The organism is Tenacibaculum sp. 190524A02b, assembly GCF_964036645.1.
Lineage (GTDB): Bacteria > Bacteroidota > Bacteroidia > Flavobacteriales > Flavobacteriaceae > Polaribacter > Polaribacter vairaonense.
This window is the reverse complement of record NZ_OZ038525.1, coordinates 1-57671: the sequence shown is the minus strand read 5'-3', so window position 1 is coordinate 57671 and position 57671 is coordinate 1. Positions and strand designations below refer to the sequence as shown.

Here is a 57671-nt window from a genome sequence, read left to right as displayed (position 1 = left end):
TATTTTTTTTACTTCTTTCATTTTTTAGTTTTTAATAAACTTAGTTAACTGATTACCTACTTTAACAAAATAAGTGCCATTTTGTAATTTACTTACACTTATCTTATTGTTTAGTTTATTTTTAGTTATTACAACTTGTCCTAATACATTATGAATTGTCATTTTTTTTCCTAAAAACTCATTAGAAAAATTTAAATATGTTGTAGTAGGATTAGGATATGGAGTTAATATTTTTTTTACAACATAGGTTTCTGTACTAAGTACTTCCGCTTTTTTTATCTTAAATACTTTCCCTGCACTAAACTCTATGTAGTACAAGTAATCTTCTTCAGAAATTAATGATAAAGGACCTGCTATTCCAGATACATAATCCTCTCCTACCAAACTACTTTGGGTTAAATCAACTTTTAATATTTTATTACTAGCTAAGCCTCCTATATACAAAACATTATCAATTGTTTCAATAGCTCCTCTATGTGGTATGCCATCAAAAACTTTTTTCTTAGAAGGAAACTCTTCAGCTAAGTTTAATTTTGATACTACATTACTCCCTTCTTCAACAAAATACAGCTCATTTCCATTTATAGCAAGACTAGTAGGAGAATCAAGATTACCGATAACCTCTTTTCTATCTATAAGAGCTAATGGTCCTTTTGTTAAGTCTACTTTATAAATTTTTTTTCCCGCTCTATCAGAATAATACATTATATCCTCTAACAAAACTATATCACCTACACTAGCCCCATGAGCTATTCTAAATTTAAATTTACCATCTTTATCATATAAACTTACCATATGGTCTTGTACAATAATAAATTCTTCCTTATACCATTTCACAACAGTAGCTTCCTCTATATTATTTACAATAGTTTCTTTACTACCATTTACTAAATCTATTTTAATAACGTTGCCTTTTTTTCCTGTATCATCAATCTCTAAAACAAGTAATCGATTGTTTTTTACATCTAGGCTCATTGGGCTTTTAAGGTTTCCAACCACTAACTCTGATTGTGCTTTTAGTTTTATACCAAAAACTAAAAAAATTAATACTAAATAAATTCGTTTCATATGTTTTTCATTTAAAGTTTCAATTGCCTTACTAAAACAATCTTTATAAATTAAACCCTACCTTTTTTTGATATTATTTTAACTAAAAAATCTAATTGAATATCTTCTAGCTTTAATAATTGTTCTAAAGATTTTGGCAAGAAAACATCTGGTTGTGTACCATTACCATCTAATGTTTTTCCATTTCTTTGATAAGAAATCATTGTAGAAACTTTAACTCTTATTTGTGAATTTGTTAAATAAAACTTCTGAGACTTTCCACTGGAGCCATCTGTAGTATTTCCTACAATTTTAACATTTGGGAGTCCTTTTAAAGAAGCTGCAAAAACAGAAGCCGCACTAAAGGTTTTTTCATCTACTAAAATGTAAACTATTCCTTTATAAAATTCTTTTCTGCTTTTTAAAATCATATAGTACGGCTCTGTAAACTTAGATTCATCTGCTTTTACATAAGGGGTAAAGTTATTATTAAAAGAGTTTATTGCTTCTCTATCTTTTTCATTAAACCTTTTAGATCCATATCTAAACAGATATCTATTATCCATCGATTTATAATCTTCAAATACACTATCAGTTCTAACATAAGCTATATTTGCTACCCAAGGTGATTTATCCTTTGGTATGAAATACTCTCCCAATAAATTTAAAACATCCCTACGTCCTCCAGGATTATTTCTTAAATCCAAAATTAAAGCCTTAGTATTACTAAAGTTACCAATAACATTATGTAGATACTCTTTATATTTTTTTTCTCTTTTTAAGTTTTTCATCCTAGGAATTGCTATATAACCAATATTTTCCCCAAGCAGTGTATCCAGCTTTTTATACTTATTAGATTCTAAATTGTTATAGTTTTTCCTAAAATTACTTGCTGTTCTGGATTTATACCCTTGTTTCTTTTTACTTAACTTATAATTCTCTTTTTTTACATTTCCTTGATCATCATGAAAAGTAACTGAAATAGTATCTTCTATATTTATATTATTTTCAAAATATAACTTCCCTATTCTTTGAATACTCTCTGCTGCTCTTTTAAGTTTTGATTCTTTGGGTGCTTTTTTATGTTTATATGCATAATTCTCTAAATAACTTTCAATACTTACCTTATTAACACTTTGTATATAAGGGTATTTTTTATGCAATAACTCATATTGGTTATTTTTTTCTTTTACAGCTATTAATTTATCATTTAAAACTGTTATCCCAAAAGGTAACCTTAACCCGTAAGTTGCATGATTTTTTTTATTTTTTAAATCATTTTTTACTGAAGCATGCCTATCTCCTATTTCTGCTAGAATCTTTGCTAATTCATTTGTCAAATAATTAACATCTATTGTTTCTTTTTTTTGCGATAAAAAACTTCTTAAAACATCTAACTTTTCACTATAATTAAAATTTATTAACTGAATATAAGATGATTTTGTTTTTAAAATTCTTTCAAACTCATTTATATCTTCTAAAGCTTGTTTTGAGCTTATTTTTTGAGGAGGTAAATTAAATTTCTTATTATATAATTTTACAAACTCTCTATTTTCTTTAGTTAGCTTTGCACTAACTTTAAATAACTTCCCTTTATCCTGTAACTTTAGCTCAACATGTTTTTTTACCACATGTTTTTTTCCATAAAACAATACATAAACTAAATCTTCCGAAAATCTTTTTTTCCATTTACCCCCAAAATTCTCCTTACATAACTTAATAAGTTCTTCTTGAGTAAAACCATCTATAGTTTTTAATAAGTACCATTTTTTATTATATCTTATTATTGGTGAGTTTTCACTCCATTTTACTCCTGTAAATGGTGACTTTTTAAAATCTAGACTTTGCGAATATGTTACTATACTTAATAACATAATTATACATGTATGATATAACTTCAGCTTACTCATTTTACTCCTTTAATTTTTTACATTTACGTAAGCAAACGTAGTTTACCTAAGCTTTCTAAAAAAAACTATTAGATTTACTTAGGAGAATCATCGACAACCTTGTTGTTATTTCCGATATTAACAATAGATTATTATATAGATTTACTTTCATTAAATGTATTTATAATGACAAAGAAAATTAACTTGAGTTTACATATTGTTCTTTGCTTGATAATTGGTAGTTGGTCTATACTTAATTTTTATCATAAAAGTTTTTTAAAAGCAATTACCAGTGATTCTTTTGAAAGCTTAATCGCCTTAACCATTGCTTATATAACCAATTATTATGCTTTTAGAAAATCTAATAAGAATTCTCTTTTTCTCTGCATAATTTTATCTTTAAGCTCCTTATTCTTGTTAGCCTTTTTAAAGGAGTATAGAATAGTAAATAGTAATCAAAATTTTGAAGGTATATATTGGTTAAATTTATTTCCTCATTTTTTACTCTTTATTGGTAAATCATTTTTATTTTTTTTAATTGTTTACTCTATTAATGCATTAACTAACAACAAAAAACAGGCTTTGATTAACTCTTTAAAATCTTCTCAACAACAATTATTAAGACAACAATTTAACCCTCATTTCTTATACAATGCCTTCAATTCATTGTATAGCATGTCTATTCAAAATAACCCTAAAACATCTGATACTATTTTAAAGCTCTCTGGAATGATGCGTTATTTAACAGATGATTTAACTTTAACTAAAGTGAAGTTATCCAGAGAATTAAAATTTATAAATGAATACATTGACTTGGAAGAGGTAAGGTTTGGAAACAATACTAATATTACGTTCACATTCTCAGGAAATATAGACTTTATACTTATAGAGCCATTTACTTTAATTCCTTTTGTAGAAAATGCTTTTAAACATGGAGATCATCTAAGTAACAAAAACTCTTATATCATAATTAATTTATTTACTGATGATAATATTCTTAGTTTTACTGTTGAAAACAGTACTAACAGTAATAAAACTATAGTAAATAGAAAGGGGAAAGGCTTAACCAACATTAAAAATCGGCTAAAATTAACCTATCCTAAAAAACATATTCTAAAAATAGAAAATACCTCAAATAGGTTTTTTATACATTTAATTATAGAACTAGATTAATTAATTTTAATATGCATAAAGTAATTATTATTGATGACGAACAATTAGCCATTGATGTTATTCAATTATATTTAGATAAATTTCCAAATTACAAGGTTTTAAAAACATTTACTGATCCCTTACCTGCTTTAGATTACTTAAAAAACAATACTATAGATATAGTTTTTAGCGATATTGAAATGTCTTTCATTTCTGGTTTAGATATAATTAACTTATGTAAAAATAAATCTATTAAGTTTATTCTAGTTACCTCTTATAGTCACTACGCTGTTGAATGTTTTGATTTAGATGTTGTTGATTATTTATTAAAACCTGTCTCCTTTAAGCGATTTACAAAAGCTATTAATCGTTATGAGTCTAGTCTTAATTCCAGTAATACTAATATTTCTTCTTTATCTTTAGGCTCTTTTTTTATAAAAGACGGTGATGAATATGTTAAAGTATTCACCGAAGAAATAGATTATATTGAAGGAATGAAAGATTATGTTAAAATTGTATGTGGTAAAAATTTTCACGTAGTTTTAAAAACATTAAAATCTTTAGAAAACTTACTAGCTTCTAAAGATTTTATTAGAGTTCATAAATCATATATTATCCCACTAAGAAAGATTATTCAATATAATGGAAAATGTGTTTTAATTAATAGCTCTGAAATTCCTGTAGGAAGTAGTTACCGAAATAACATTAAAGATTTTTTAGATAAAAATAAATTGTAGTTAGATTCTTTTTCACTTTTACTCCTGAAACCAGCTTGCATACTTTACATAGTTATTCGCTATTCTGTCTATTTCTCCAGAAATAAGTTCTTGTGAAATATCTTTTACTTTTTTAGCGGGTACACCTGCATAAATGCTTCCGCTTTCTACTACAGTATTTTTAGTAACTACTGCTCCTGCAGCTATTATAGAATTAGATTCAACAACACAATCATCCATAATAATACTTCCCATACCTACTAATACATTGTCATGAATTGTACAACCGTGAACAATTGCATTATGGCCTATAGATACATTATTTCCTATAGTAGTTGGTGATTTTTGATAGGTTGCATGAATTACTGCACCGTCTTGAACATTTACTTTATCTCCCATTTTTATGTAGTGTACATCTCCACGAATAACGGCATTAAACCATACACTACATTCTTTTCCCATAGTTACCTCACCTACAATCGTCGCATTTTCTGCTACATAACAATCTTCTGGTATTTGTGGATACTTTCCTCTTATTTGTTTTATTATTTTCATGTGTTTAGTTTTCATCTATTTAAAATAGGATAAAAGATTCGCTTTTTTAGTTGCTGACACCATAATTTCTTGTCCATTTAACAATACAATGCTACCTCCTTTTCCTTTTTTGTATTTGATTACAGCATTTATGTTTACCAAATAGGATTTATGTACTCTTGCAAACGCATACTCTTCTAGTATGTTTTCAAAATGTTTCAGTGTTTTACTAACTACTTTTTTCCTATTACTCAAGTATATTTCTGTGTAATTATCATCTGCCTTGCAAAAAAGAATGTCATTAACTTCTAATACCTCAAATCCGTCTTGTTGAGGTATGGTTATTTTTCCTGACTTTACAATTTCTGTTGGTGCCAATACTGAGTTTTCTAGCTGAACTTCTTTCTCTTTTATTTCAGTGACATGGTTTACCGCTTTTATTAACTCATCTATAGAAATAGGTTTTAATAAATAGTATGATGCCTGATTGTTTAAAGCTTCTATTGCATAATGATCATAGGCAGTTACAAAAATAGTTTCAAAAGTCCTATTTTCTACCTTTTCTAATAAGTCAAAAGCATTTCCATAAGGCATTTCAACATCTAAAAATACCAAGTCTAACTCATGTTTTTGTATCAATGCGTAACCTTCTTCAATATTACTTGCCTCTCCTACTAATTCTACATTAGGGCAATATTTTGATAAATAGTTTCTTAAAATATCTCTACTTATGGCTTCGTCTTCTACTATTATGGCTTTTATTTTCATATGGCTCCTTTTTAATCTCTTTTTAATTGTAATACAACTTTTGTTCCTGATCCGTCTGCAATAGCATCCGTTACATTTACTGTTACTTTATCTTGGTACATATCATTTAAAATATCAATTCTGTTTTTGATTGTACTCATTCCTTTTGATTTTTGTTTTAACTGATTTTTGGTTTTCATCTCCATCGATTTTTTTCTTCCTACTCCGTCATCTTCAATACAAATACTAATTTCTTGTTCATTAATTTGGTTCATTGTTATCTGAAGTTTTCCTTTCTCCTTCTTATAACGCAATCCATGCCATATAGCATTTTCTATATACGGTTGTAATAACATTGGTGGAATAGAATACGCTTCTAATGGTATTTTTTCATCTACCATTATCGTGTAGTCAAATTTATCTTGAAAACGATTATGCTCTAACTTAACATACAATTGTAATAATTCTATTTCTTTTGACAACGGAATAAAATCCTCATCTGAGTTTTCTAATACCGATCGCATTAACGCTGAGAACTCTGATAAATATCTATTGGCACTCCTTTCATCATTTACGGCAATAAAACTATTTACTGAATTTAAAGCATTAAAAATAAAATGTGGATTCATTTGTGAACGCATTGATTTTAATGCTAGTAAATTATTAGCTAATTTTTGCTGGCGAATGTTTTTATACATAAAATACACCAATAGCACTATTAAAAAGATACTTGCTAGCAATGAATAAATAATTATTTCTTGCCGTGTATTGCTTTCTTGTACTAACTGTTGATCTTTATAAGCTAGATTAATTTTACTTTCTGACAATTCTTTATCTTTTTCTAAACTGGCAATTCTATTTTGATTGTCTGCAATCTTTTTTGTTAATCTTTTTACTTGATAAATTTCTTGTTCTTTTCGGATATATAATGAATCTACAACACTTACAAACTCCCTGTAAGAATCCATCGCTTTTACATTATCCCCAATCTTAGCATATACTTCTGATAGTTTCCTTACTGCATGTTTTTGGACTTCTAAATCTTCTTTTTTTGCTGCTTCCTTTGCACTTTTCTCTAAATATTCAATGGCATTTGGATAGTCCTCTTTTAACATATAAGCATATCCAATTTTATAATTAATTTTTTGAGAAGTTATGGAGTCTACCAAGCTTTCTTTATCATCTGTTTCTATAGTTATTTCATTGGCTTTTTTTAAACTTTCTTTTCTTAACTCAATCTCTTCATCAAATCGACGTGATGTATTAAAGTAATCTGCTACTTTGGTTTCTTGCTTTAAAGACTTTCCTACATTTTCTTGATTGGCTAATTGTAACGAGTTTTGATATAGAGAATCTGCTTTTTTTATTTCTCCAGATTTCGCATAAAGATCAGCTAACTTAGAATTCAAATCGGTAACCTTAGCCTCTATCTGGTTATTCTCTGCAATTATTAGTGCTGATTTATAATTTAGTTCAGCTTTGGACAGCTGGTTTAAACTCTTGTATACATCTCCTAACCCTTCAAAAAGCGACATACTTTCATACAATGTCAATTTTTGCTTTCTGCACCTTAAGTATGACTTTTCACTTTCTTTATACTGACCATCTAAATATTGTGCTTTTGCGAGTTGCAATCTTACAATAGGTTCATTTTTTTCTTTTAAGGAAGCCTGGTAATTTTCTACCGCTAAATCGTATTGTTTCCAGTAAAAATAAACGTTTGCTAATACTTCATAAACATTTGCTTTTCTTGATTTTGTCAAGTTACTTTTAAGCATTTTACTTACAAAACCAATACTTTTTTCAATGTCTTTTTTCTCGTAAAATCGAACCGAATCTAAATATTGGTTGTAGAAATCTGGCTTAGAAATCTTTTTTTTATTGAAAGAAGAACGCTTTCTTTTTATTTTTTGTGTGAGTTTTTCATAAGGTTTTTCTACTTCAATACGAATATTATCTCCGCTTCTTATAGTATAATACACGGTCTCAAAATCTGGGTGACGTACTGTTAACTCATCACCTATTCTAGCTTTTATTTCGTACCTATCTTTTACTGGTGAAACATAAAAATAACTTCCATTTACGGATACTTCTGCATTGGTTATTGCTTTGTTTGTTTCTTTTTCAATTACTTCTAATTGTATATTACGTTTTTTACTAGGTGTATTATAGTCATATTGCGCGCATACTAATTGCGTTATTAAAACAAAACATAATACGTGTATTTTCTGCCACATTTTCTTTTTGTATAAATATATTTAAAAATATGCTGTAAACATATCATCAAAAAATCAATTAAAAAAATGGGGATTTACTGAAAAGACTAATTTTTAGCTTCATTTTTACTCACTCACTCAATGCTATGTTTTGTTTACTCATGTAAAAACGGGTTTCCCTCATTCTTAATTTTTTAAGAAAAAAGTTGCTTGTAGTTTTACCCTATTAAAAATCAAAAACAATTATGAAAAACCTATACTTTTTACTATTCATTCTATTATCTGGAAATCTATTTAGTCAAATAAACAAAGAACCTAATCCTTATATAGACGTAAATGGTAAAGCCGAAATGGAAATAGTTCCCAATTTAGTACACATAGATGTATGTCTTCAGGAAAGAATGGAAAACGGGGAAAAACTCACTTTAAAAAAGATAGAAAACTCTTTAAAAAATGAATTGAATGTTATTGGAATATCTGAAAAAGAATTATACATCTCTGATATTAATTCCATAGTTGCTAAAACTAGCTGGTGGAAAACGGAACGTTTTTCTGTTGGTAAGTATTTATTAAAAGTAAAACAAATAGATAAGCTACAGGAGGTTTTTAAGGTTTTTGAGAAATTAAAAATTACTGATGCTTCTATTATAAAAGCTACCCATTCAAATTTAGCTGACTATAGAAAGAAAAATAGGATTAATGCGATTAAAGCTGCTAAAGAAAAGGCAGATTATTTATTGAATGCTATTAATGCTAAAACAGGAAAACCAATTAAAGTAAATGAAATGGAACAAAATTTTCAAGATTTTGCTCAAATCAATTATGTAGGAAATTCTAATTTATATAGTTCTAGAATCTCCAAAATAAAAAGCTTTGAAAAAGGAACAATCCAATTTGAAAATATAAAACTGATTTCAACCATTCATGTGGTTTTTGAAATTAAATAATCTAGAATCTTAAAATCAAAAAATTATGAAAACACATACAATATATTTCTTATTAGCTTCCTTGTTTATAGGAACAGTAAATGCTACAGATGCTGAAAAAATTAGCAAACCAATGATTAAAGTGGCTTTATTATTAGACACAAGTAATAGTATGGATGGGCTCATTAACCAAGCTAAAGCACAATTGTGGGAAATAGTTAATGAACTATCGTATGCAAAATGTAAAGGAGAATCTCCTAATTTAGAGATTGCCTTGTATGAATATGGAAATGATGATTTAGCTATTAAAAAAGGATTTATTAGAAAAGTGTTGGCTTTTACAAATGATTTAGATGCTATTTCCGAACGTTTATTTTCTTTAGATACTAATGGAGGAAAAGAGTATTGTGGAGAAGTTATTCAGACTTCTATTGACGAATTAGAATGGGGAAAACAAAATGATGATTTAAAAATGATTTTTATTGCCGGAAATGAACCTTTTACACAAGGAAAAACTCATTTTAAAGATGCAATTATTGATGCTAAAGAAAAAGGAATTACAGTGAATACTATTTTTTGTGGAGATTATAACCAAGGAATTTCAGGTAGCTGGCAAGAAGGAGCTCATTTAGGCGAAGGTGATTATATGACGATTAATCATAATAAAAAGATTGTACATGTGGTTACTCCTTATGATAAAGACATTATTATTTTAAATAAAAAACTAAACAAAACGTATTTGTATTATGGAAATAAAGGTGCTTCTAAATACAGTAATCAAGCCAAGCAAGATGCCAATGCTACAGTTTTAGATGAAGTGGTTGCGGTTAAAAGAGCTGTTACTAAAAGCTCAAAAATGTATAGTAATGCTTCTTGGGACTTAGTAGATGCTTCAAAGGATAAAAAGTTTGATTACAAAAAATTAAAGAAAAAACAATTACCAAAAACATTACAAAATAAATCGGAAAAAGAAATTGAAGTGTATGTGGAAAAGAAACGTAAAGAACGTGAAGTAATACAACAAAAAATTCAATATTTAAATACAAAAAGAAAAAGATATGCTTTGAAAAAGCAAAACGAAAATTCCAAGAATAATGAACTTAATCGTGTGATGATTAACGCGATTAAAAAACAGGCCAAAAAGAAAAATTATTCTTGGTAATTTTTAATAGTTGTCAGAAAAGCGAAGGTTGTGTCTTCGCTTTTTTTTATTGTATTAATAAATGTTGTCCAATGCTAATGGTATTATCACGTAAGCCATTTACTTCTTTTATTTGCTTAACACTTATTTGAAATTTTCTTGCTATAGAATATAAAGTGTCTCCTTTTTTAACTTCGTAATAATTCCCTACTGTTTTAACTGGTGTAGTAGGTTGTGTAGTTTTTGAAGGTTTCATATAATCATATTTTGTTAGATTATATTTTTTGATGATTCCTATTAATTTTTGTGGGTATCTTTTATCAGTCGCGTATCCAGCTCTCCTTAATCCATATGCCCAGCCTTTATAATCTGTATGTTTTAATTTAAATAAACTGGCATAACGTTTACGAGAAGTTAAAAACTTAGAATGATCTTCATAAGAGGTTTCTGGATATTTGTATTTCCTAAAACATTCTCCTTTTCTATCGTCATCATGAGTTACACTTTTTCCTTGCCAGCCTCTATGACATTTAATTCCAAAATGATTATTTGAACGAATTGCAAGAGGGCTTCTTCCACTTCCAGACTCTAAAATTCCTTGGGCTAAAGTAATACTTGCAGGTATATTATGCTCATACATTTTACGTACAGCAATTGGTGCAAATTTCTCTACATACGCTACGGTATGGTTCGTAGTAGTTTTCCTAGTTTTTGTTACTTGTTCTAATTGTGGTAACTCAGGTGCTTTTTCATCTTCTCGCTCTAGAATTACTTTTTTTCTAGGGCTTTCCACTACTTTTTTACTTGATCCACAACTTGCTAAAAAAAGCGTGCTGATACCAATAATTAAACCTACTCTTAACTTCATTTTTATTATAAAGTGCTATTCTATTACTATTTCTCCTTTATTTTTCAATTTCTCATTAGCGCCTTTTATTCCTTGTAATCCTCCTGTATGAATTGCTAAAATTTTACTTCCTTCTGGAAAAGAATTTTTAGAAACCATATCTATAATCCCAAAAAGCATTTTACCAGTATATATAGGATCTAAAGGAATTTTTGTTTCTTTCTTAAATTGATTGATAAAACGTATCAATTCTTCATTAAACTTTCCATAACCTCCAAAATGATATTCTTTTGTTAATTCCCAATTATCATTCCTTTTAGCAAGGCTTTCTATTTCTTTTTGTAAAAAATCACCTTTTAACGCAGGAAATCCTATCACTTTTTGATGGTTTTTAACCGAGTTTATTATCCCTGAAATAGTTCCACCAGTTCCTATTGCGCAACAAATATAATCGAATTTTTCATCTTTAGGTTGTAAGATTTCTTTGCAACCTCTAATAGCCAATTCATTAGTTCCTCCTTCTGGGATTAGGTAAAAATCACCAAACTCCTCTTTCAAAACTTCTATAAAAATGTTCTCTTCTTTTTTTCGGTAATCTTCTCTACTCACAAATTTTAAATGCATTCCATTTTCATAAGCGTGTTTTAACGTAGCATTCTTTACTAGAACTTCATCTAATTTATTAGCAAGTTCTTCTCCTCTAATAATTCCTATTGTCTTTAACTTAGATAAGTTTCCTGCTGAAGCTACTGCAGCTATGTGATTTGAAAATGCTCCTCCAAAAGTAAGTAACGTTTGTTTTTTCTGATGTATTGCTTCTTCAATATTATATTTTAATTTTCTATACTTATTTCCAGAAACAAACGGATGAATTGTGTCTTCTCTTTTTATAAAAAGTTCTACTTTTTTTTCTTTTAAAACAGAAAGAAAAACTTGTTGGTTGGTGGTATTTTCTATAATGTCAAACATAAATTAACAGGGAAAACACTAATTATATCCAGTCACTTTTTCCTCTACTTGCTCCCATTCTTCCATCAACTCATCAACCTTTGCTTTTTTAGCTTTATAACTTTCAAAAAAATTAGGTTGTGAAGACACTTCTTCATAATTCTGTGCCAATTCTAAATCTATTTTTTCTATTTCAGCTTCTAAATCTGCTATCTGAGTTTCTATTTTTCCTAATCTATTTTTTAACTTCTTTAATTCTTTCTCTTGTTCTTTAGATAGTTTATAAGCTTCTTTTTTAGAAGAATCTTTTTGTTCTTTAACTACTGTTCTTTTTTCTGCTTCACGCAGGTTCTCCATTTTGTGTTGCTCTAAGAAATAATCAATATCTCCTAAATACTCTTTTATTACTTTGTCTTTGAACCCATAAACTGTTGAGGTTAATCCTTGTAAAAAATCACGGTCATGTGAAACAATAATAAGCGTTCCTTTAAAATTTTGTAGTGCTTGTTTTAATACATTCTTTGAAGCAATATCTAAATGGTTGGTAGGCTCATCCATTATTAGTACATTAAAAGGGGAAAGTAATAATTTACACAATGCCAAACGGTTTCTTTCTCCACCTGATAATACTTTTGCTTTTTTATCTACCGCTTCTCCACCAAATAAAAATGCACCTAGCATATCTCTAACCTTTACTCTGTTACCATCATTAGCAGCATCTTCCATTATTTCCAAGACTGTTTTTTCTGGTGGCAAATATTCCGATTGGTTTTGCGCAAAATATCCTACTTCAACATTATGACCTAATTTTAAATTCCCATCAAAAGGAATTTCACCTACCATCATTTTAGCTAATGTTGATTTTCCTTGACCATTTTGTCCTACAAAAGCTATTTTACTATTACGTTCTATTAATAAATCTACATTTTCTAAAACTTGCTTATCTCCATAACATTTTCCTAAGTTTTCAGCCTCTACAATAATTTTACCTGGCTCTTTAGATATTTCAAAGCGAACATTCATTACGGCATTATCATCCTGATCTACTTCTATACGCTCTACTTTATCTAATTTTTTTATAAGTGATTGTGCCATGGAAGCCTTTTTAGCTTTGGCTCTAAACTTTTCAATAAGTTTTTGTGTGTGTTCTATTTCTTTTTCTTGATTTTTCTGAGCTTGTAATTGTTTTTCTTTTATTTCTGCTCTAAGCTTTAGAAATTCTGTATATGGCTTTTTGTAATCGTAAATTTGACCTAACGATATTTCAATAGTTCTATTAGTTACATTATCTAAAAACATTTTATCATGCGATACCAATACAATTGCTCCTGAATAGTTTTTTAAAAAGTTTTCTAACCAAATAATTGATTCAATATCTAAATGGTTTGTAGGCTCATCCAGTAATAAAATATCATTATTCTGTAATAATAACTTTGCTAATTCAATACGCATACGCCATCCTCCAGAAAAAGTATCCGTAAGTTTATCAAAATCTTCTCTTTGAAAACCTAAACCTTGCAAAACCTTTTCTGTATCTCCTTGGTAATTATAACCTCCTAATAATTCATAACGCTCTGTTTTTTCATTTAAATCTATAATTAGCTGATTATAACTTTCACTTTCATAATCAGTTCTTTCAGCTAACTGATTATTAATACCTTCTAACTCAGCTTCTATTTCTTTAATTTCAGTAAATGCTTGGTAAGCTTCTTCTAAAATGGTTCTTCCATGTACGAAATCAATATCCTGACGTAAAAAACCTATTTTTACTTCTTTATCAAAAGCAATCGTTCCTCCACTACTTTCAATATCTTTTGCTAGGACTTTTAACAAAGTAGATTTTCCTGCTCCATTCTTTCCTATTAACCCAATTCTATCTCCTTTATTTAATTTAAAGGTAATTCCTGAAAACAAATCAGTTCCCATAAAAGAGACTGTTAAATTATGTACGTTTAGCATATTTATAGAAGTAATTACCGTAAATTTGTAACACTTGTTACAAGCTACGATTTTGTTTTTGTTGAAATTTGCACAAACTTACAAAAACGAATCAGTTAATTAAACTTATACTTCTTTATATGTTTGGTAAAGGCAATAAATTATATAGCATTTTTAGAAATAAATGCCCTAAATGTCACAAAGGTGATTTTTTCAAGTATCGTGTAACTTTAAACCCCAAAAAAGTGACTACTTTACATGAGAACTGTCCAAATTGTGGCTTAAAATACATGATGGAACCTTCTTTTTATTTTGGTGCTATGTATGTTAACTATGCTATTGCAGTAGCTTTATTCGTGGGAGTTTTTATTATTTCAAAATTATTTATTGGTTTAACCATTCTCCAAAGTTTCATTACTGTTATTATTGTTTCTTTATTATTAACTCCTTTTAGCTTGCGCTTATCTAGAATAATATGGATTAACATTTTTGTGAAATATCAAAAAAGTTAAACTTTATTTTAACTTTTTATTAACACTATAAGATTTTTTTATTATATTTAGGACTATAGTCTCCCCACTATCTTCAACATAGATATTTTATAATTAAAAATTATTCATATGAAGTTATACACTACTTTCATATTGAGTCTGGTTTTTAATGTTGTTTTTGTTCAAGAAAGTGGTGCTTTATCACAAAAAATTGATACAACCCAGATAAACAAACTCAAATTAAAAAGATTAGACAGCCTTATTAATGTTACTAAATCTAACAATCAACTAAAACGTATGGTTGGTTACTATGATGAATATATAGATTTAGCCATTAAATCTCAACAACATCAAGAAGCTATAAATAAAGGCATTAAGGTTATTTACTATGTTAATAATTATTTTGGGCAAAGGAAAAAGGCTTTTAAAATTATTGAGAAACTTGAAAAAATTAAACACCATGTTAATGATTCTTTTCTTTTAGGTAGTATATACTTAAAAAAGGGAGGTATATTTTTTAATGGAAAAAACTATAATAAGGCTATTGACAACTACTCATTAGCTATTAATACATTTACTCATAAAGATTCAATTCATACCGCAGATGCTTTATTTTTTAGGGGACAGGCTTATTATAACATTAACAACTTCTATAAAGCATTAAGTAGTTTTGAACATGCTTTAGATTATTATACCAATTTAGGTGATACAGCGTATACTTTCTATACCAAATCTTCTATTATAAATATTCATGGAGTGAATAACCTTATAGAAAAAACAATTAAAGAGCGTCAAAAGTTAATTGATGAAAAAATAAAACAAAGTTTTACTCAAGGACTTTCTAATGATTATTTAAACCTAGCTAAAGATTATAAAAATAATAAACAGTTTGATCAACAAGAATTCTATCTAAAAAAAGCGGTATCCATTGCTGAAAATGAAAAAGATGAATTTCATAATTTATCCTTTATCTATTGTGATATTGCTCAATATTATTTAGAAATTGATAATTTCTCTAAGGCTACTTTTTATTTTCAAAAAGCTCAAGATAATGTTAAGAGCAATGAAAACGATAACTTCTATTATTTCCAAAAACTAAAAAGTTTCTATTTATTTAAAACTGGAGCTTTAGCTGAGGCTCTTATACTTGCTGAGAATAATTTAAAAGAAGCCATACAACAAAATTATACTCAAAATATTATTGATGCTAACAAACTACTTTATAAAATACACAAAGCTCAAAATAATTTACCTAAGGCTTTAAACTATTATACTTCATATAATAAAATTAAAGATTCACTTTTTAATAGGGAAAAATTAAATATTCTATACTATTATCAAACACAGCATGAAACAAAACTTAAAGAACAAAAAATAATTGAGCAAAAAGCAGACATTAATAACCTTAAAAAGGATAAGAAAAATAAGCAATTATTATTTTTGGTTTTATCATTAAGTAGCATTTTTATTATTGTTCTTATTTATTTTTTCTTAAATCATTTATACTTAAAAAGAAAACAAAAACTTCAAAACTCCTATTCACAAAACCTACTTTCATTTCTTGATAATGAACGAAAAAGAGTTTCTAAAGATATGCATGACAGTTTAGGTCATAAATTATTGTTAGTTAAAAATCAAGTTTTATTAAATAAAGATCAAAAAAGTTGTAAACTAATAGATGACGCTATTAATGAAATTCGTGTTATTTCAAGAAACCTACAGCCGTTACAAATAAAACAAATTGGTATCACAAAATCCATTCATACTTTAATTGACGAAATGGATAAACATTATAAAAAAACTTTAATTTTTGGTGATATTGATAATATAGATGACTTATTAAGCTCTAAAAAAGAAATGAATATATATAGAATCATACAAGAATGTCTGAATAATATAATTAAACATTCTAAAGCAGATTCTGGAAAAGTTAGCATTATAAATAATCATAAAAAAATTTTATTGACGGTTGAAGATAATGGTGTTGGTTTTGATTATTGTGACCGTTATAAAGACTATAAAAGTCTAGGGTTAAAAAACATTAAAAATAGAGTTAACTTTTTACAAGGAAACCTCAAAATAAGTTCTAAGATATATAAAGGAACTAAAATAGAAATTTCAATCCCTAAAATATGAAACCAAGTATTTACATAGCTGATGACCATCCTATTTTAATTAAAGGTCTGAAAGATTTATTAATAGAAAAAGAATACAATATTGTTGGTACTGGAAATAATGGTAAATCTGCCTTAAATTTTCTATTAAAAAATCAACCTTCAATAGCTATTCTAGATGTTGAAATGCCCCAATTAACAGGTATAGAAATAGCTAAAGAATGTTTAAAACAAAATATAGATTCTAAAATTATTTTAATAACACTTCATAAAGAAGTTCAACTATATCTACAAGCTAAGAAATGTAATATTTATGGATATATTTTGAAAGAATTTGCTTTGGAAGAAATTGATTTGTGTATAAGGTCTGTCCTTAATAATACACCATTTTTTAGCCAGAAAATTAAAAATGCACTGAACTTTACTGAAGATAATGAAAATGTTTTAAAAGAGTTTACACTTGCTGAAAGAAGGATTTTAAAATTAGTTTCAGAACACAAAACGAATAAAGAAATTGGACGCCTCTTATTTTTATCTCCTAGAACTATTGAAAAATATAGAAGTAAAATTATTTTAAAATTAGATTTACTTCCAAAAACTGGTGCTTTATTATTATGGACTCAAAAAAATAAACACTTATTTACGTAAACCAATTATGGGTATTAATACCCACGATTAATCCTAATTTTATTAGTTAATTTGAGTATTAATTTCTAATAAACAACCGTAGTAGCATCTATTTATTCTTTCGGGGGGCTGGATATCTATTCAAACTACTACACAAATGAGCAATCTAATTATCTTGTATAGTTAGGTTGTTTTTTGTTGAAAACGTGTAATGTTTATTTCTTTATCTAAAGCTATTCCGCTTTCTAGGTGATTAAACAGATTGTTTGCAATAGTTGGCGCTATCATGACGCCTCTTGTCCCTAATCCATTTAAAATTGCTAAATTTTCATATTCTGGATGTTTTCCTACTAAAGGTTTTCTATCTTTTATTGTAGGTCTAATTCCTGCAGATTGCTCTATAATTTTATAAGGCACTGAAATTACTTTTTCTAGCTTTTTAACTAGTTCTTCTTTTCCTTCTTCTGTTGGTAAAGAAGTTTTATCCGTCCAATTAAAAGTGGCTCCTACTTTATATTTATCATTTCCTAAAGGCAAAACAAAAACACTAGATTTTAATAAAAAGTCAATATTTAAATCAGGAGCTATAATAGTTAACGTCTCTCCTTTGGTTCCCATTAAAGGTAAGTAATTGAAATAAGGATTTCTTTTTAAACCATAACCTTCGCTAAAAACAATTTTTTTAGCTTTTATATTTTCATAATTCAATAGTTCTTTTTCTATTTTTAAATTATCATAAACAAAACTTTCACTAATTAAATTTCCTTTTTCTTCTAAATCTTTTTTATAGCTGTCCAATAAAAGTTTTGTATCAATTTTTCCAGTTCCCTCTAGTTCTCCAAAACCAAAATCACCATATACTCCTTCCAAAGTATCTCTTAATATATCAGACTTCATATATAATGACAAATTAGGTTTATCTAAAGCAGTAAACCAATTATTTTGGTCTGAAATGGAGTTAAAAACCTTTCTTGTTGTAAACTTAGTATCAAAATTTACTTGTAATCTCTTTTCTATTTTTTCATAAAAAGGTAATGCATATACTAATTGCTTATGACCATTCCACGCTGGTGTAAACCTTTTTAAGATGACAGGATTGTATACACCTCCAGCAACTATTGAGGAAACCTCTGAGGCATCTTCAAAAACTACAAAACTTAAATTATTTTCTAATAACTTTTCTACAAAAGCTAAACCAGCTAGTCCTAACCCTACAATTATATAATCAACTTCTCTCATATTTTGCAAATGTAGTCAGAAACAAAAGGTAGCAATTTTGAATTGCTACCTTTAATATAAAATAATATTATTTCCTTATTTTATATATTAAAATGTTTAAAAACTAACTACCAATATTTAATAATTTATTTAAAAAACCTTTAGCATTGGGAGCTTGTATTGATTGTTTTTCTGTAGGAGGCTCTCCTTCAACCCCTTCCATTTCAGGACCTTCTCTTTCATCTCTAATGGACTGTTCAGAAATTCTTCCTGTAGGACCAGTTCCATGTATATATCTAATAACATACTTTCCATCACAAGACTCTACTCTTTCATAAACTAAATACCTAGTACCATCTGAATCAGTAGCGTAGCGTTTATGATTTATTGTACAAAATGCTGTTGAATCTTCTGATGAATTATCATCGTTTAAATTAGTCTCTTTATCAAAAGACATAAGCGCCAAACCTGTCAATAGTGCAGCTGACAAAAAAAATACTTTTTTCATAATAAAATTGATTTTTGATGCTCTTTCATAACTAGAGCGTTAATTATAAAATACTATAAACACTTCTATTTTAATCAAAAAAAACTCTAATAAGTGAGTGGCTTTTAATCTAAAACTATAGATTACTTATATTAATTAACAATTTTTGATTTCATAGCAGTATTAAAAAAAAAGAGAACAGTTTTATGAGGACTGTCCTCTTTTTAATTTAATTTTTTAATAATTCCACATATCCATTTCTCTATCTCGAATTCCTTCTTTAATTCTGTTTGCTTCAAGCAATTGGAATAACGAGTTTCCACGTATATAATCTTTAATTTCTCTATCTCCATAAAGGTTTTCTTCCTTTACAATAGTAGAATTAAATCTACGTGCATTTAATAAGTTATCATAAGATATGGGTTGAGCAGAATTCAATGGATTGAATACTTTAGACTTGTGTAATGTATTTCTAGCATCTGGATAGAAAACCCAAAACAATTCATACACACTATCTTTATCATCTATTTCCTCAACTCCTAAAACTTGCACATCAGGTCCCATTGGAGCAATAGCCAACATACGATATTTTAACTCACCTTGACGCTTATCAAAATACCAAATACCTTTTAACAAGTACCCTCTAATATCCTCAGATCTAATAAAATACGGATCCATATTACCATACCCATCATCACGTTCATTTTCTGTCACTTGTTTTATCTCCTCCATTCCAATTCTTGTGGTAAAATAAGAATCATCATATACTTCTTTTATTTCACCATCTCTAATTCCTTTTAATAAAGAATCAAATAAAGAACGTCTGTTATTTCCTGCTCCAGTCGTATCAATTGGATAATAATAAGGTAAATTTAACTTTTGATTTAAGTCTACATACTCCCATACAACTTTTGACCATAATACATCTCTATCTGTAATATGCCCATAAGGCAAAGGTCTATCATCTTCTGAAGCTATTTGTTCTTCAGATTTAAATCCAATTTCGCTTACCTTTTTAGCATTTAAAAGGTTTGCCTGTGCACTTGCAAAACTTGTTACTACAAGTGTTAGTGCAACCAAATAAAAACGCTTCCAATTCATACTCTTCTTATTTTACTTATTAATTTGTAATTTCAATATTTACAGGTAAAACTTTTCTAATTTTATAGTTTGAACCTGATACTGATGCTTTGATATCAAAAATAGATATTACATCATTTCTTCGTGCTCTACCTAAAGCCTTTCTAGCTCTAGCACTTAAACGTGTTCCGTTCACAGGTATTGTAACTTGTCCAGGAATTTTTATTTTAAAGCTAGATACATTTAATTTTAAATCAAATAAAAAGTCTGGTAATCCAGCCGCCACGCTAACATTAGCTACACTTGCTTTAGGCATCTTAACAGTTCCATATTGGTTACGAACCATACCTACTGCTGGTGGAATATCTTTAATTCTAAACTTTTTGTTAGAACTTACTGTTACACCACTAGGTAATTTACCACTAACTCTAATAGTTACTTCTCCTCCTTTTCCAGGATTCATTGCATAACTATTGCCTTTTACTCTTCTTAATCCAGGAGCACTCGCATTAACTTTATTACCAGGAATCCCAGGGATAGATATTGTTAATGGATTTGTTAAACCACGATAAACAACATTCATTTTATCAGCAGAGATAACAGCTTCATTTGGCTTAGGAATTACTGAATAACCTCCTTTAATTGGAATTACAACAGTAGAATCTCCTTCTTTAAAATGGAATTCTCCTTTTAACTCTTTGTCACCAACTGCTCCTGCTGGACCATCTAAAATTACTTGACCTGCTTGAATTTTATCTTCAGACATTTCTTTACCGTTAAGAATAACTTTCTCAGCAGTTAAGTTAGGGTCATTTTTACCTAATACAATTTTACCTGATAATTTTTCTCCAGGATAATATGCATTCTTTTCAAATACAACCATTGCATCATAGTTTGTCATAGACACAGCTGCAGATAATTCTTTTTGTAACAACGAACTTAAAGCATCAGATTCCGTAGCTTTAATATCAGCTTGAATTTGAGTTAACTTAGTTAAAGAAGCTATTAAAGGGAACCCTTCATAGTGATACTTTAACCATTCAACTTTCTTCTTATCCTTGTTTTCTTCTTTATCTGTATTAAAACGATCTAAAATAACATCTGCTACTTCTTTCCCTTCTAATAATTTAGCTGCTTGATCTCTGAATGCCTCTATTTTAGACACAAATTCCTTTCCTTCAGAAGAAATTTTACCTCCTTTAAAAAAGTACACATCTAAAAACTTAGATTTATCCATAGACTCGTACTTCTTAGGGTCCTTAACATCTGCTGTCATTTTAGATTTTAAATCCTCAATGTATGCATATAACTCATTAGCTAATACCTTTAACTCGTCAGTTTTTGCTTTAGCTTCTCCATATTGCAAAGCTTGTTCTGACGCTTTTTGTGCTAAGGCTTCATAACCTAGCTTATTTTTCTCTGAAGCTTTTTGATTAGCTTCAGTTAATTTTTCGTTCATTAATCCAAAAGCTGATAAAACCTCTTTACTCATGTTCATTGCTAACATTGCAATGAATACAAGATACATCAGGTTAATCATCTTTTGCCTTGGTGATAGTTTTCCTCCTGCCATATTAATCAGTTTGATTTAAGTTAACTAGTAACTAATTATTTATTAGACATTGCAGATAACATACCTCCATATACTCCATTTAATGAAGATAAGTTTGTAGCTAATGAATCCATTTGCTCTTGTAAACGCTGAGAGTTTTCTACTAATGCAGAGTTTAAATCTGCTTGTTTACTAGCATTTTCTACTTGAGTAGCATATAAACCGTTTAAAGACTCTAACTTAGCAGCAGCCATAGACATTTGCTCATTATATTGATTAGTTGAAGAAACCGTAGTAGAAGTAGCTGTTAATCCTTCAGCAGCTCCTTGGAAGTTTTTAATACTATCACCTAAACTTGAAATTAAATTTGCATCTAATTTAGCTTCTTTTAAAATATTATCTAATTTTTGAGATAACATACTTTGTGCTTCATCTGGAGAGGCTTCTTTTTTACCTTTTCTAGATGTTGATCCACCAGCTAATTCAGGATATACTTTAGTCCAATCTAAATCTTCTTCTACTGGTTCAAATGCAGATAAAGCAAATACTAATGCTTCTGTAATCATACCAGCCATTAGCATTTCGTTTCCAAAGGGCCAGTGTAAAATTTTGAATAACGCTCCTAAAATTACAATTGCCGCTCCTAGACCGTACGCTAGATTAAATAATTTCTTAGTTGATTTCGATTGTGCCATAATTTTTACTTTTTTTAAGGGAATTTTTAATTATTACTATTTATTCTTGTTTAAACTCTTATTTACTTTTATTTGTTCCTAAATAATCTTGAACTGTTCTAAACCCAATGTAACTTCTTGCTGTATCTGCATATTCCCAATCTCTTGAACTTACTTCTAAGAAATACGCTACATCTTTCCAAGATCCTCCACGGATTATTTTTCTTCTATTTTCTCTATTCTCTACGTTAGGATTCATTGTTGACCCCATGTAATAAGACATTTGGTTGTATGCTGTATTTGTCCATTCAGCCACATTTCCTGCCATATTGTACAAGCCGTATTCATTAGGGTTATAAGATTCTGCTTCTACAGTATATAAAGCGCCATCTGCTGCATAATCTCCACGAACTGGTTTAAAATTCGCTAAGAAGCAACCTCTATCACTAGTTGTACTTGGACCTCCCCAAGGATACTTAGCGTAATTCAATCCTCCACGTGCTGCATACTCCCACTCTGCTTCAGTTGGTAATCTAAAAGCTGGTACTAAACCTAATTTTTTCTTTGAACGTTGGTATCTATTTTTATTTTTTGTTCTCCAATGACAAAAAGCTTTTGCTTGTTTCCATGTAACACCTACTACTGGATAGTTTTCATAAGCTTTGTGTGCAAAATATTCTTGGTGCATTGGATCATTATATGAATAGTTAAAATCTTTAATCCATACTGTGGTATCTGGATAAATATTTAACACTTCATCTTTCATGAATTCTTTTCTATTCTTTCCAGACCTAGCAGCCATTTCATTATCAAACCAATAATACCTGTAATTTAATAAATCTGTATTAAAAGTCCTAATACCATTTAAGGCTTCATCCTTTTTTATATATAATGAATCCATTACTTCAACGTAATCTTCATCTGGAAATTCACTTTGCTCCCAAATAATATCTTCCTCCCAATTTAAAGGTTTTAAAGAATCCAGTCCTTCACCTACTTCGTAGTAATTTTCACGCATATATTTATCGTAAGGACTCTCATTCACCGTATCTTTAGAAGCAAAAGCATATAATTGAATACCTGTAGCCTTATCTCCTTCAGCTCCTTCATCTCCTCCAGAAGCAAATTCTGCTTGGTATGCTAGTTTTGTTCTTGTAATGGAATCTCTTACCCAAACAACAAACTGTTTGTACTCGCTGTTTGTTATTTCTGACTCATCCATATAAAACGGCTGTACAGTAACCGTTTTAGTTGGTGCATTCATTGCTCCTAACGGATCTTCATCCTGTTTACCCATTGTAAAAGAACCTCCAGGTATCTTAGCCATTCCATATGGTTTTTCAGCAAACCATTTTCTTTTTGACTTTTCTCCTACTAACTCTCCTCTATCACCTCCTGAACCACCACAGGCGTAAACGATAGATACTAATAATGCAAATGCTGCTAATTTCTTCATACTTTATTCCTTTCTTAAAAAAGAGGCGTAAACCTATTATTTTTTTTATTAAAAAACAATTACGTGTTATAAAAAATTATTTCTCAAAAATAACTTACGTTTACGTAAGTTTTTGCAATGCTTTAAACCATCTTTTCGGTATTTTATGATTCAATGCTTGTTCATAATCCCGATAGTTACATGGTATTAACGCATGTCTTTTGTGTTTATTATTCGATATTAAATTTATTTCCATCCACCAACGCCCACTTTTATCACTTTTATAAAAGTTTAATGGATCATCATCTTCCAATACTACTGTATATTTCTGATAACTCTCCTTTGTTGCGTATGGATAATCATTAGCTCTATAGTTAACTCCTTCTATAAAATACCATATAGCTTGTGCTATTAACTTAGATGTTTGATTATTATTATCTAAAGTGCTACTATATTCATAGACACCAAAAGAGCTAACTTTGTCACTTATCCCTGCATATCTTGCTATTGCGCATAAATCTTCACCATAAAATCCATTAGGTGATGCATTTTCATTTCCCGGGGCTTCACTTTGCCTAACACAACCAATATCTATACTAACGATATCTGCATCTCTCAATATTGGCTCAACCAGAGTTATATCTTTTACTTCCCCTAATCGATAGGCGTCAAAATATAACTTATCCAAAAGTCCAATTTCTTCTTGTGAATTAAAATATGTTTGGTACCCAATATTACTGTAATTAAATAAATTATTGGGTTCTTCCATTATTACTTTACTCAAAAAAGATCTTGACAACAGACTCTCTTCAGAACTACCAATATCAAATCTACTATCTACAGATACTAGATTTACAGTTTGTTCTAAAGCGTCATATGCTCTATACACAGCATAGGTCAAATCCTGACTCCCTCCAATTACAATAGGTATGATGTTTTGTTTTAGCAGTGAAGTTATAATTGAGGACAAGGCAAAATATGTATCTTGTATTGTCGCTCCTTGTTCTATATCTCCTAAGTCAACAATTTTTGAATGCCAATTCCCTGCATACAATGAATACAATTGTTTTCTTATGTGATATAACCCTTCATCGCAATTATATTGATTTGTCCCTCTTCCTTCAGCAACTCCTATCACAGCTAACCTGACATCTGATAAATCAGGCCAACCATTTTCTTTTGTGTAAAGCTCAACGATTTTTCCTAAAACCATTGATGGTTGCGACATAACATGTGATACTACCGAGTCATTAATCGGTGAGAAAAAATCAACATTCATCTATTTAAGGGGATTAAAAGATATCGCAATATAATAAAAACTTATTAGTATGCGACACTTTAGTTTATTTCTTTTTTTTAACAGTTTTCTTTTTAGGTGTTTTAGCTTCTATCATTTTAACCGCCTCTTCTTGGGTCAACTTCTCTATTTCTGTTGTTTTAGGTAATTCAACTTTTATCTTACCTTTAATAACATTAAACCTTCCCCAACGCGCTTTTTCTACTCGAATTCCAACTTCTTCAAAGTTATGGATTAACTTTTCGCGTTCCTTTCGTTTCTTATCTTCTATTAACTCTTCTAAATCATTTTGCGACAAGTTATCAAAATCATATTTTTTATTGACATTAATAAAAATACTGTTCCATTTTATAAAGGGTCCGAACCTACCTACACCTTTTTGTATTGGCATCCCTTCATATTCACCAATAGGAGCATCTGCTTTTCTTTTTGCTTCAATCAACTCAATAGCTCTTTCCATATCTACAGACATTGGGTTTTCTCCTTTATCAAGAGATACGTACTTACTGTCAAATTTTATATAAGGCCCAAAACGTCCATTAGCCACTACTACTTCTTTTTCTTCATATTCACCTAATGTTTTAGGCAACTTAAATAAGTCCATTGCTTCCTCGTAAGTAATAGAACTTAACGTTTGATCTCCCTGAAGGCTTGCAAATTTAGGTTTCTCTTCATCAGTTGCCTCACCTATTTGAACCATTGCTCCAAAACGGCCTAAACGTACATATACATTCTTTCCGCTTTCAGGATCCACACCTAATAAACGTTGTCCGCTTGCTCTTTCTGCATTTTCTGCAACATCTTTCACATTTGGGTGGAAATCTTTGTAAAAATCTTTAATAATTGAAGTCCAGTTTTCTTTTCCTTCAGCAATATCATCAAAATCATTTTCTACTTTTGCAGTAAAGCCATAGTCTAATACTTTTTTAAAGTTCTCTACTAAAAAGTCATTAACTATATTACCAATATCAGTCGGCATTAACTTTCCTTTATCTGCCCCTACTTTTTCAGTTAGTTTATTTTCTTTAACCGAACTTCCTGCTAACATTAACTGCGTATATTTTCTTTCCACTCCTTCCGCAGTACCTTTTTCTACATAACCTCTTCTTTGAACTGTTGAAATTGTTGGAGCATAAGTAGACGGACGTCCAATACCTAATTCTTCTAATCTTTTCACCAACGATGCTTCAGTAAATCTTGCTGGTGGTCTAGTATACCTTTCTGTTGCCGATATAAACTTGTTTAATAAGGTTTCATTAACCTGCATTTTAGGTAACATTCCTGCTTGCTCTTCTTCTTCATTATCTGTTCCTTCTAAGTAAACTTTTAAGAAACCTTCAAACGTAATCACCTCACCATTAGCAGCAAACTGTTTATCGTTTTTATTGTTATTTATTTTAACACTTGTTCTTTCTAAATTAGCATCACTCATTTGTGAAGCCAAAGTTCTTTTCCAAATTAAACTATATAATCTATCTTGGTCATAATCCACAGAAACTTCATGGCGTGTCATATCTGTAGGACGAATAGCCTCGTGCGCTTCTTGAGCTCCTTTGGATTTTGTTGAAAAACTTCTTGGCTTACTATACTCTTTACCATAACTCTTTGTAATTTCATCTTGTGCTGCATTCATTGCTTCAGAAGATAAATTTACACTATCCGTTCTCATATAAGTTATTAAACCTGCTTCATATAACCTTTGCGCTACCATCATTGTTTTTGAAACAGGAAACCCTAACTTTCTTGATGCTTCTTGTTGTAACGTAGAAGTTGTAAACGGAGCTGCTGGAGATTTTTTAGCTGGCTTTTTCTGTAAATCCTCTACTTTAAACGTAGCGTCAATACAAGAATTCAAAAAGTCTTCTGCTTCTTTTTTAGTTGCAAAATTTTTAGCCAATTTAGCTTTAAAACTTTTACCTTCTTGGTTTGAAAACTCAGCATCAACACGATACGAAGCTTTCGCTTCAAAAGCTTCAATCTCTCTTTCTCTTTCTACAATTAGCCTAACTGCTACAGACTGAACTCTACCTGCTGACAAACCTGCTTTCACCTTTCTCCATAACACTGGAGAGAGTTCGTATCCTACTATTCTATCAAGAACACGTCTTGCCTGTTGAGCGTCCACAAGATTATAATTAATGGTACGTGGATTTTCAATTGCCTTTAATATGGCATTTTTAGTAATTGAGTTAAAAACAATACGTTTAGTGTCTTTCTCTTTCAATTTCAATTGCTCTGCCAAATGCCAAGCAATAGCTTCTCCTTCTCGATCCTCATCGGAAGCTAACCAAACAGTTTCTGCTTTTTTTGCTAAATCCTTTAGTTTCTTAACTACAGCTTTCTTATCTGTAGAAACTATATACTTAGGTTTAAAATCACCTTCTACATTTACCCCTAATTCTTTGGAAGGTAAATCTGCTATATGTCCAAAACTAGATTCAACTTGAAAGTCTTTTCCTAAAAACTTTTCAATGGTTTTTGCCTTTGCTGGGGACTCAACGATTACTAAATTCTTTGCCATACTTCTAAATCTCTTATCTAAAAACTACTACTAATATAAAGGTATAGTTTTTCAGTTTGCAAAAGTAGCCACTTTTTTTTTATTAGACCTTCTTATAAAAAAAATTACTTTTTATTAATACAACTATACTTAGTCATTACAACTAAAACCCCAAGAGTCATCCTATAAATTAAGATTCCATACAATTCACTTCTTACACTGTTAATGTTAACTAAACACTCTTTATTTCTTGCTTTAAAGCTAACAATTATTTATGTCAATTTGTCATAAATTACATTTTTTGGTTGTATCTTTGCACTCTATTTTTCATCACGATATAAGGATATTATGGAACACGTAGAGAAAGTTATTGACGAAAAAAAACAAGGTAAACCTTTATTAACAGAACAAAAGGAAGGTAACAATAAAAAGCTTTTTATTGAAAGTTATGGTTGCCAAATGAATATGAATGATAGTGAAATTGTAGCTTCTATTCTTGCTGAACAAGGATTTAATACTACAGGTGACATTAATGAAGCAGATTTAGTTTTAGTCAACACTTGTTCAATTCGTGAAAAAGCAGAACAAACTGTTAGAAACAGGCTGCAAAAATACAACCATGCTAAAAAACACAATCCTAAAATGAAAGTAGGTGTTTTAGGTTGCATGGCTGAACGTTTAAAAGCTAAATTTTTAGAGGAAGAAAAAATTGTTGATTTAGTTGTTGGACCAGATGCTTATAGAGACTTACCTAATCTTGTAGAAGAAGTTGAAGCAGGAAGAGATGCTGTAAATGTTATTCTTTCTAAAGAAGAAACGTACGCTGATGTTTCACCTGTAAGATTAAACTCTAATGGTGTTTCTGCCTTTGTCTCTATTACTCGTGGTTGTGATAACATGTGTACTTTTTGTGTAGTACCATTTACAAGAGGACGTGAACGTAGCCGTGATCCTAAAAGTATTATAGAGGAAGTTCGCTCAATGCATGACAAAAACTATAAAGAAATTACTTTATTAGGTCAGAATGTTGATTCCTATTTATGGTATGGTGGTGGTTTAAAAAAGGATTTTAAAAATGCATCTGAAATGGCGAAAGCTACCGCTGTAGATTTTGCACAACTTTTAGATATGTGTGCTACTGAATTTCCTAAAATGCGTTTTAGATTTTCAACTTCTAATCCACAAGATATGACGCTAGATGTTATTCATGTAATGGCTAAGCATAGAAATATTTGTAAATACATTCATTTACCTATTCAAAGTGGAAGTAACGCTATGCTTAAAGCTATGAATCGTTTGCATACAAGAGAAGAATATCTTGAATTAGTAGAGAATATTTATAAAATTATTCCTGAAATGCATTTAAGTCAAGATATGATAGCTGGGTTCTGTGGAGAAACAGAAGAAGATCATAAAGACACCCTTGATTTAATGGAAAAGGTTAAATATAGTTTTGGTTTTATGTTTGCTTATTCTGAACGCCCTGGTACTTTGGCTGCTAAAAAAATGGAAGATGATATACCTTTAGCTATAAAAAAACGTCGTTTACAAGAAATTATAAACTTACAACAAGAACATAGTTTATTTAGAGCTAAAGAACAAGTTGGTAAGATCCAAGAGGTTTTAATTGAAGGTACTTCTAAGAAAAACCAAAACGAATGGAAAGGTCGTAATACTCAAAATACAGTAGTAGTTTTTCCTAAAGAAAGCTATAAAATGGGAGACTTTGTTAATGTAAAAATAGAAGATTGTACTTCAACTACATTAAAAGGTACTGCTGTTGGGTACTCTGACAATAATTAAAAAGCAAACACTTTCATACATGGAAAACTTACAAGCCATAAAACAACGTTTTGGAATTATTGGAAATGATCTGTTACTTAATAGAGCCATTGAAAAAGCTATTAGAGTAGCCCCTACCGATATTTCTGTATTAGTAGTTGGAGAAAGTGGTGTAGGTAAAGAAAGTATTCCTAAAATTATTCATCAATTATCACACAGAAAACATGCTAAATACATAGCTGTTAACTGCGGAGCAATTCCTGAAGGAACTATTGACAGCGAACTTTTTGGACATGAAAAGGGTGCTTTTACTGGTGCAACTCAAGCTAGAAAAGGATATTTTGAAGTAGCAGATGGTGGCACAATATTTTTAGATGAAGTTGGTGAGTTGCCCTTAACAACTCAAGTTCGTTTACTTAGAGTGTTGGAAAATGGAGAGTTTATAAAAGTAGGATCTTCTCAAGTACAAAAGACGAATGTGCGTATTGTTGCTGCAACTAATGTTAATATGCATGAAGCTATTGCTAAAGAAAAATTCAGAGAAGATTTATATTATAGATTAAGTACTATTGAAATCCCTCTTCCTCCATTAAGGCAAAGAGGTGATGATATTCATCTTTTATTCAGAAAATTTGCAGCTGATTTCGCTCAAAAATATCGCATGCCTACTATTCGATTAGATGAAAATGCAGTGAAATTATTACTTAATTATAACTTTCCTGGAAATATTAGACAATTAAGAAATATTGCCGAACAAATATCTGTTGTAGAAGAAAATAGAGTTATTACTCCAGAAAAGTTAGCTCAATATCTACCAAATATTCAAGGGAATCTTCCAGCTGTAATTAAAGATACCAATAATAGTAATGGTGATTTTGCCAACGAACGTGATATTATGTATAAAATCTTGTTCGATATGCGAAATGACATTAATGATTTAAAGAAATTAACTCTTGATCTTCTTAAAGATGGAAACACACAACAGGTTCAAGAAGACAATCATACTTTAATAGAGAGAATTTATCAAGAGCAACAAATAGAAACACCTAAAGTTGAAGTTGTTCAAATACCTCAAAATCCATCTTCTAACAATTATGAATTTGTTGAAACTATTGAAGAAGATGAAAACCTATCATTACAAGAAAAGGAGGTTGAAATGATTAGAAAATCATTAGAAAAAAACAACGGAAAACGTAAGCTTGCTGCAAAAGAACTTGGAATTTCTGAAAGAACTTTATACAGAAAAATTAAGCAATACGATTTATAATTTATTTAACTGTTGTTTTGAATATATTTGACAAAATAAGTAAACTTTAAATGAAAAGATTTTTTTACATATTGTTCTCTATTACCATACTAAGCTTTATTGGTTGTGGAGCGTATTCTTTCACTGGTGGTAATACTGGAAATGCTAAAACGATTCAAATTGACTTTTTCCCAAACCAAGCACCTATTATAGAGCCAACACTTAGTCAAAGATTTACACAAGACCTACAAGACTTATTTACTCGTCAAACAAATTTAACTTTAGTTAGAACTGGTGGAGACCTACATTTTGATGGTGAAATAGTAGACTATAGAATTACACCTATGAGTGCTACTGCTAATCAAACAGCTGCCCAAAATAGGCTTACAATATCTGTAAATGTTAGGTTTACAAATAATTTAGAAGAGAAAGATAGTTTTGAGAAACAATTTTCATTCTACTATGATTATGGAGCTAGTCAACAATTAACTGGTTCCGTTTTAGAAAGTGCTTTAGATGAAATTTTAGAGCGTATTAATCAAGATATTTTTAATGCTTCTGTAGCGAAGTGGTAAACAAATGACCACCAATCAATACATACAAGCTTTAATAAACCCAGAAAATAAAGATATTGGGAATATTGACCAATTAAAGTCAATTATTGACAAATACCCTTATTTTCAATCTGCTAGAACTATTTATCTAAAAAAATTAAAAGACTTAGGCAACTATAAATACAATAATGAGCTAAAAATTACAGCTGCCTATACTACAGATAGGTCTGTATTATTAGATTTTATTTCTTCTCTAAAACATGAAAAAAATAAAAAGAAGGACAAATCAAAATTTAGCTTAAATAACTTTATTGCTAGTAAAAAAGAAAAGGAAATAAAAAAAATTGAAGAAGAATTAAATATTGGGCAACCTTTAGCGTTTACCAAAAGTGAAGCTTTTTCATTTAACAAATGGCTGGAATTATCTTCAAAAACACCTATAATTAGAGATGAACAATCAGTTAAAGATGAAAACGTTCAGAGTAACAAAAACGAAAAAGACGATATTATTAATCGTTTTATAACTAATAACCCTAAAATTTCACGACCTAATAAAAATTCTAGTAGTGACTTTAAGGTTACAGAAAGTCAGCAAAATGCCCAATTAATGACTGAAACATTGGCTAAAGTTTACCTTGCTCAAAAAAAATATGATAGTGCTATTCAAGCATATAAAATATTAAGTTTGAAATATCCAGAAAAAAGTGGTTTCTTTGCAGACCAAATTAAAAGAATTAAAATTTTACAAAACAATAAATAATGACTACATACACTTTACTTTTAGTTTTAATTTTGATAGTTGCAATAGCTTTAATATTAATTGTAATGGTACAAAACCCTAAAGGTGGAGGTTTATCTTCATCATTTGGTGGAGGCGGTCAAAATATTGGTGGTGTTCAAAACACTAATACCTTTTTAGATAAAACTACATGGACATTAGCTATTGCTATGTTTGCTTTAATCTTGTTAGCTAATTTTGCTATTCCAAGAGGTAATGCAGCTGGTGCTCCAGATTTAGACAATACTTTAGATGGAGTTGAAACAACAACTGCTCCTGCTGAAACTACTCCAGCTTCTGGAACTAAAGATAGCGTAAAGTAATTCTGTCTAATTTCATAAAATAATTTAAATGTCAACGTGTCATTCGTTGGCATTTTTTTTACTTCATTTTTGGGCACTTTAGAAAAAATGTCAGCAATTTTTCATTGGCATAATTTCTGTCCAACAACTGTCATAAATAAAAAATAAAACTTAATCATAATTTATATATAAAATGGGATTAAACATAAAACCTTTAGCAGATAGAGTTCTTGTAGAACCAGCTGCAGCAGAAACTACTACAGCATCGGGAATTATTATACCTGATAATGCAAAGGAAAAACCTCAAAAAGGGACTATTGTTGCTGTAGGTACAGGAACTAAAGATGAGCCTTTAACTGTAAAAGTTGGGGATACTGTTTTATACGGAAAGTATGCTGGAACGGAACTAAAATTTGAAGGGAAAGATTATTTAATAATGAGAGAAAGCGATATTTTCGCTATTATCTAAATCTACACTTTTACATTGTAGAACTTAAACAAACTAATTAAAACATTTCAATAATTTTATTATTGATTAAAATTTAAAACAAAAATGGCAAAGGATATAAAATTTGATGTTGATGCACGTGAAGGCTTAAAACGCGGTGTTGACGCATTAGCAAATGCAGTAAAAGTAACTCTAGGTCCAAAAGGAAGAAATGTAATTATCTCTAAATCTTTTGGAGCTCCACATGTAACTAAAGATGGTGTTTCTGTAGCTAAAGAAGTTGAGTTAGAAGACGCTCTAGAAGATATGGGAGCGCAAATGGTAAAAGAAGTTGCTTCTAAAACAAATGACCTAGCTGGTGATGGTACAACAACAGCTACTGTTCTTGCACAAGCTATTGTTAAAGAAGGATTAAAAAATGTGGCTGCTGGAGCGAACCCAATGGATTTAAAGCGCGGTATTGATAAAGCAGTAAAAGCTATTACTAACGATTTAGCTAAACAAGCTAAAGAGGTAGGTGATTCTTCTGAAAAAATACAACAAGTAGCTTCTATATCTGCTAATAATGATGCTTTTATTGGTAACTTAATTTCTGAGGCTTTTGGTAAAGTTGGTAAAGAAGGTGTTATAACTGTTGAAGAAGCTAAAGGAACAGATACTTATGTAGACGTTGTTGAAGGTATGCAGTTTGACAGAGGATATTTATCTCCTTACTTTGTTACAGATGCTGACAAGATGATTGCTGATTTAGATAATCCTTATATTTTATTATTTGATAAAAAGATTTCTAACTTACAAGAAATTCTTCCAATATTAGAACCTGTAGCACAATCAGGAAAGCCTTTATTAATTATTGCTGAAGATGTTGATGGGCAAGCTTTAGCTACTTTAGTAGTTAATAAATTAAGAGGTGGTTTAAAAATTGCTGCTGTAAAAGCTCCTGGTTTTGGTGACCGTAGAAAAGCAATGTTAGAAGACATTGCTATTTTAACTGGTGGAACTGTTATTTCTGAAGAAAGAGGCTTCTCTTTAGAAAATGCTACTTTAGATTTATTAGGAACTGCTGAAACTGTTACTATTGACAAAGACAATACAACTATTGTTAATGGTGCTGGAGACGAAGCTCAAATTAAAGCTCGCGTAAACCAAATTAAAGCGCAGATTGAAACGACTACTTCTGATTACGATCGTGAAAAGTTACAAGAGCGCTTAGCTAAATTAGCTGGTGGTGTAGCTGTATTATACGTAGGTGCTGCTTCTGAAGTTGAAATGAAAGAAAAGAAAGATAGAGTTGATGATGCTTTACATGCTACTAGAGCTGCAGTAGAAGAAGGAATTGTTGCCGGTGGTGGTGTTGCTTTAGTTAGAGCTAAAAAAGTATTAGAAACATTAACAAGTGATAACTTAGACGAAACTACAGGTATTCAAATAGTAAACAAAGCTATTGAATCTCCTTTAAGAACTATTGTTGAAAATGCAGGTGGAGAAGGATCTGTAGTTATTAATAAAGTTTTAGAAGGTGATAAGGACTTTGGTTACGATGCTAAATCTGAGCAATATGTAAATATGTTAGAAGCTGGTATTATTGATCCTAAGAAAGTTACTCGTGTTGCTTTAGAAAATGCAGCTTCTGTATCTGGAATGATTTTAACTACTGAATGTGCTTTAGTAGATATTAAGGAAGATACTCCTGCTGGTGGTGGAATGCCTCCTATGGGTGGTGGAATGCCAGGTATGATGTAAAATACCTTAACAATAAGATAACTTAAAAGCTCGCAACTATTGCGAGCTTTTTCTTTTTATTTTTTACATTTGCGCTGCTATAAATCAATTTAATATTTATTAATTATGAAAAAACTAAAGTATTTAGCTGCTATTGGATTAGGATTATCTATGGCAACTAGTTGTAGTAACAGTGCAACTGAAGATTTTAATGAACAACATCTAGATGCCGCTAAAAAGCGCTTGAAAAACATCTCTGCCAATTATTCCAACGACACTTCTAAAAAAGCTTCTACAGATTTTATCTATGACAGTGAACTAAAACTAGAAAAAGTTATTGCTGCTGACGGTAGTAGAACTTCATCCTTAGATTATGACAACAATGGTAGCTTAATTAACGTTAAAGGAAATGATGTTAACGAAAACCTAAATTTAGAAGAACTTTATCAATCTCCATATAAAGCTTTTAAAGAAGGTACTGTATTAGAATATGATACTAACAAAAATCCTTCTAAAATAATCTTTCATCAAAAAGAATATGAGTATCAAAATGGAACATATATTCAAGTAGTTAAAGATTATACTGCTGAAGTTAGTTATGATAATGCTCCTAACTTATTTTTCTACACACTAGAAGCTGCAGGAATTATTGATGTTTTAGATTTAGTAGATTTAAATATAGGTGTAAACATGCAAGCTACTGAAATTATAAAAGCTCGTGCTTTATTTCCTATGAATAACCCATCAAAAATAATCTATAAAGACGATTTAGGAGAAATAGTAGAAACCATAAACATTGCATATACTTATGATGCTAGTAATTATCCTACAAAAGCAATAATCACTTCAATTAATAAACGAGAAGTTCAAAAAGGTGAAGTTTCATTTTCTTATTATGAATAAACAGAAGTAGTATTAAGTAATATAAAAAAGCCATGTTGACTAAGTTAACATGGCTTTTTACCTATAGGTATATTTAAATCTATTTTATTTCAAACACATAAGGCATTCTTGCTTGAATTCCTTTTAAGTTTTTAAATTGAGATATTACTTTATACATTTCATAACTTTCATCTCCCAACACCTCTTTTACCATTTCTTCTTTAGTTGTTTTTGAAAAAGGTGATAATTTCAGAGTTTCTTTCAAATCTTTTTTATAATTGGGATAACTTCTTATTCTGTAGTCTTCAATTTCTGCTAAGTCAGCAGCTATATTAATAGCATCCTCTAAGCTTCCTAAAGAATCCACTAAACCATTTTCTAAAGCCTCTTTTCCGGTCCACACTCTACCTTGCGCAACTTCATCAGCCTCTTCTAATGTCATGTTTCGTCCATCTGCTACTCTTTCTAAAAAAGTTGTATACACTTGTTCTACACCTTCTTTTGTAACCTCATAAAACTTTTTATTCATTGGCTCATATAAACTATAATTTGCGCTTTCATTTGTAGATACTTGCTCTGCATTAATCCCAATCTTATCGGCTAGTTTACTAACATTAGGAACCGTTCCAAAAACTCCAATAGATCCAGTTATAGTTGTAGGTTCTGCTATTATTTTATCTGCTATACTAGCAATATAATACCCTCCAGATGCAGCTACATTTCCCATAGATACAACTAATGGTTTTTCTTCTTTTGCTAATTGTAATTCTCTCCATATTAATTCGGAAGCTAAAGCACTTCCTCCTGGGGAATTTACTCGTAACACTATTGCCTTTACACTTTTATTTTTTTTAGCTTTTCGTATAGCTCTATTAATAATTCCTTGTCCTATTATATTATCGGTTCCTTCTCCATAAAATATTTGCCCTTGAGCATAAATAACAGCAATTTTGTTTTTGGATAAACTACTTTTTCTTCCTTTGCCTGAAGCTATATAATCTTCTATAGTAACCATATCAAAATCCTTGTTAACTTGCTTACCTAATTTAACTTCATATTCATCTTCATAAATACTTCCATCAATTAAATTATTCTTTACTGCTAATTCTGCATTTCTTCCATTTGAATTGTCTGCTATTTCATTTAACTTAGTAACAGAAATACTTCTATTTATACTTATATCATCAGTAATTTCAGACCAAATAGAGTTTAAAAAAGATAATGTTTGTTCTCTATTGGCGTCACTCATTTTATTTGATAAATAAGGTTCAACAGCACTCTTATACTTTCCATGGCGTATTACTTCCATCTTTACCCCTAATTTATCTTCAAAATCTTTATAGTATAATATCTCTGCATTCAATCCTTTAAAATCTATAGCTCCCAATGGGTTCATAAAAACACTATCTGCTACAGAGCTTAAATAGTAATTCTTTTGATCAAAAAAATCGCCATAAGCATACACAAACTTCCCGCTTTCTTTAAATTCTTCTAATTTATTTCTCAAAGCTTGTGTTTGTGCCATACCAGCATTTACATACAAGGTTTTAACACTTATTCCTTTTATGTTTTCATCTTCTTTTGCATTATCAATAGCATTCATTATTTGATCTAATGATAATTTATTATTTGTCAATTCTAAAGCTTGAGCTAACGGACTTTCATCTTTTGGCGCATAATCTTTTATAGAAGTGGTTAAATCTAACTCTAAAATGGAGTTAGGTTCAACAATAACTTTACTTCCTCCACCAACTAATGAAGCAACTAAAGCAAAAAAGATAAATATTAAAAAAAGTGCTATAAAAAAACCTAAAATTGAGGCCAATAAATTTTGTAAAAACTTCATGGTAAGTTGTTAAAATTAATGGCAAATATACGTTTTTGATAGAAGTTTAACTATCGTAATCGCATGCTATATTTTTGCTGTGCAAACTCAAAATAATTAAACAATTTATAATTTACATCATACCCATAATCAATATGTGGTTGATAGTCTATAAGGTTTTCATAAACATTAGGGTTAAAAACACTTGGATTCCTTACACGCTGATTCCATTCAAACACATAAAGTCTATTTTTCATTTCCAAATAATTTTGTGAGTAAAATCCAGAAGGTCTTGCAACCGTGTTTAGATAAACAGTAAAACCAGGATCTATAATAATAATTTCATATTCTAGACTATCATTAGCAATTACTACAGGTTCTTCTTTTATTTCTTTATTTTTTTTTATGGGAGTAGAACAGGAAGCATAAATTAAAAAACTGAAAATGATAGTTATTGGTATATATCTTAAAATTTTCATAATCAACAATATTTAATCATATAAAAATGCGAAAAAAATCCCATTTTTTATCTATTTTTAACTTCTTTAACAATTCCTAAACCTACAAACCACTATGAAAAAAAGATGCCTTTGGGTTACCAATGATCCTTTATACATAGAATATCATGATACTGAATGGGGAGTTCCTGTATATGATGATGATGAATTATTTGAATTTTTAGTTCTAGAAACATTTCAGGCTGGTTTAAGCTGGATTACTGTTTTAAAGAAAAGAGAAAATTTTAGACATGCTTTTGACAATTTTAATTACCATAAAATTGCTAACTATTCAGAAGATAAATTTAACGAGCTAATAGAGAACAAAGGAATTATTAGGAATAAATTAAAAATTAAAGCCGCTATTACCAATGCTCAATATTTTATAAAAATTCAAGAAGAATATGGTTCTTTTTCTAAATACATTTGGGCGTTTGTAAAAGGAAAACCTATTAAAAACACATATCATAAAAGAGAAGAAGTACCCGCTACTACTAACTTATCCGATAAAATTTCTAAAGATTTAAAAAAGAGAGGTTTTAAGTTTGTAGGTTCTACTGTTATTTATGCATACATGCAAGCTATAGGTATGGTTAATGACCATACTACGGATTGTTTTAGATACAACGAAGTTTAATCATAGATTTATAGCTAAAGACTTAATTTTACTATGCCTGCATAAGATTCCTTCATTTTTGTACTTTTACCTTCTAAATTTAACTCAAATAGTACATACATGAACTTAAAACATGCGCTTTGCATTGTGGCTTCTGCTGGAATATTAACTTCTTGCAGAGTTGACACTAAAAAAGAAGCTACGGTAACTGAGAAAAAAACTACTCAAAAGGAGTTTTCTTATGTTGTAGAACAATTTGCTGACATCAAGGTATTACGCTATCAAATTCCTGGTTTTAATGAATTATCTTTAAAAGAAAAAAAATTAGTTTATTACTTAACTCAGGCAGGTTTATCTGGTAGAGACATAATGTGGGATCAAAACTATCGTCACAATCTTGAAATTAGAAAAGCCTTAGAAAACATAAATACTAATTTTTCTGGTGACAAAAACACAAATGAATATCTTGCTTTTACCACCTATTTAAAAAGAGTGTGGTTTTCTAACGGTATTCATCACCATTACTCTAATGACAAAATTAAACCTGAATTTACTAAAGAATATTTAGAAGGACTATTAAAACAAACGAGTACTGAATTATCTCCAGCCGCTTTAGAGGTTATTTTTAACGATAAAGATGCCAAGAAAGTAAACAAAAAAGCTGGTGTTGATAATGTATTAGCTTCCGCTGTCAACTTTTACGGACCAGATATTACAAGTAAAGATGTTGAAAACTTCTATGCTAAAGCCTATAAAGGTCCAGAAGGTAAACCTGTAGAAGCTGGTTTAAACTCTAAATTAGTTCGTGAAAACGGACAATTAGTAGAAAAAGTATGGAAATCTGGCGGAATGTATGGCCAAGCTATTGATAAAATTATTTTTTGGTTAGAAAAGGCGAAAGAAGTTGCTGAAAACGAGGCACAAGCTAAAACACTAGGTTTGTTAATTGACTATTACAAAACTGGTAGCTTAGATACTTGGGATGCATACGCAATTTCTTGGGTTACTTCTACTAAAGGAAATATTGATTGGATTAATGGTTTTATAGAAGTATATAATGATCCTAAAGGTTACAGAGGTTCATATGAAACTATAGTCCAAATCAAAGATTTTGATATGTCTAAGAAAATGAAAGTTTTATCTGACAATGCGCAATGGTTTGAGGATAATTCTCCTTTAGATTCTGCTCATAAAAAACAAAATGTAGTAGGTGTTTCTTACAAAACAGTGAATGTTGCTGGAGAAGCTGGAGATGCCTCTCCTTCTACTCCAATTGGAGTTAACTTACCAAATAATAATTGGATTCGTCAACAGCATGGTTCTAAATCTGTTTCTTTAGGAAATATTATTGGTGCTTATAACAACGCTGGTGGAACTGGACGTTTAAAAGAATTTGCTTACGATGCTGAAGAAATTGATTTAGAAATCAAATATGGAAAGTTAGCTGACAAATTACACACAGCTTTACATGAGGTTATTGGGCATGCTTCTGGACAAATAAATAAAGGTATTGGTCAACCAAAAGAAACATTAAAAAACTATGCTTCTACTATGGAAGAAGGTAGAGCTGATTTAGTTGGGCTTTATTATTTAATGGATCCTAAATTACAAGAACTTGGACTGGTTGACAATTGGCAAAAAGTTGGTGAAGCTGCTTATGATGGTTATATCAGAAATGGTTTAATGACGCAATTAATCAGAATTAATTTAGGAGATGACATTGAAGAAGATCATATGGTAAACCGCCAATGGGTATCTTCTTGGTCTTTTGAGCAAGGTAAAAAAGAAAATGTAATTGAAAAGGTTACTAAAGATGGTAAAACTTACTATAATGTAAATGATTACGGAAAGCTTCGTGAAATTTTTGGTCGTTTATTAAAAGAAACACAAAGAATAAAATCTGAAGGTGACTTTGAAGCTGCTAAAGCTTTAGTAGAGGGCTATGGTGTAAAAGTGGATCAACAACTACATAAAGAAGTTTTAGAGAGAAATTCACAATTTAAATCTGCTCCGTATAGTGGTTTTGTAAACCCTGTATTAACGCCAGTTAAAGATGAGAATGGAACTATTACTAATATTAAAATAGTACAACCAAATACTTTTGAAGAACAAATGTATTTCTATTCAAAAAATTATAGTTTTTTACCTATTAAAAACTAATATAAAACTATCCTTAATTATTACAAACCGATTCTTTTTAGAGTCGGTTTTGTATTTTTAACGCTTATAATTATTTAAATTATTATGAAAAAAAACATATTATTAGCTTTACTTTTTTTTCTTTCATTCAATATACAATCTCAAGAAAAATATAATGAACAAAACAGTGTTGGTTTTGCCTGTTATTTTTTAGGACAACCAACTATTCCTGTAAAAAAAATAGACAGGATATTGAAAAAAAAGAAGTATCATAAAATAACTAACATGTTACATTCTAAAATTAATGCTGAACAATACTTAGCTGTTATATCATTGGAAAAGCTTAATAAACTTGGTTATTATAAATTAACTCTCAATACTAAAAAGTTAATTTCAAAAATTAAAAACTCAGCAGGCTTAGTGTACACTTGTTCTGGTTGTTTAATTGGAGAGCCAATCCAACTGAAAACTTTGTTTAATGATATAGCCTATAAAAACTTCAATAAACACTGGTTAGAACGCATCAAATAATCTTTAACATCATACCCTATAGAAAGTACAACTTTTAAATGGGTTTTGTATTTTTAGTGCGAAATAACGTAGTATGGCAAAAAAGGCAAAAGACCCAGGGTTTGGATACAAATCTCATAAAAACATCCGGGGGATGATTAATAGAGATGGTAGCTCTAATGTAATTCATGTTAATAAAAGATTTAATATTGATGATTTGTATACCTATTTTATCAATCTATCTTGGTATCGATTCTTCTTTTTTGTATTTCTTGGTTACGTATTATTAAATATTCTTTTTGGGTTTATTTATACACTGATTGGTATAGAAGAAATCACTCCTTCTAAAGGTAACTTTTTTGATGACTTTTTAAATGGTTTTTTCTTTAGTGCACAAACATTAACCACTGTTGGGTATGGTGGTATTGCTCCGCAAGGAATATCAGCCAACATAATTGCTGCTTTTGAAGCATTAATAGGATTGCTTTGTTTTTCTTTTATTACTGGGCTTTTGTATGGTCGGTTTTCTAAACCCAAAGCCGCTATTCGTTTTAGTAGTAACTTAATTTTAAGAGATTTTAAAGAAGGGCAGGCTATTATGTTTCGTTTAATGAATAATAGAAAAACGGTAATGATTGAGCCTGAAATTACAGTTACCTTATCTGTAAATGAAAAAGATGAAACTGGAAACTACAATCGTAACTACTACCGATTAAATCTGGAACGTGACAAAATAATGTATTTACCTACTGTATGGACTATTGTTCATGAAATAGATGACAAAAGCCCGTTAAGTAAATATTCTGCTCTTGAAATTCAAGATTTAGATGCTAAAATATACATTTTGTTGAAGTACCATGAAGAATCCTTTGGCCAAACTGTATACCAAGCAAGTTCCTATGATTTTTCTGAAATGCAAGCTAATGTAAAGTTTAGCCCCTCCTCTACTTTTAACAAAGATGGCTTTACTGTTTTAGATCACACTACTTTAAGTAATGTTGAAAAAATGAGCTAGTGTTTTGTTATGTATTTAAACAAGAATAGTAATAAAATAGTTACTACAATTCCTATAGCGGTGAATAAAGCTCCGTTTTGATAGTATTTTTTATTATTTTTTGCATCTTTTCTATAACTGAATACCATTGCTCCCACAAAAACAACAACAAATAAACTTGCAAAAATTATTCTACCTGTAGTAAACATAAAATTGTATTTTTAGCAAAGTTAAAGAATGATTTTATTTTGGTAAAACACTCTATAAAAGTTTTCATAAAAGATTCTATTAACAATTAACTAAATAATACAACAACCTGTGAATACTAAAACCGCCATTGTATTTGGAGCCACTTCTGGTATTGGAAAAATGTTAACTGAATTTTTAGTAAAAGATGGTTATAAAGTAGGAATTACCGGTAGGCGTTTAGAAAAATTAGAGACACTAAAAAAACAATACCCTGCGAACATCATATTCAAACAAAATGATATTCAAGAGGTTGATGATGTTGAAAAAATATTTAATGAGTTGGTAAGTGAATTAGGTGAGGTAGATGTAATTATACAGTCTTCTGGAGTTGGATACACCAATACTAAATTAGAGTGGGATAAAGAAAATACTACTATACAAACTAATGTAGTTGGTGTTACCAAGTTATATGATTTAGCTTACAACTTGTTTAAAGAACAGCAATTTGGTCATTTAGTAGGTATTTCATCCATAGCTTCTTTAAGAGGTAATAGGTTTGCGCCTGCATATTTTGCTTCTAAAGCCTATCAAAAAGCCTATTTAGAAAGTCTATATATTAAAACAAAATCCATTAAATCTAAAAAAGTATTCATCACAGATATACGACCTGGCTATGTAGATACAGACATGGCTTTAGGTGATGGTATTTTTTGGTTAACTCCTTTAGAAAAAGCTTGTAAACAAATTTATACTGCCATTAATAGAAAAAAGCGTGTTGCCTATATTTCAAAACGATGGATGCTCATTGCTTGGGTATTAAAAATAGTTCCTTCAAAAATCCTAAAATTAGCCACATAAATCATGACCAAGAAAAATCTTATTGTATTAGATATTGATGATACTTTAACTAAAAGTGAAGAAAAGCATACTAGCGCTTTGCTACATGCCTTAAAATATTTTGATATTACTGAAATTGATACCGACTGGAGAAACTATCAAAATGCTACTGACAGTTACATTTTTAGTGTTAATTATGAGAAAACTCATAAAAAAACTTTTAGCTTTGATTTAATTGAAGAGTTTGAAAAGGTAATGACAGAACATTTTTTGACTTTTCCCGATACGATTGAACTACATGGGGCTCAAACTATTGTAGATTATTTTATTAATGAAACCAATTATGCTGTATGTTTTGCTACAGGTTCTATTTTACAACCTGCTTATTTAAAATTACAGCAAGCCGGTATTCATTTAATTCCTGAAGTATTAGAAAGTTCTAATAACATTTTTACGAGAGAAGGTATTGTTAAATCTGCTATTGAAAAGGCTAAGTCTTATTATGAAGTAAATAACTTTGAGCACATTATTTCTTTTGGAGATGGTTTATGGGATGTTACTACTGCGCAAAACTTAGACATTCATTTTGTTGGTGTTAATGATAAAAACATAGCAGATTTTAATAAGATGAATATTAAACATCATATTAGTAACTGGGATAACTTTAGTTTAGCAGAAACTGAAAAAAAATTAGGTATTTCCTCTACTACTTCTATTCAATTATAAAAACACTTAATATGAAAGATAAAATAAATGCAGTACATGAATTTCATAAAGCCTTTGGTTTGGGGATTAAAAAACAACCTACTGCTCATATTGGTAAAGACCGCAATCTACTCCGTTATAATTTAATGAAGGAAGAAAACGAAGAGTATTTAGAAGCAGCAGAAAATAATGATTTAATTGAAGTAGCTGATGCTTTAGGTGATATGCTTTATATTTTATGTGGTACTATTATTGAGCATGGGATGCAACATAAAATAGAAGAAGTATTTAATGAAATACAACGTAGCAATATGAGTAAACTTGGTGAAGACGGCAAGCCTATATATCGTGAAGATGGTAAAGTTTTAAAGGGACCTAACTATTTTAAACCAGATATAAAAAGTATATTCAAATAATTTTTTAACCAAAAGCTAGCTATAGTATGTATAACGTTAATAAAAATATTATATATGCTATAGCTCTATAAGTATATCTAAGATTATCAACCATCTCCTTCCCCTACTCTTTCCAATTTTGTTTTAAAATATCCTATAAATAAATTGCTTTTTAAAAACGATAAACAATCGTTTTTATGTATTCAAAAAATGAAAATGTGATCTAAGTCAAATTAATTTATTTTACCGATTTTAATTTTGCCTGCCCCTAAAAGTTATTACAAGATAACAAGCTAGGGCTTAACAGTAAAAATTAAAATTTATGATTACAACAAGGCCTTCTCAAAAAGAAGTACTACAAAGATGGGGAAGTTATTTCTTTTCTTTACTCATCTTTTTAGGCAATGCACCTGCTTCGTATGCTAATGCATATGCACAAAAACAGATGCTTACCTCACAACAAACATTACAACAAAAAACAGGAGCATTACCCGTAAATCAATTAGATTTAGGTACTGGTAATGTTACTTTACAAGAATCTTTATTAGCTGTTGAAGGCTATCAAGCTGCTATTTCTTATAACAGTGAAGGAGTAGCACAAAAGGCTGCTACCTGGAATCGTTCGCAAAAACAAGGTACTTTAGGATTAGGTTGGGAATACCCAGAAAACAGAATCATACGATTAACCCAACAAACTGGTACTTTAGAAGATGATAAATATTTACTTTACAATCAAGGAGCCACCTATCCGCTTCTTTTTATAGAACAAAGCAATAACGAAAAAACTTATAGAATTGCTAAAAAGCACAATTGGATTGTAAAATACCATACTACCAATAAGCAATGGCGTTTATTTATGCCTGATGGACAAATTTACATTTATGGGGATGGTTCGTTTACTCAACACCATGCTAATAGTAATGAATACAATGTAAAATGGGGAAACTGGATTGGTAGTTCAGTAGATCCTACCAATCAAACTAAATTCCCTATATCCTATAATCTTTCAGCTATTGAAGATATTTATGGAGAACAAGTAAAGTTTTTTTACCAAACTACTAATGAAAATGTTGGACGTAGTGGTAGAACTCATACACGCGCTTCTTATTTAGCTAAAGTAGAAGGACTTCGTGGTAAAACATTAAACTATACTTATCAAAAAAAGGAGGCTTTTGAATATAGTGATCCACATACTGAAAATGGCAGAACTGGTACTGATAACGATAGAGATGCCTACCAAGAACGTTATGAAGATAGATACCTAAGTGTAATTACACTTAAGAACAGAAAAGATCAACAGATAAAAAAAATAAATCTTGAATATACCTTTTTAAATAAAGGAACAGAACTACAAAAAAGACTGTTAAAAGGTGTTCATTATCTAGACGCTAAGGATGATCCTTATATGCCTGCTAAAACCTTTGATTATTTTGGAATCAATACTTTTGATGGTGTAAAAGCTGGGCTTACTAAAGCTGAAACTAAATTATACAATTCTACTAACGGGGCACTATTTGGAGCTATTAAGCAGGAAAATATGCCTGAAGGTGTTAGCTATGCCTTTCAATATGGAAAACAAAAAATAACAGGTGCTAGTAAAACCTTGCCTATTACTTTCCCTAAAGCGCCTTTTAATGATAAATATAAAGTGACTTCTCGTTGGAGTGCTCCTGAATTATTTTACGGAAATGATTATGTAGTAGCTATTTTTGAATCACAGGATTTAACACAACGAAAGAGTCATGTAAAAGTATACCAATGGATTGGAGATCGTTGGAACGAACAAGATTTAGGTACTTTTAATGGTTATTTTTATGATAGATACCCTGCTAAAGATCAATACTCTAAAGGAATACTTAAACAAGCTAAAGGAAAATTATTTGAAGCTTTAGGAAAAACACCTGGTGGACAACAGTTAAACGGAGTAATTAATGCGCTTAATGATGGGTTTTCTGATTTTGGAAAAACACTATACAGAACTGGGGATGATTTAGCACATGGAAAAGTAGGAAAAGCTATTGAAGACTGGTTTAAAGGTCAAGGTAAACTAATAGAAGATGTGGTACTTGATATTGCTGCTTCTTTTGAAAAAGAGGCTGAACAACTTGTTAATCTTATTATCGAAGGCTTTGGTACTAATCAACAAAAGTTTATTGTAGATCAAAAAAAGCTATATGAACAACGTCAAAAAGATGAAGCTAACAACCCTAGAAAACAATACCATGTTGTTTTACAAGATGACTTCTTTGCTTTAACTACTTCTTACGGAGGTTCTGAAGTAAACATTATTCAAAAAAATAAACTAGTCCCTGGTACTTGGAATAACATTTCTAAAAGAGCTAATCTTACCAGTAAATTCTTCTCTTTTGAATCAGGAACAAACTTTGTTGCTTTATTAGATGAGCTTACAGATTTTCTTTACATCTATACTTGGGATGGTTTGGTTTGGAATATTGAAATGACTAAACTAAATGCCAACTTTAACAACACTATTGCTTTTAAACAAGGTAAGGATGCTTTAGAAAATGCTTTTGATGGGGTATTTAATGCACCTGAAAATGAAGAAAACAGATTAGACCATCGTTCTGCTATTACTGCCAAGAACAATATGATTTTAGCCGTAGTTACAGACTCACAAGGTACCAATGCAGAAATCACCATTTTCCATCATGATGAAAATAGGAATTGGACAACTAATGGGCAACAAATAAACAAAAAAGCAGCGGCGGCTAAAACTATTAGCCTCCATAATACTGCGGCTGAACGATTATCTGCTATTATGGGACGCGATGGTAAGCTAGATGTAAAAATGGGAAATAGTTTTGCCGTTTTACAAACCTATGACAACCTTGATGAAAACCTTCCCGATGTAGGTGATATTCCATTAGTAGGAAATCTTATTAGCGGGTTTGTTCCTGATATGAAGAAAATTAATATGACCTATGGAATTACATGGGATGAAAATTTTGAAAACATTAACCTAGAATTTCTACATGCTGCTGCTGGACAAACCGGTGTAGAAAGTTTTGTAGTTGGTGATGTTATTAATAAAATAGGTAAAGCACATAGTTTATTAGTAGGTTCTAACAATGGATTGGATGCGGAAGATGGTAAGAACTATGCCTTCCGTTATGATGGAAACCAGTTTTTAGGTAAACAATTCTCTTCTCCTTATTATACAAGTGGGTTTGCCAATGATGTGGTAAGCACTTTAACAGAAAGCGATGACAAAGCTTTTAAAACGCCTCAATTTTATCAATACGATCCTAATACTAATGGATGGACTTTAATTAACAAGGCTTCTCAAGAACAAATTGCGGCTCCTGAATTTGTGGATGAAGCTATTAATGTTTCGGTAGAAATTGTAAACATTATTGTACAAGTAGTTACTTTAGTACTTCCTGGATTAGGGGAAGCTTTAGAGCTAGCGGAAGAAACCATACAGCTAATTGATAATGCTGCCAATATTGCTCAAGTTGCTACTATGGTAATGGAACCTGTTGCTAAAGAACTAGTAAAAGATATTATGGGAACCAACCATAAGAGTACTTCTATTGCTAATAATTATATTTCTGTAAATGGAAAACTTTTTCACAGAAGTCCTACAGGACAATGGGAAAGAGTTTCTAATGACTTCTTTGAGTCTAATGGAATTGATCAAGATATTGTTGGAGGAACTAATAACATCGTTAGTAATTTTGTTCCATATACCTTAAAAACTACACATGGTATTGAAAATCATATTAAGTTACTAGGAAATGGTAAGGTATATGATACAAAAACTATAGAAAACAGTAACCTTACTGTACATCAAGATTCTTTAAGTGCAACTATTGGTGCGAGTGCTTATGTTAGTTACGGACCTATTACTAATAAAGGTTTTGTACAAAAGAATGCCTATACCGAACAGTTTAAACCTTTAATTGGGAGTACTGCTGAAGAAAGAGCTAGAAGCAATAGACCTGCTTATAAAGATGCTACTCAGGTAGTATTACATAAAATTGCTGGATTAGATTTAGACAATGAACTGTATGACTACCCTGTTACCAAAGTAACTATAAAGCAAGGTGGCGAAAAACTAAGTGCTCATCATTATTTATATGATGGTAACTCTGCTGCTTATGATGCTAATTCACATCTTACCTTATATGGTAAAGTTACTGATATACCTACCAGTAAAGATATTAAAGTAAATACTGATGTTAGTTTAACAACTACTGATGGTGGATATATTGAACATTATTTTTACAACAGATATAACACCTATGGAAAAGATCATAGAAAAGGATATCCTACTAAAAGTAATGACTTAAAGTTGCAAGACAATACACTGGTAACGTATCAAAGCATTCATAGTGACGACTCTCAAAACTATTCCAATGGTAATATTACCACTTTATATGGACATCCTTATGCTACACTAACTTATAACACCAATCAAAAAGTAGTAGCTAGTAATCATACGTATTATAATGTATGGGAAGAAGATTTAAGACATCCTGTAGATGGAGCACATTTACAAGAAAACAGAATTTACTTATCGCGTCCTGTAAAGAAAATAAACACTATAGATGGCGTAGCTAATGTTACTACTTCAGAATTTAAATTTGCGAAACATAGTTTAATTACCCGTAAAACTACCTCTAAAGGATATACTACGCAAGGCGCTACTGAAGAACATAATCAATACCATACCTATGCTTTTGAACATTACGATGATTTAAGAAAAGTAAATCGTATTCAAGAGCCTTTTAGCACTATTAATACAGTTAAACAAGGAAATGATCCTGAGAAAATAACTGGAGGAAATGTAGTTGCTTATGAAAGCTTTAGGATTAATAATAAAGATATTCACGCACCGAAAGACTTCTATACCTTAGCTAATGCAAACGGACTTGCTCCTAACGCATTACCTGAAAATATTATTGGAAAAATAACCAGTAACATTAATAATCAGGCTACTTTAATAGAAAACTATGATACTAAAGTAGCCCAATACCACACAATTATTGGTGATTATCATGGAGCTGAAAGAGCCGCTCATCAAGCGCATCATAAAGAACATGAAATTCAAGATAATATAGAACAACTTCATGATGACTTATTAGACTTAGCTAAAAATATTGATTTTTACAAACAAAGCTTAGCTCAAAACAAGGCTGAAGAAAACAAGTTAACCTCTGATATTAACTCGCTTAGAAGTGACCAAAGGATTTCGCGTAATCAAGCTAATGATAAAATTAAACAAATCAATCAACAATATCGTAATATTAATAAATATCAAGATTTAATTGCACTTGGTTGGATTGGAGGGCCTATTGGGTTTGGTATAGCTTATGGGGTTAATCACCCTAAAATTGAGAAAGCTAAACAAACCATTAGCAGTCTTCGTAATGCTCTTACTCAACTAGAGAGAGATATTAGACAAGATCAAGTTGATATTAATAAAAAACGTGAATCATTACTTGGATTAGTTGCTAATGATAATGATTTAAAGCCTGTTCTTCAAAATATTCAACAAGCTTTAAAAAATGAAAGAGATACCTATAATGCTTTTAAAACTAGTAAAGAAAATCCGTTACACAATAGCTTAAATGCTTTTAATGGGGGGATTGAAAACTTTGATCAAAATAAGCATGATACTGCCAGACATGGTTTAGCTAATGTTAATTTTAATAGTTACCAGAATTCTTTAAATAGCCTACAACAACATTTAAGGCTACTTGAACAAAAAAGAGTAACTCCAGATAATCTTGAAGCTAATTTTCACAATAAAATTAGAAAAAATATTGAGGATATCTCGGCTAAACATCAGCAGCACCAAAATAATATTAAAGAAATAGCGGAGCATCACCGTAACGCCATTACACAAGCTAATAATGCTAACAGTATTTCAAAACAAACACCAAGTGGCTATGCTGTAAACTGGATTCGTACTAAAACTGTTGAAGATAGAGATACTACCACTGGGGTACCTCTAAGTTGGTATGATACTGATGATACCTATAGTAGTGTAGTATTACACCCGTTAAACAAAAAACCTATAGCTACCTTTAATGGTGTTAATGCTCATAAAGGTGCTAAAAGAACACTGTTTTATGATTTTGAAAATGCAAATAACACTCCATTCTCTGGGAGCCTTATAAACAAAGGACATACAGGGAATAAAAGCTTAGTGTTAGCTACCAATTCTTCTGGTAAAGAGTTTACTCAATTATCTAAAAGAAATGACCTACAGTATTTAGTTTCTTTATGGATTAAAAAGAATAACTCTACAGATACTAATGATGATAATAACAAAGCTTTTATTGGTGCTTTAAACCATATTAGTGAAAAAAATAGATATATCGCTACAAATACTTGGCAATATATTGAAGAATTACTTCCTGCTAATGAAGTACCCTATATGAGTTTTAGAAATAATGTACTTGTTGATGATATTTTAATAAGACCAATAGGAACTACAGCAACGATCTCTGCTTGGGACGATAATGATATGTTATCACATCAAGTTGCTAATAATGGGCTAACTACTACACATATACTAGATGATGCGCAACAACATATGGCTTCTATTGATAATACAGGTAGAACTATGGATTTCACCCATCATGGATATAGTCGTTTTATAACCCATAATCAAGATGGCTATGATGTTAATCAGCCAAACTCTAATATGAAAATCCATTTCCAAAATAAAGCTACTTATCTAGGAGATGTATCTGGTACTACTAATATACCAGCTAATGATTTAGGGAATGAATTTGCTATAGCATTCACTGCTAATGATAACTTTACTATTACTAAAGGAAATCAACGTATTCAAAAAACAGGAAATTCTATTAGTTCTAGTTGGGGTAGTTTTGACATAGATAAACGTAAGAATATTTTAATTCTTCAAAAAAATAATGTACTTGTTGTTTATGTAAATGGTGAAATTAAAGCACATCTTAGGGCTCCTAATGCCAATACGAACTTACAAATCAATGGTACGGTATCTAATCTATTAACGGGTAAAGATCCTGTGGTAGATATTACTTATAAAGACGGATTAGCTAGAAATATACAACACCAATATTGGTTTAACAATAGTGAAAACCAAATAATTGGTAAAATTGTACAAGCTACACTATATAATGGATGGGGAAAACCTATGTTACAAACTAAACCATTGTACCATTTAAACCCTAGACTTAATTATGAGCAAAACTTTATTGAGTACAATGAACAAGATGGAAACATACAAGGAAATTTTGTATCTCTTTATGAAACTTTTAGCCAACAAAATAATCATGATTACAAAATAGAAGATCATCTTGATATTAGTAGGTTATTTACACAAACTAAATACAGCAATGACCCTCTACAAAGAGTCATCGCAACCACAATGCCAGGGGTAAATAATCAGGATACTGAAAACACCAAAAGAACTGGCTACCAAGACGCTTTAGGGGCTTCTTTAGAAACGGCTATTGGTATTAGTAATGCTAATAAACTAAAGTTTAAAACTTCTTCTACTGAGATTCGTAATAATGATAAAGCTGCTGTTAAAGACTTATTTGGAAGAGCTACAGCCATGCAAAACGGAAACTCGATTAGTAGTTATGCGTATATCTATGATGCTAACGGTAATAAAACAATACAAAGAAGATTACCGCTTTCACATACTAATAACACTCCGAATCAATATAAAAACACACGTGTTAATATAGACTTAATAGGAGACCAAGCATATACAAATACCGTAGATGAAGGAAGAAACTATGTAATTAAAAATAATAAAGGGCTAACCGTATTTTCTTCTGCTAATAACTTCTCTAAATCAAAAACAAATATTAAGTGGCGTTATACTAAATATGACCCTATTAACCGTCCTATTGAAGCTGGTGTTATAAACGTGCCTGGTAACTTTAATAAACAAGAAATGAGTTTCCTTGCCAACACCACTGAATGGTTAGCAGATATTAAACAAACTATTCATAAAACTTGGCAGTATGATAGTTTTGAAAATAACGTAGACAAGTCTAACGGAAAAGTTACACATACTTCACGTCTAATCAATGACAAGCAAATAGAAACCAGGTATGCCTATAATATCAGAGGACAAGTCACTAGAAAAGCTACTTATATTAACGGAGATTTGCAAGGGCTTATTGGATATCATTATAATCATGATGGTAAAATTAAAGACATTGTATATCCTAATGGTACTTCTGTAGATTATACCTATGATCAAAATGGTAGATTATATGGTATAGGAACCAATACAAATCCTTTTGCCTATGCTAAATATGGATATGGTACAAATGGTAAGATTAACCTAACAATTCATGGAAACGGCGTGTTAAATACAACTCAGAAATACACCTTACAAGAACATGTAGCTGAATCTAATACTGAATTCAATGGTGCTCAAACCCTATTCAAGGAAAATCTTGAATACACAGTAAACGGCAACTATCACCAAGGAATGATTATGCGTAAAACAGAACAGCAAGAAGGGCAACCTATTGATAGGTATGAATACACCTATGACAATCAATATAGATTAACTCTTGCTGAAAGACATAACGGAGCTGGTATTGATGGATTCCAATTTGATTACGACACCAATGGTAATTTAACCTCTCAGTCATCTAGTGTATTTGGAAGAACTAATAATTTTGCTTACAAACAAGGTACTAATAAATTACAAAGCGCTACCGAAACTGCTAGTAAAATTGGGTTGTACACTAAAATTGGACAAACTCCTTTAGGACTGAACACCCAATTAGACTACGATATCTTTACTCGTAAAACTCATAAAGTATTTGACGGGCAAAATCAAGTGAAGTTCTTATACGATGCGAACAATAGAAGAGTCCAAAAAACACGTAAATATACTTCTAAACATGGGCTTAGTATTGACGATACCTTAACCTATATTTTTGGAACTCGTAATTTACCTTTATTTGAAAAACTTACGGATAATGTAGATAATACCTCATGGGATAAAACGTATATTTATGGGGCTCAGTATGCTCCTATAGCTATGCTTTACAAAGGTAAAACCTATTTCTTTGTACGTGATTACCAAAGTAGTTTACGTAATGTAGTTAATGCTTCAGAGGGTATTGTAGAAGAAACCTATAAATACACTCCTTTTGGTGAAATTTTATACTCTAACCATCAAGGAACCGAGGTGAAACACAAATTAGGAACCTATTTATATACTGGGCAAGAATACGATCAAGCTACTGGATTGTATAATTTTAAAGCTAGATTATACCATCCTGTTAAGAAAATATTCTTAACTCCTGATCCTAAGCACATCAATTACTCACCGTACACTTACACTAGTAATAACCCTATTAACCTTGTGGATCCAACTGGAATGGCACCAATATTCCCTAATAAAGGTTTTATTGTTGATGGTACCGAAGCTGCTAATCTTTCAAGCAAAAGTGCAACAACAATTGAAGGTAGTAAAGTTTTTTCAAGAGGAACAAGAGTTTCTACAGAAGTAACAAGTCATATAACTGGAGCAAATAACATAAAATTAATTCCAAATACTATGGGGAATGACTACTATTTCCCATTTCAATCTGGGGGTATTGGTTATATGGAAGTCCCTAAAGATGTACCAGCAGGAACATGTGTTTTCACAGGACCAATGAATGGTTGTGCAATAGAGGTAAGACCTGTAGGAGACAATGATGTTTTTTACCATGACTTAAATAGTAAAACCCTAAAAAATTATGGGGCATCATCTGGACTCCCAGGCGCTACAGCTCAACCAAAAGCCAGAGTTGCATGGGAAGATTACGGTGATAACTTAGAAGAGCAAAGAATGATGGAATCTGCATCAGCTAATGGTAGGGCTAATCCTAGTTTTCATTATGATAATGTGTTTGTAAAGAATAGAGAAAAAGGATGGGATGTATATAGCACCGAAGTAAATACAAATCAGGACTCGTCCATCCCTGCTTTTAAGAAAGTTAACGGTAAACTAACAGCTCAAAACAGGACAAGAGCTTTTAGTGTCAAACCAGGGCCAAGAGCAATTCAAAGTGGACAAGAAGCTCATTTATTAGAAAGATTTCCTGAATAAAAAACTATAATTAAAAACTAAAAGCAGCCTAAATTAAGATTTAGGCTGTTTTTTTACTTATAAGTACAAATCTTATTTATAAATCTACTACTTCTTATAAAACACATTTAACTCTAAAAGATTACTCTATCAAAAAATGTACTTGTTCGTAAACATACCCAAATACGAATCACAAGTAACACAAATAATTAACAAATTTTTATACGCAAAAAATTAACACAAAAAACAAATAATAACCGATAAAATTACACTTTAAAAAAGGAATCCATAAAAAAAAAGCCATTAAACTATTAAAAACAAAAAAGCACAACAAACAACAAACAACTGATTATTAGTTATTTGTATTTTTTATTATATATTTGCCCCCGCTAAACAGAAAGTAACTAATTATCAAACATTTAGTTTTAACTATTACTGGATTTACTTTGTTAACGAGTTTTACATTAAGTCCTGCTAAAAAAGAAATAACCACTACACTACCTATCATCAAAGTTGATGATATAAAGGAATTCAATTTCCCTTTTTTACAAAAAGATTTTATTGGATTTAAAGAAGCCCTTGGCTTTAAAGAATCACAAGGTAAATATACGGTTATCAATAAACTTGGTTATTTAGGAAAATACCAATTTGGAAAATCTACCTTAAAAAGATTTAAAATATATAACACACAACGTTTTCTTAAGAACCCAGAATTACAAGAAAGAACATTTATAGCTCTTTGTAAAGTTAATAAATGGATTCTTAGAAAGGATATTAGAAGAAGTGTTGGTAAAAAAATTAAAGGAATACTTATAACAGAATCAGGTATTCTAGCTGCTGCTCATTTAAGTGGAGCTGGCAATGTTAAAAAGTTTTTACGTACCAATGGAAAATTCCAGTTTAAAGATGCTTTTGGTACAACCATAGAAGAATATTTAAAAAAGTTTTCAGGATACAATGTATCAGACATTCCCCCAAACAAATCCCCTTTAGTATAAGCAAAAACCGGTTTACCTGTGCACTATAAAAATAGCTGGACGTTTATGTAAATCGGTTTTTACATTTTTCCATTCTTTTACAGTAAGTGTTTTTATATATTCTGTTGGTAAAGTTATGTCACAGGCAACACAAACTTTGGTATCTGGTGCCAATACCGAACGTAAATCCTCTAACATTTTTTCATTCCTGTAAGGTGTTTCAATAAATATTTGAGATTGGTCTTTGTCTCTAGATAATTTTTCTAAATCTTTAATAGCTCTTTTTCTTTCACCTTTATCTATAGGTAAATACCCATTAAAAGCAAAACTCTGTCCATTCATACCTGAAGCCATTAAAGCTAATAAAATTGAAGATGGACCTACCAAGGGAATTACTTGAATACCTTTTTCATGTGCTTGTTTTACAATGGTCGCACCAGGATCAGCCACTGCTGGAACTCCCGCTTCAGATAATAACCCTATAGATATTCCGTCCTCACATACATCTAAATAATTTCGTGTCTCTAACTCATCAGAATATTTATCTAACAACATAAGCTGTAAAGAAGGTTGCGACTTTGTCGGAGTAATTTTTTTGATATACCTTCTTGCTGATTTTTCATTCTCAACAATAAAATGTTCTAATTTCTCTATAACTTTTTTTACAGATATCGGCATCACCTCTAAAGGTTCAGTATCTCCAAGTGTAGTTGGAATTAAGTATAATTTCCCTTTCATTTAATTTACAAATTTTGAAGCGACTATTTCACAAGCTTCATCTAACATATTGTATACATTTTCAAACCCTTTATCACCTCCGTAGTAAGGATCTGGCACACTTAAATTTTCGTTTGGATATATTTCTTGAAGAATCATTTTGACCTTACCAGCATCCTCATCATTTCTTGCCAGTGAAACTAAGTTATGAAAATTACTCTCATCCATTGCATAAATGACATCAAAGGTATCAAAATCAGCTAATGAAAATTTTCTAGAACGTTGATCTGTGATATCTATTCCATTTTTTTGGGCAACAGCAATAGATCGCTTATCAGGTAACTCTCCTTCATGATAACCAGCAGTCCCAGCTGAGTCAACTTGAATAAAATCAGAAGATACTTTAGACTTTAAAATACCCTCGGCCAATGGGGAACGGCAAATATTCCCCAAACAAACCATTAGTATTTTCATGATATATTTATTTTATAATGTTAACTTTTTAGTTAAATCGTCAACATACTTTTTAAATTGTTTATCAGTCTCTGTTAAGTTATCTACAGTTTTACATGCATGTAATACCGTAGCATGATCTCTCTGCCCTATTTGATTTCCAATACTTGCTAAAGATGATTTTGTCATACGTTTTGCAAAATACATAGCTAACTGCCTTGCTTGAACAATATGACGTTTACGTGTTTTAGATTGTAAAGTAGCTACATCCATATCAAAATATTTAGAAACTACTTTTTGAATATAATCTATTGATAATTCTTTCTTAGTACTCTTTACAAACTTATCTACAATTTGTTTCGCTAACTCAATTGTAAACTCTTTCCTATTAAAAGAAGCTTGTGCAATCATAGAAATAATTACACCTTCTAATTCTCTTACATTAGATTTTATATTCTTTGCAATGTATTCTACTATTTCCTCAGGCATTTCTACTCCATCTCTATATAACTTGTTTTGTAATATAGAAATTCGAGTTTCATAATCTGGTGATTGTAGTTCAGCTGATAATCCCCACTTGAAACGAGATAATAATCTTTGCTCTATATCTTGCATATCAACAGGCGCTTTATCAGAAGTTAAAATAACCTGTTTTCCATTTTGATGTAAATGATTAAAAATATGGAAGAACACATCCTGTGTACCTGCCTTACCTGATAAGAATTGAACATCATCAATAATTAACACATCAATCATTTGATAAAAATGAATAAAATCATTTCTTGTATTTGATTTAACAGAATCGATAAATTGTTGTGTAAATTTTTCTGAAGAAATATACAAGACAGTTTTATCTGGGTACTTATCTTTTATTTCTACTCCTATTGCATGGGCTAAATGCGTTTTTCCTAAACCAACACCTCCGTAAATTAATAATGGATTAAAAGAAGTACCTCCTGGTTTATTTGCAACCGCCATTCCTGCCGATCTTGCTAATCTATTAGAGTCTCCTTCTACAAAATTCATAAAATTGTAGTTAGGGTTTAATTGAGACTCTATTTTCACTTTTTGCAATCCAGGAATTACAAAAGGATTTTTTAGTTCTCTTTTTGACTCAATGGGAACTGTTACCTTTTGTGGTTTGATAGGATTTCTATTTGAACTAGGAATTTTAACAGTTTGAGGACTGTTACTACTATACGTATTTTCCATTCGAACGTCATAAACTAGCTTGGCATCATTACCCAACTGCCTAACTAAGGCAACGCGTAATAATTTAATATAGTGCTCCTCTAACCACTCATAAAAAAACTTACTAGGAACCTGAATAGTCAAAGCCTCCCCCGATAATTTGATAGGCTTAATTGGCTCAAACCAAGTTTTATAAGCTTGTGGTTTTATATTATCTTTTATAAAAGATAGGCACTCAACCCAAACTGCTTCAGCTGTCTTAGTCAT

General features: G+C 30.4%; 47 protein-coding genes (1 of these 47 running past the window's edge). 24 read left to right on the top strand and 23 right to left on the bottom strand.

Going from position 1 to position 57671, the window contains the following annotated elements; all coding sequences use genetic code 11:
* The 3 genes in view from ABNT65_RS00235 to ABNT65_RS00225 are tightly spaced (at most 50 nt apart) and all read right to left on the bottom strand, a layout consistent with a single transcriptional unit that may run on beyond the window.
* A protein-coding gene (locus ABNT65_RS00235) for a M43 family zinc metalloprotease (RefSeq protein WP_348702536.1) crosses the window boundary here: on the bottom strand, positions 1-21 show its 5' end (the start). It extends 1026 nt beyond the left edge of the window; the window shows 21 of its 1047 coding nt (coding positions 1-21); its start codon is at positions 19-21; the stop codon falls past the left edge of the window.
* A 3-nt stretch (positions 22-24) separates the two neighbouring features.
* Positions 25-1068 (bottom strand): T9SS type A sorting domain-containing protein, encoded by a 1044-nt coding sequence (locus ABNT65_RS00230; RefSeq protein WP_348746820.1) that lies wholly within the window; start codon positions 1066-1068, stop codon positions 25-27.
* A 50-nt stretch (positions 1069-1118) separates the two neighbouring features.
* Positions 1119-2921: a S41 family peptidase gene (locus tag ABNT65_RS00225; protein WP_348737194.1), complete on the bottom strand. Its 1803-nt coding sequence runs from the start codon at positions 2919-2921 to the stop codon at positions 1119-1121.
* Between the two features lie 201 nt (positions 2922-3122).
* Here ABNT65_RS00225 and ABNT65_RS00220 point away from each other — a divergent pair, with 201 nt between their 5' ends.
* Together ABNT65_RS00220 and ABNT65_RS00215 are read left to right on the top strand one after the other, a co-directional pair.
* Positions 3123-4109 carry a sensor histidine kinase gene (locus ABNT65_RS00220; protein ID WP_348702539.1) on the top strand — a complete coding sequence of 329 codons (987 nt, stop codon included), beginning with the start codon at positions 3123-3125 and terminating at the stop codon, positions 4107-4109.
* An 11-nt stretch (positions 4110-4120) separates the two neighbouring features.
* Positions 4121-4825: a LytTR family DNA-binding domain-containing protein gene (locus tag ABNT65_RS00215; protein ID WP_348702540.1), complete on the top strand. Its 705-nt coding sequence runs from the start codon at positions 4121-4123 to the stop codon at positions 4823-4825.
* A gap of 18 nt (positions 4826-4843) precedes the next feature.
* On the opposite strand, the gene ABNT65_RS00210 is transcribed toward ABNT65_RS00215, so the two are convergent.
* The 3 genes from ABNT65_RS00210 to ABNT65_RS00200 are packed head-to-tail and all read right to left on the bottom strand — an operon-like array spanning position 4844 to position 8322.
* The gene (locus ABNT65_RS00210; protein ID WP_348746819.1) at positions 4844-5359 is read right to left on the bottom strand and encodes a gamma carbonic anhydrase family protein; all 516 of its coding nucleotides are present in this window, start codon (positions 5357-5359) and stop codon (positions 4844-4846) included.
* Positions 5360-5374: 15 nt separating this feature from the next.
* The gene (locus ABNT65_RS00205) at positions 5375-6106 is read right to left on the bottom strand and encodes a LytTR family DNA-binding domain-containing protein (RefSeq protein ID WP_348702542.1); all 732 of its coding nucleotides are present in this window, start codon (positions 6104-6106) and stop codon (positions 5375-5377) included.
* Positions 6107-6117: 11 nt separating this feature from the next.
* Complete coding sequence (locus ABNT65_RS00200) at positions 6118-8322, bottom strand: histidine kinase (RefSeq protein ID WP_348746818.1); 2205 nt, start codon at positions 8320-8322, stop codon at positions 6118-6120.
* A gap of 224 nt (positions 8323-8546) precedes the next feature.
* On the opposite strand from ABNT65_RS00200, the gene ABNT65_RS00195 reads away from it, so the two are divergent.
* Complete coding sequence (locus ABNT65_RS00195; RefSeq protein ID WP_348737203.1) at positions 8547-9248, top strand: SIMPL domain-containing protein; 702 nt, start codon at positions 8547-8549, stop codon at positions 9246-9248.
* Positions 9249-9273: 25 nt separating this feature from the next.
* On the top strand, positions 9274-10389 hold the full coding sequence (locus ABNT65_RS00190; RefSeq protein ID WP_348737205.1) for a vWA domain-containing protein: 1116 nt from the start codon (positions 9274-9276) through the stop codon (positions 10387-10389).
* A gap of 46 nt (positions 10390-10435) precedes the next feature.
* Here the strand turns inward: ABNT65_RS00190 and ABNT65_RS00185 are convergent, their stop codons facing one another.
* Genes ABNT65_RS00185 through ABNT65_RS00175 form a run of 3 tightly spaced genes read right to left on the bottom strand, consistent with a single transcriptional unit; the run spans position 10436 to position 14122 of the window.
* Entirely contained in the window at positions 10436-11236 is an 801-nt protein-coding gene (locus tag ABNT65_RS00185; protein WP_348737207.1) for a glucosaminidase domain-containing protein, read from the bottom strand.
* Between the two features lie 15 nt (positions 11237-11251).
* The gene (locus tag ABNT65_RS00180; RefSeq protein WP_348737209.1) at positions 11252-12184 is read right to left on the bottom strand and encodes a 1-aminocyclopropane-1-carboxylate deaminase/D-cysteine desulfhydrase; all 933 of its coding nucleotides are present in this window, start codon (positions 12182-12184) and stop codon (positions 11252-11254) included.
* An 18-nt stretch (positions 12185-12202) separates the two neighbouring features.
* Entirely contained in the window at positions 12203-14122 is a 1920-nt protein-coding gene (locus ABNT65_RS00175) for an ABC-F family ATP-binding cassette domain-containing protein (RefSeq protein ID WP_348746817.1), read from the bottom strand.
* A 224-nt stretch (positions 14123-14346) separates the two neighbouring features.
* Here ABNT65_RS00175 and ABNT65_RS00170 point away from each other — a divergent pair, with 224 nt between their 5' ends.
* From ABNT65_RS00170 to ABNT65_RS00160, 3 genes are all read left to right on the top strand, one after another.
* Entirely contained in the window at positions 14347-14613 is a 267-nt protein-coding gene (locus ABNT65_RS00170; RefSeq protein WP_348702549.1) for a DUF983 domain-containing protein, read from the top strand.
* Positions 14614-14721: 108 nt separating this feature from the next.
* On the top strand, positions 14722-16728 hold the full coding sequence (locus tag ABNT65_RS00165; RefSeq protein ID WP_348702550.1) for a sensor histidine kinase: 2007 nt from the start codon (positions 14722-14724) through the stop codon (positions 16726-16728).
* Complete coding sequence (locus ABNT65_RS00160; RefSeq protein ID WP_348702551.1) at positions 16725-17354, top strand: response regulator transcription factor; 630 nt, start codon at positions 16725-16727, stop codon at positions 17352-17354. The genes ABNT65_RS00165 and ABNT65_RS00160 overlap by 4 nt, the downstream gene beginning before the upstream one ends.
* Before the next feature lie 162 nt (positions 17355-17516).
* Here ABNT65_RS00160 and ABNT65_RS00155 read toward each other — a convergent pair whose 3' ends face one another.
* The 8 genes from ABNT65_RS00155 to topA form a co-directional block, all read right to left on the bottom strand.
* Entirely contained in the window at positions 17517-18572 is a 1056-nt protein-coding gene (locus ABNT65_RS00155; protein WP_348746816.1) for an FAD-binding oxidoreductase, read from the bottom strand.
* Between the two features lie 103 nt (positions 18573-18675).
* Positions 18676-19059 carry a hypothetical protein gene (locus tag ABNT65_RS00150; protein ID WP_348746815.1) on the bottom strand — a complete coding sequence of 128 codons (384 nt, stop codon included), beginning with the start codon at positions 19057-19059 and terminating at the stop codon, positions 18676-18678.
* A gap of 216 nt (positions 19060-19275) precedes the next feature.
* The gene (gene gldN / locus ABNT65_RS00145; RefSeq protein WP_348737216.1) at positions 19276-20139 is read right to left on the bottom strand and encodes a gliding motility protein GldN; all 864 of its coding nucleotides are present in this window, start codon (positions 20137-20139) and stop codon (positions 19276-19278) included.
* A gap of 19 nt (positions 20140-20158) precedes the next feature.
* A complete protein-coding gene (gldM, locus tag ABNT65_RS00140) occupies positions 20159-21691 on the bottom strand; it encodes a gliding motility protein GldM (protein WP_348746814.1) in 1533 nt (510 codons plus the stop codon).
* 35 nt (positions 21692-21726) lie between these two features.
* Entirely contained in the window at positions 21727-22365 is a 639-nt protein-coding gene (gene gldL / locus ABNT65_RS00135; RefSeq protein ID WP_348702555.1) for a gliding motility protein GldL, read from the bottom strand.
* Between the two features lie 58 nt (positions 22366-22423).
* Positions 22424-23800: a gliding motility lipoprotein GldK gene (gene gldK / locus ABNT65_RS00130; protein ID WP_348702556.1), complete on the bottom strand. Its 1377-nt coding sequence runs from the start codon at positions 23798-23800 to the stop codon at positions 22424-22426.
* Positions 23801-23900: 100 nt separating this feature from the next.
* Positions 23901-25058: a formimidoylglutamase gene (locus ABNT65_RS00125; protein ID WP_348702557.1), complete on the bottom strand. Its 1158-nt coding sequence runs from the start codon at positions 25056-25058 to the stop codon at positions 23901-23903.
* 64 nt (positions 25059-25122) lie between these two features.
* Positions 25123-27597, bottom strand: coding sequence for a type I DNA topoisomerase (gene topA, locus ABNT65_RS00120; RefSeq protein ID WP_348737218.1), 2475 nt, complete (start codon positions 27595-27597; stop codon positions 25123-25125).
* Positions 27598-27924: 327 nt separating this feature from the next.
* Here topA and miaB point away from each other — a divergent pair, with 327 nt between their 5' ends.
* The 8 genes from miaB (at position 27925) to ABNT65_RS00080 (ending at position 35311) form a co-directional block, all read left to right on the top strand.
* A complete protein-coding gene (gene miaB / locus ABNT65_RS00115) occupies positions 27925-29379 on the top strand; it encodes a tRNA (N6-isopentenyl adenosine(37)-C2)-methylthiotransferase MiaB (protein WP_348746813.1) in 1455 nt (484 codons plus the stop codon).
* A gap of 19 nt (positions 29380-29398) precedes the next feature.
* Positions 29399-30625, top strand: coding sequence for a sigma-54 dependent transcriptional regulator (locus tag ABNT65_RS00110; RefSeq protein WP_348702560.1), 1227 nt, complete (start codon positions 29399-29401; stop codon positions 30623-30625).
* A 50-nt stretch (positions 30626-30675) separates the two neighbouring features.
* Positions 30676-31179: an LptE family protein gene (locus ABNT65_RS00105; protein WP_348737220.1), complete on the top strand. Its 504-nt coding sequence runs from the start codon at positions 30676-30678 to the stop codon at positions 31177-31179.
* A gap of 4 nt (positions 31180-31183) precedes the next feature.
* Positions 31184-31918, top strand: coding sequence for a hypothetical protein (locus ABNT65_RS00100; protein WP_348737221.1), 735 nt, complete (start codon positions 31184-31186; stop codon positions 31916-31918).
* Positions 31918-32259 carry a preprotein translocase subunit SecG gene (gene secG, locus ABNT65_RS00095; protein ID WP_348702563.1) on the top strand — a complete coding sequence of 114 codons (342 nt, stop codon included), beginning with the start codon at positions 31918-31920 and terminating at the stop codon, positions 32257-32259. The genes ABNT65_RS00100 and secG overlap by 1 nt, the downstream gene beginning before the upstream one ends.
* A 172-nt stretch (positions 32260-32431) precedes the next feature.
* Complete coding sequence (gene groES, locus ABNT65_RS00090; RefSeq protein WP_348702564.1) at positions 32432-32707, top strand: co-chaperone GroES; 276 nt, start codon at positions 32432-32434, stop codon at positions 32705-32707.
* An 84-nt stretch (positions 32708-32791) separates the two neighbouring features.
* Positions 32792-34429: a chaperonin GroEL gene (gene groL / locus ABNT65_RS00085; protein WP_348737222.1), complete on the top strand. Its 1638-nt coding sequence runs from the start codon at positions 32792-32794 to the stop codon at positions 34427-34429.
* A 105-nt stretch (positions 34430-34534) separates the two neighbouring features.
* Complete coding sequence (locus ABNT65_RS00080) at positions 34535-35311, top strand: hypothetical protein (RefSeq protein ID WP_348746812.1); 777 nt, start codon at positions 34535-34537, stop codon at positions 35309-35311.
* Between the two features lie 79 nt (positions 35312-35390).
* Here ABNT65_RS00080 and sppA read toward each other — a convergent pair whose 3' ends face one another.
* Both sppA and ABNT65_RS00070 read right to left on the bottom strand, forming a co-directional pair.
* On the bottom strand, positions 35391-37136 hold the full coding sequence (gene sppA / locus ABNT65_RS00075) for a signal peptide peptidase SppA (protein ID WP_348702567.1): 1746 nt from the start codon (positions 37134-37136) through the stop codon (positions 35391-35393).
* Between the two features lie 50 nt (positions 37137-37186).
* Positions 37187-37594 (bottom strand): DUF6146 family protein, encoded by a 408-nt coding sequence (locus ABNT65_RS00070; RefSeq protein WP_348702568.1) that lies wholly within the window; start codon positions 37592-37594, stop codon positions 37187-37189.
* 94 nt (positions 37595-37688) lie between these two features.
* Between ABNT65_RS00070 and ABNT65_RS00065 the strand changes: the two genes are divergently transcribed.
* The 4 genes from ABNT65_RS00065 to ABNT65_RS00050 all read left to right on the top strand — a co-directional run bounded on the left by ABNT65_RS00065 (position 37689) and on the right by ABNT65_RS00050 (position 41892).
* The gene (locus ABNT65_RS00065) at positions 37689-38249 is read left to right on the top strand and encodes a DNA-3-methyladenine glycosylase I (protein ID WP_348702569.1); all 561 of its coding nucleotides are present in this window, start codon (positions 37689-37691) and stop codon (positions 38247-38249) included.
* Positions 38250-38348: 99 nt separating this feature from the next.
* Complete coding sequence (locus tag ABNT65_RS00060; protein WP_348746811.1) at positions 38349-40388, top strand: dipeptidyl-peptidase 3 family protein; 2040 nt, start codon at positions 38349-38351, stop codon at positions 40386-40388.
* Positions 40389-40472: 84 nt separating this feature from the next.
* Positions 40473-40898 (top strand): hypothetical protein, encoded by a 426-nt coding sequence (locus ABNT65_RS00055; RefSeq protein WP_348702571.1) that lies wholly within the window; start codon positions 40473-40475, stop codon positions 40896-40898.
* 73 nt (positions 40899-40971) lie between these two features.
* Positions 40972-41892, top strand: coding sequence for an ion channel (locus ABNT65_RS00050; protein ID WP_348702572.1), 921 nt, complete (start codon positions 40972-40974; stop codon positions 41890-41892).
* Here ABNT65_RS00050 and ABNT65_RS00045 read toward each other — a convergent pair.
* The gene (locus tag ABNT65_RS00045) at positions 41889-42080 is read right to left on the bottom strand and encodes a hypothetical protein (RefSeq protein ID WP_348702573.1); all 192 of its coding nucleotides are present in this window, start codon (positions 42078-42080) and stop codon (positions 41889-41891) included. The genes ABNT65_RS00050 and ABNT65_RS00045 overlap by 4 nt on opposite strands.
* Positions 42081-42189: 109 nt before the next feature.
* Between ABNT65_RS00045 and ABNT65_RS00040 the strand changes: the two genes are divergently transcribed.
* The 5 genes from ABNT65_RS00040 (at position 42190) to ABNT65_RS00020 (ending at position 55064) form a co-directional block, all read left to right on the top strand.
* Positions 42190-42918, top strand: a complete 729-nt coding sequence (locus tag ABNT65_RS00040) for an SDR family NAD(P)-dependent oxidoreductase (protein WP_348702574.1) — start codon at positions 42190-42192, stop codon at positions 42916-42918.
* Between the two features lie 3 nt (positions 42919-42921).
* On the top strand, positions 42922-43623 hold the full coding sequence (locus ABNT65_RS00035; RefSeq protein ID WP_348702575.1) for an HAD family hydrolase: 702 nt from the start codon (positions 42922-42924) through the stop codon (positions 43621-43623).
* An 11-nt stretch (positions 43624-43634) separates the two neighbouring features.
* Positions 43635-44018 (top strand): nucleoside triphosphate pyrophosphohydrolase family protein, encoded by a 384-nt coding sequence (locus ABNT65_RS00030; RefSeq protein ID WP_348702576.1) that lies wholly within the window; start codon positions 43635-43637, stop codon positions 44016-44018.
* Between the two features lie 301 nt (positions 44019-44319).
* Positions 44320-54087, top strand: a complete 9768-nt coding sequence (locus ABNT65_RS00025) for an RHS repeat-associated core domain-containing protein (protein WP_348746810.1) — start codon at positions 44320-44322, stop codon at positions 54085-54087.
* A 425-nt stretch (positions 54088-54512) separates the two neighbouring features.
* Positions 54513-55064 carry a peptidoglycan-binding protein LysM gene (locus tag ABNT65_RS00020; protein WP_348704047.1) on the top strand — a complete coding sequence of 184 codons (552 nt, stop codon included), beginning with the start codon at positions 54513-54515 and terminating at the stop codon, positions 55062-55064.
* A 12-nt stretch (positions 55065-55076) separates the two neighbouring features.
* Here ABNT65_RS00020 and ABNT65_RS00015 read toward each other — a convergent pair whose 3' ends face one another.
* From ABNT65_RS00015 to dnaA, 3 genes are read right to left on the bottom strand one after another with little or no spacing between them, the layout of a single operon-like run.
* Positions 55077-55781 (bottom strand): SAM-dependent methyltransferase, encoded by a 705-nt coding sequence (locus ABNT65_RS00015; protein ID WP_348704048.1) that lies wholly within the window; start codon positions 55779-55781, stop codon positions 55077-55079.
* Positions 55782-56222 carry a low molecular weight protein-tyrosine-phosphatase gene (locus tag ABNT65_RS00010; RefSeq protein WP_348704066.1) on the bottom strand — a complete coding sequence of 147 codons (441 nt, stop codon included), beginning with the start codon at positions 56220-56222 and terminating at the stop codon, positions 55782-55784.
* 24 nt (positions 56223-56246) lie between these two features.
* Entirely contained in the window at positions 56247-57671 is a 1425-nt protein-coding gene (gene dnaA / locus ABNT65_RS00005; protein WP_348704049.1) for a chromosomal replication initiator protein DnaA, read from the bottom strand.

What these genes read in the sequence shown, in the direction of transcription:
- ABNT65_RS00230 (WP_348746820.1), bottom strand. Translation starts at nt 1,068, where the DNA reads ATGAAACGAATTTATTTAGTATTAATTTTTTTAGTTTTTGGTATAAAA.
- ABNT65_RS00225 (WP_348737194.1), bottom strand. Translation starts at nt 2,921, where the DNA reads ATGTTATTAAGTATAGTAACATATTCGCAAAGTCTAGATTTTAAAAAG.
- ABNT65_RS00220 (WP_348702539.1), top strand. Translation starts at nt 3,123, where the DNA reads ATGACAAAGAAAATTAACTTGAGTTTACATATTGTTCTTTGCTTGATA.
- ABNT65_RS00215 (WP_348702540.1), top strand. Translation starts at nt 4,121, where the DNA reads ATGCATAAAGTAATTATTATTGATGACGAACAATTAGCCATTGATGTT.
- ABNT65_RS00210 (WP_348746819.1), bottom strand. Translation starts at nt 5,359, where the DNA reads ATGAAAATAATAAAACAAATAAGAGGAAAGTATCCACAAATACCAGAA.
- ABNT65_RS00205 (WP_348702542.1), bottom strand. Translation starts at nt 6,106, where the DNA reads ATGAAAATAAAAGCCATAATAGTAGAAGACGAAGCCATAAGTAGAGAT.
- ABNT65_RS00200 (WP_348746818.1), bottom strand. Translation starts at nt 8,322, where the DNA reads ATGTGGCAGAAAATACACGTATTATGTTTTGTTTTAATAACGCAATTA.
- ABNT65_RS00195 (WP_348737203.1), top strand. Translation starts at nt 8,547, where the DNA reads ATGAAAAACCTATACTTTTTACTATTCATTCTATTATCTGGAAATCTA.
- ABNT65_RS00190 (WP_348737205.1), top strand. Translation starts at nt 9,274, where the DNA reads ATGAAAACACATACAATATATTTCTTATTAGCTTCCTTGTTTATAGGA.
- ABNT65_RS00185 (WP_348737207.1), bottom strand. Translation starts at nt 11,236, where the DNA reads ATGAAGTTAAGAGTAGGTTTAATTATTGGTATCAGCACGCTTTTTTTA.
- ABNT65_RS00180 (WP_348737209.1), bottom strand. Translation starts at nt 12,184, where the DNA reads ATGTTTGACATTATAGAAAATACCACCAACCAACAAGTTTTTCTTTCT.
- ABNT65_RS00175 (WP_348746817.1), bottom strand. Translation starts at nt 14,122, where the DNA reads ATGCTAAACGTACATAATTTAACAGTCTCTTTTATGGGAACTGATTTG.
- ABNT65_RS00165 (WP_348702550.1), top strand. Translation starts at nt 14,722, where the DNA reads ATGAAGTTATACACTACTTTCATATTGAGTCTGGTTTTTAATGTTGTT.
- ABNT65_RS00160 (WP_348702551.1), top strand. Translation starts at nt 16,725, where the DNA reads ATGAAACCAAGTATTTACATAGCTGATGACCATCCTATTTTAATTAAA.
- ABNT65_RS00155 (WP_348746816.1), bottom strand. Translation starts at nt 18,572, where the DNA reads ATGAGAGAAGTTGATTATATAATTGTAGGGTTAGGACTAGCTGGTTTA.
- ABNT65_RS00150 (WP_348746815.1), bottom strand. Translation starts at nt 19,059, where the DNA reads ATGAAAAAAGTATTTTTTTTGTCAGCTGCACTATTGACAGGTTTGGCG.
- gldN (WP_348737216.1), bottom strand. Translation starts at nt 20,139, where the DNA reads ATGAATTGGAAGCGTTTTTATTTGGTTGCACTAACACTTGTAGTAACA.
- gldM (WP_348746814.1), bottom strand. Translation starts at nt 21,691, where the DNA reads ATGGCAGGAGGAAAACTATCACCAAGGCAAAAGATGATTAACCTGATG.
- gldL (WP_348702555.1), bottom strand. Translation starts at nt 22,365, where the DNA reads ATGGCACAATCGAAATCAACTAAGAAATTATTTAATCTAGCGTACGGT.
- gldK (WP_348702556.1), bottom strand. Translation starts at nt 23,800, where the DNA reads ATGAAGAAATTAGCAGCATTTGCATTATTAGTATCTATCGTTTACGCC.
- ABNT65_RS00125 (WP_348702557.1), bottom strand. Translation starts at nt 25,058, where the DNA reads ATGAATGTTGATTTTTTCTCACCGATTAATGACTCGGTAGTATCACAT.
- topA (WP_348737218.1), bottom strand. Translation starts at nt 27,597, where the DNA reads ATGGCAAAGAATTTAGTAATCGTTGAGTCCCCAGCAAAGGCAAAAACC.
- miaB (WP_348746813.1), top strand. Translation starts at nt 27,925, where the DNA reads ATGGAACACGTAGAGAAAGTTATTGACGAAAAAAAACAAGGTAAACCT.
- ABNT65_RS00110 (WP_348702560.1), top strand. Translation starts at nt 29,399, where the DNA reads ATGGAAAACTTACAAGCCATAAAACAACGTTTTGGAATTATTGGAAAT.
- ABNT65_RS00105 (WP_348737220.1), top strand. Translation starts at nt 30,676, where the DNA reads ATGAAAAGATTTTTTTACATATTGTTCTCTATTACCATACTAAGCTTT.
- ABNT65_RS00100 (WP_348737221.1), top strand. Translation starts at nt 31,184, where the DNA reads ATGACCACCAATCAATACATACAAGCTTTAATAAACCCAGAAAATAAA.
- secG (WP_348702563.1), top strand. Translation starts at nt 31,918, where the DNA reads ATGACTACATACACTTTACTTTTAGTTTTAATTTTGATAGTTGCAATA.
- groES (WP_348702564.1), top strand. Translation starts at nt 32,432, where the DNA reads ATGGGATTAAACATAAAACCTTTAGCAGATAGAGTTCTTGTAGAACCA.
- groL (WP_348737222.1), top strand. Translation starts at nt 32,792, where the DNA reads ATGGCAAAGGATATAAAATTTGATGTTGATGCACGTGAAGGCTTAAAA.
- ABNT65_RS00080 (WP_348746812.1), top strand. Translation starts at nt 34,535, where the DNA reads ATGAAAAAACTAAAGTATTTAGCTGCTATTGGATTAGGATTATCTATG.
- sppA (WP_348702567.1), bottom strand. Translation starts at nt 37,136, where the DNA reads ATGAAGTTTTTACAAAATTTATTGGCCTCAATTTTAGGTTTTTTTATA.
- ABNT65_RS00070 (WP_348702568.1), bottom strand. Translation starts at nt 37,594, where the DNA reads ATGAAAATTTTAAGATATATACCAATAACTATCATTTTCAGTTTTTTA.
- ABNT65_RS00065 (WP_348702569.1), top strand. Translation starts at nt 37,689, where the DNA reads ATGAAAAAAAGATGCCTTTGGGTTACCAATGATCCTTTATACATAGAA.
- ABNT65_RS00060 (WP_348746811.1), top strand. Translation starts at nt 38,349, where the DNA reads ATGAACTTAAAACATGCGCTTTGCATTGTGGCTTCTGCTGGAATATTA.
- ABNT65_RS00055 (WP_348702571.1), top strand. Translation starts at nt 40,473, where the DNA reads ATGAAAAAAAACATATTATTAGCTTTACTTTTTTTTCTTTCATTCAAT.
- ABNT65_RS00050 (WP_348702572.1), top strand. Translation starts at nt 40,972, where the DNA reads ATGGCAAAAAAGGCAAAAGACCCAGGGTTTGGATACAAATCTCATAAA.
- ABNT65_RS00045 (WP_348702573.1), bottom strand. Translation starts at nt 42,080, where the DNA reads ATGTTTACTACAGGTAGAATAATTTTTGCAAGTTTATTTGTTGTTGTT.
- ABNT65_RS00035 (WP_348702575.1), top strand. Translation starts at nt 42,922, where the DNA reads ATGACCAAGAAAAATCTTATTGTATTAGATATTGATGATACTTTAACT.
- ABNT65_RS00030 (WP_348702576.1), top strand. Translation starts at nt 43,635, where the DNA reads ATGAAAGATAAAATAAATGCAGTACATGAATTTCATAAAGCCTTTGGT.
- ABNT65_RS00025 (WP_348746810.1), top strand. Translation starts at nt 44,320, where the DNA reads ATGATTACAACAAGGCCTTCTCAAAAAGAAGTACTACAAAGATGGGGA.
- ABNT65_RS00015 (WP_348704048.1), bottom strand. Translation starts at nt 55,781, where the DNA reads ATGAAAGGGAAATTATACTTAATTCCAACTACACTTGGAGATACTGAA.
- ABNT65_RS00010 (WP_348704066.1), bottom strand. Translation starts at nt 56,222, where the DNA reads ATGGTTTGTTTGGGGAATATTTGCCGTTCCCCATTGGCCGAGGGTATT.
- dnaA (WP_348704049.1), bottom strand. Translation starts at nt 57,671, where the DNA reads ATGACTAAGACAGCTGAAGCAGTTTGGGTTGAGTGCCTATCTTTTATA.